Below are 57,671 nucleotides of genomic sequence, written 5' to 3' on the forward strand. Positions count from 1 at the left end.
ATTAAACAAATCTTCCATAAACAAACTCCCCCCTTTTTATCATGAATTTATTATACATGACTATGAGTAGGCAACGTCCATAAAATTTAAGATTTTTATCCGCAATAAAAAAGGCATGTTATAAGTATACTTCTTTTTGTTATAAAAGCCGTATTTTATGCAAATTAAAAAACAGCCTATAGCTGCTCTGGTTTCTTATCAATTAAATTTTGAAGTAACAGTTGTTCTAAAACTTCAATTCTACTGTTCATTTGTTTATTCTCTTCTTTTAACTCTTGAATTTCAGCATCTTTAGCTTGTTTTTCTTCTTGAAACGCCTTTATTTGAATTGCTAATGAAGAATATAGTTCAGCTGCATTTCTTGTTTTTGTAACAAAACACTCTGGAGTATTTTCATCATCTGCAATCCACCCATAGTGAGTTTCTATATCGTTTGTTGTAAGAATTGGGTCCCCTTCAACACGATTCATTCGCTTCTCATACAAGTCTTCTATATCTGTTTTCAAGTTGTATTGTTGGATTTGAAGTGCCATAATTTTTTCTATTGCGCTAAACTGCACGTCACGAATATTTGTTTTGTATTCACGTTTCGATGCCGTTTGAAAAGCTGATGCTGTAACTGCGTTATATGCACTTCCTGACCCATTTTTAACCTGAAGTGTTGTATATCCCTCAACGTTACCATTTCGTAGCATTACTGTTTGGAATCGAAGGTCTGTTTCAGCGTTGGGCGTTGCAACTATATCAAGCATATTTTTTCCTTTTAAGTTGAATACAATGGAAGACTGACTGTCCATCCATACGGATTTAGATCCACCTTTTAACGTTATTCCACCAGCAGAGTCTACCCAAAATGCGTTCGATGGATTAGATACTGTGAAGGTAGCACCGTTGGCTACTTCAACCCAATATGATCCATTTTTTGCATACTGACTTATACCTTTTCCAGAAGTGATAATTGTATGCCCACCAGAATTGACCTCTGTATTCTGATTACTTTTCATAAACAAAGCCCCACCAGTAAGAATATCTACATGGCTTACAGAATCTAAACGAATTGTATTAGTATAAGCGCTAAATTGTTTATCAGACCTTAGGGTAACTCCGTTATTACCAGTAATATAAATATAGTTATCTCCATGAAGAGATACATCCCCTTTTGTATCCACATTTAATTTAGCGCAATAATGTGGAGTTTGATCCGCATCATAACCTTTAACAATACCAAAGGTACCGGTATAGTAATTTTCTCCTTTCACTGGGAATTGAGATATTGTTAAAGTACCATCGCGGAAACGTGATGTATCCACATCATCATGCATAAGTATTGTTGGTTGTATTTGGCTATCAACAGCTCTTTTGTAATAACCAATAAACATTCGCGTTAAATTCGATTCCATCAAGCGTATGAATTGTTTTTGGATGTGGACATAGTTAGTACCGTTGTCTGTCCGTACTGTAGAACCAACTATCTCTCCACCACGTACTAAGTTACCGTTTAGTACACCCGTTGTAATGAAATCAGCGACAATCCTTCCATCCATTGTGATTGCCGTATTATAGGGTCCATTAATGCCTGTGGAGGAATAACCAAATCCATTGATATTCCATTGCCACACTTTTTTAGCGGTTCTTTCATCAGCTGTATCCATAATCAAAATTCTTTCTGGATATATACGAACATGGCCACCGAAACCGCTATTGATTAAATTCGTAGCATTTTCGCGTGCTTGTTCTAATATTGATTTTTCCATTCCTTTAACGTTGTTTTTAATACCATTGACGCTATCTCTAATATCATTGAAGTTATTCTCAACATTATCAACTCTGCCTGTTATATCAACGAATGTCTCTTTAAAATTGCCTAATGTCAATTCGATATACTCTTCATAGATCGGGTCGTATTTGTAATGATTAACTTTAGCTTCAATTTCGAAACCGTCTTCTTCATGTATAACTGTTACTGTATCTCCCATATATACACGTTGTAATACCGCCAAATCTTTATACTCTTCAGTTTGAGATAGCTCTTGAAACTCTACTTTATATGTCGCTTTTGGATAATCAACATGTTGTTCATCGTACATTTTTTTTGCGGCATTGCGTAACATTTCATATGCTTGTGGTAACGGAACTGCGTCTTCGTCGTCAGCATAATCACCAATAGCTGCTTTAATGTGTTCAAATTCAACAACTCTAATCTTAGGTTTAATATATTTACTAGCGTTATAGCTTTCCACGTACTTTTCTGGTAACAGTAGTCCATCAAAACCTTTAGGCATCATTCGAGTTATAACACCTTGCCAATCAACATCGCCTTCATATCCTAATAAATCTTTTTTGTGTTGAATAACAACACCGCGATCTTTTCCACGTTCTCTTAGCATGTGGACGGTGAAATTATCCCTTTTTAATTCCCCGCCCCAACGACTAAGAAAAGAGTTGTCCTGGCTGTTATCAAGTATTGCTTCGACTGGGTTTTTTCTAACCAAACGAGAACTAGAAATTGTATTGATATCACTAATGAAATTAAAATTAGTGTTATATTGCATACGTTCTTTCATTTGTTGTAATGCTGCTTGTCCACCCTTTTCTTGAATAAATGTATCTTCAATCAAGTTATCAACGAGATCATAGAATACGTGATAACAAAATACGTGTAATTCACCCATAGAAGGTGCAGGTCGTGCTACACGAAACAATTGATTGCCATCAGGTGTTGGCGCTTTGATTAAACATTGACCACCTATTTCTAATCCATGCGGAGCGAATAACGGATATTTAAAACTTAAGACATATAAACCATTTAATTCTTCTTCAATAACTGCATCGTAAATATTATCATCTAAAATACCTATACCATTGTGAGTAAAATCCGTTTCAGTTGGTTTATATAATGTGATCATAAGTAACGCCACCTCGGGTCAATTTGTAACTTTGTAACAGTTCCAGTCCATTTTATTGTGTTTGCACCTTCAGAGAATGTGGGAAAATTACCGATCATATTACTATTCATCGGCGTAGTGTTCGAATATGCTTCTTTTAACTCGGAATCAATTACTACTGAACTATTTACATTTTTAATTAAGAATGAAACATCATTTATCGTAACAGTAATTGACCCACTACCATAAATCGTTATTTTAGGTAATGAATACTTAGTGCCCGAGTTTACAAGAGTAGTTGTCTTAGTTATTTCCAAAGGTTGTAGAATAGCATATTCGAATGGATCAGCTACAAAAGTAACTTCGAATTGTCCATATTCTTCTATTTCATTAGCGATACTACCTATTTCCACACTTTTTATTTTTCTATAAACGTTATCATCTGTAAAAGAAAGGGTTTTAGCGTTCAATAGCCACGCTTTTATACGTCGTAACAATGGTTTGATGTTATAATCTTCTAACAAGTTAAAGTCAATCTTGAAAGTAACGTCTTCATAACCATTTTTCTTTGTTAATGATCCGTTTTCTCTACCAGGAACTTCAATAAACTCTATTTTTTCTTTTGCTGTTGGTATGTCAGGGCGCTCTATCATACAAAGAAGATAGTCACGTCCTAATATTTCATTTATTCGAATATCAACCACGTCGCGCCCTCCCTATACCGATATTTAACATTTGTCTTTTCTTTGCAAACCAATCATCAGCTTTTTCAAACATTTTATTTAGATCACTTTCATTTTTAACAGTTGTATTAAAAGTCACTTCATTTTTAATTTCTTGTGGTTGTTGTTGCTGATTAGCGTTAACACCTTTACTCAATGACAATGAATTGTTAACAATGTTAGGTAAATTAGAAAGAATACCATTGCCACCTATTGTTTTAGTAATCCTTTGTACCGTATCTCCTAGTGCACCTCCAGAAGAGAATGGAGCTAATGGAACGCCTTGATTTAAATTAACAGCTAATGCCCTTGGCGCGGCAAACGATGCAGGCGCTGCGAATGATGCTGGGGCAATTCCTTGATTTCCTGTATTATCGTTAACACTTATAGAATAAGAACTGCTAAATGGATTTAATTTGTTTAAAATGCCACCAGCTTTATTCCACGCTCTGGAAACTGTATCGATAATACCGTTCATTACTTTAATAATTGAATTCCAAAGACCATAAAAGAAATCAATCACACTATTAATCGGTTTGTAAACGCTTTGAAGGATATCTGAAACATAACTCCAATTGCTACGAACGATGTTAGAGATATAATTGAATGTTCCAGACACACCAGAAGACAACCTATCCCAAGCGCCAGTTACATTAGATACGACATTGTTCCAAATACCAGAAGTTATGGCATAAACTACATTCCAAGCGCCTTCAATTCTGCTTTTCACTTCATTTACTGCATTACTAATATTCGAAGTTATCGTATTCCAAACTCTCGAAATAGTAGAAGTTATTTCATTCCATTTGTTGGATGTTGTATTTTTAGTTGAAGTCCAACCGCTTGTAACAGTATCTGTTGCTTTATTTATCTTGTTCCTAATATATCCAACAATCTCATTCCAAACATCAGAAATAAACGTCGAAACCGCGTTCCACGCCTTTGATGTTATATTTAATACATAATTCCAACCTTGCTGTATTTTAAGTTTGATAGGGTCCAAAAACGCATTTACAGTATCAGTGATCCATTGCCACGATTCACGGATTATATTAGTAATCCAATTCCACGCTGTACTAGTTGCACTTGTGATTGTATTCCACAATTCTGTGATAGTGTTAACTAACATATCTCTATATTCTATAAAAGTAGAGGAAATAGCATTCCAAGCTTCTTCGATGTAAGGTTTAATCCATTCCCAGAATTGTGTTACCGGTTCTTTTATTAATTCCCATCCTAAAATGAAAGCAGTTAATAACAACTGTAAAGGGAATGTTATGATTTGGAATAGAATATTCCAAGCTATTTGCGCGATCTCTTTCAAACCTTCCCAGAATGCTGAGAAACCTGATTTTACAGCTTCCCATGCGTCAGAACAAATTTGTTTGAACGAATCCCATGTACTTGAAAACCATTCAATCGTTGCTGTCCACATTTCATTTGCTATGTTGCCAACTTCAGCCCAAAAGTTATTCCAATTATTTTTAAACTCTTCCCATTGTTGACTAAACCATTGCGATATCATATCCCATGCCATTTGAATCGATTGGGTTACATTATCCCAACCTTTAGAACAAGCATCGCTAATTGTTGTCCACAATTCTGACATCCATGTTGAAAATTGGCTCCATTTTTCTTTAAGCCAATCTGTAATACCTCCCCAGTTGTTAAATATAGCTATAACTGCTACGACTGCTGCTATTATTGCAGCTATTGCGGCTACAACTAATGCGACAGGAGCGCCAACAAATGCAGCTATTACAGTGACTACTATCCCTATCGCTTCAGCTATAGCTGAAATCCAACCTATTAGAGTACCGATAAAACCAATTACCGAACCGACGGCGGTTATTATCGTCCCTATGGCTGTTATCGTAGCTCCTATGACTATTAATAACGGGCCAATTGCCGCCGCTAATGCCGCAATAATTACGATCGTTTGTTTAGTTTTAGGATCAAGTTTAGAAATCCAGTCCATTAATTCTTTTAATTTTTCAACAACAGGCATTAACGCAGGTAATATTTCAGTCCCGAATTGTACGGCTAAAGTATGAAGTGTTTGTTGTAATTCTTTGAATTTATTTTCCGGTGTGTTCTCCATTTGTTCAGATAAATGTTTAACCTCTCCGGTAGCATTCCGGGCATCATCAGACATTTTTTTAAGCTTTTCGCCGCCACTATGAACAAGTATTTGCCACGATGCTAAATGTTCTTTACCGAATATTGTGGCGATTGTAGCGTTTTGTTGTTCTTGTGTCATTCCTTGTAAACCGTGTTCAAGTTCGTCCATGACTTGAGGTAATTGTTTCATTTGTCCGTTTGCATCAAATGCACTGAATCCCATTTTCGCCATAGCTTTAGACATAGCCTTTGTTGGCTTAGTTAAGTTAACAAAACCAGATTTCAAAGCCCTTGCCGCTACAGACGCTTCAATACCATTAGATTGTAATAAACCTACAGCAGAAGCGGTTGTTGATAAATCTTGTCCAGCTGAATTTGCAGTTGGCCCAATAATTGACATTGCTTCTGTTAGAGAATGAACGCTAGCTTTTGTATGGTTAGCTGTATAAGCGAATATGTCAGCCATCTTATTGATACCAGCTATATTCTGCTCAGCGTTAGTTGTTTTTTGTCCTGTAGCTTCATAAGCAGATCCTAATCCGTCCACAGTTTTTGATAAATCTTCATTCGCGCCACGGGCAGTATGGAGAGAAACAGTCATGATTCGCATCGCTTCTTCTGCTGTGTAACCGTCTTTAACTAACACAAGTAAACCTTCATTTATTTTTTCGGTACTAACACCAAACTTTTGAGAGTTAGCAAGGGAACTATCCCACATTCTGCTCATAACGTCGTTAACTTGTTGAGAAGTTAACCCTGTTGCGTTTACCTCTTTTCGAATATCAGCCATTTCATGTTGGAATTTCGATGCTTCTTTTGCAGCGTAACCCATGGCGCCAGCTATAGGAGCTGTCACTTTCATTGACATGTCTTTTCCTACACTAGAAACACTTTGACCGACTTCTTTTACTTTGTTACCGAATTCTTGAACGTGTGATTTAGCTGTTTTAAAGCTGTCTCCAACTCTTCTTTCTAGAGCTTGCGTTTCTCTGCCTAGTTCAATTTCAGCTTGTCTTGCCCTATTTAATTCGGTTTCTAACCTTTTAACTTCTTCAGATCCAGCCCCGAATGCAGTTTTAGCATTATTTAATTGTTGCGCTAAATTTCGAGACTGTTCACCAGCGTTTTGTTGCGCTTGCTTTAAATAGTCATATTGTAATTTCGCCTTGGAAGTTTCCGAAGCGTTCTTTCCTAGTGAAGCTGCTTGGAGATCGTACGCCGATTTTAATTTATCTGCTTCAGTTTTTAAACTGGAATGGGCTGTTTTCAAACCTTCTAACGCTTGCTTTGACTTACCTATTTCACTATTTCGTAATGCTTCAGCTTGTTTAGCTTCTTTTAATGATTCGGTAGTAGTTTTTATTTTGTTAGAAATTTCAGTTTCAGCAATTTGTGCACGTCGTAACGCTTCTTCAGCCTTCTTTGTTTCTGTTGCATTTTCTCCCCACACTTGTTTTGTTCTTTGAAGTTGTTCCGCTGTCTCTCTTGTTTTGTTTTTAGCGATATCATATTGCTTCTCAAGTGTGGATAACGAAGTCTTATATTTATCAACATCAGTTCCGGTTAACTTCATTTGTGTTTGAGCTAACTTTAACTCTTGTGTTAAGGCTCTATTCGCCTGATTCATTTCGTTTATCTTAGATTTATAATCTGCGGTGTCAGCCTTAAATTTAATTATGGTTTCTTTTGAAGGAGTAGCCATTTATTTTCCACTCTCCTTTTCTTGGATATAGGCTTTCCACCCTTCGTAAGCACTTTTGTTTTCTGCTATTCTTTGAACATCCCTTAAGGGTAAATTCCAAAAGTCACTTTCCGATATTTCAAAAATAAATACGTATAGACTGTATAAGTCCACAACGAATTCAATTTCGAATTTAGGAAGTTTTAAGCCTTTTTTCCGGCTTTTTGTTGAAAACCTTTTGCCATGTTGTTTTTAGCTTCTTTTTTCATAACTGCACCGAAATAATCGAACGCCTCTGACATATCAACTTCATATACTTCCATGAATGCTTCAAATTCCATATATCCAGTAGGATTTGCTTGACGATAAGCCGCATAAACAATACGGAACGTATCTAATAAATCAATGTTCTGAATTCCGCCAGCGTTTAATAAAGTACTTAAAAATCCTTTATCGATAATGCCTTCTTTTTCTAATTTGAATAATGTTAAAGCTGTTAAGTTAGGATTCGCCTTCACTACTTCACCATTTGATAACGTAATTTCTTTTATCATGTAATTTCTCTCCCTATAATCAAAATTAAAAGGCACTCATAAAGAGCACCTTTGATAGAATTTATTTTGTTTGTGCTGTTTTTCGTAATTTAGCCGAATCAAATTTTGTCATCCATTCTTTTGCAACTGTTTCCGGTAGTTCGATACCTTCATAATAGAAACGACCGAATTCGTCAGATAACGCTGTTACTTCTAATTCTACTTCGGCTAGTTCTTCAGCACCGTTTTCTACACTCTTAACAAAACCTGTTGCACTTGTACAATTAGGGAATGCGATTAAACGTGTGTTTTCTTCGAATATGTCAAGCTCTTCCGCAACGAACGCAAAATCTTTTCCTAAGCTGTCGATACCATATGAGTAAACGCCATCGATCAACCCTTCGTTTGTAATACCAAAAATGTTACGAATAACCTTCAATTGCATGTGACCGCTAATTTTTACATTCATTTGTGTTGGTTTTGATTTTTTCTTTTGAGTAAAGCCGCCGCATTTCTTTTCAACTGATTTAATTTCTGTTTCTGCATCTAATTTACCTACACAACCGAATGGGTCAGTTACATGTTCACCTTTAAAAAGTACACTAGCATTTTTAATCTCGACCGCATCAAATACATCAACTGTAACTGGCATATTATTGCCCTCCTAAAGTTTTATTTATTTCTTCTATTAAAGATTTATTTAATTCCTCAATAGAGTGATCGACCTTTTTATCCACACCACGCTCCATGAACTTTTTGGCCGCCTTTTTCTTACTTGTACCTAATCCCAAATCAGGAAAAACTAAATATCTATATTTCGATTTTGGTTTTAATGTTAATGTTAAATTCTCTTTGTTATCGTCATTAATAGATTGATATAGTTTAGCGTGGGCTTTCTTTCTATTCGATATAGGCATTAAGCCAAGAACTGACTTTTTCATTACTGGTGCAATTCTAGACTTTAAATCTTCATTTATTATCTTTTCCGCAACGTTTGGTAATCGCTCAATGTTTCTTTGCAAAGATTCAAATTTAGAAGCATCAACACTAAAATTAGCAGGCATATTTTACATTCCTTGTAAGCTCGAATGTTAATACATCAACAAAAAACTCTGTATCTTTCTTCCTCATTTTTTCTTTGAGCGATTTATTACATGTGTGGCCAGTTTTACTTAGTGAACTCATAAACTCAACTTGCAATACATCTAAATCCTCACGATTTTCCGAAAAATAATAAACTGTTACATCTTGTGTAAATGCGCTTGCCCCCGCTCTAACAAACCCACCTGTTTCAAATACAACATGGTTGATTGTGGATAGATTCGCTTCATCCTCCTGAACTGAGTCCTGGTATACTTCTACAGTGTGGAAGAAAGACTCTAAATGCCGGACTAGTTTACTATTAAACTTTTCAATTAAATCATTCAGTGTCATCTAGACCTCCTACCTTTTGCAAGTATAAATACATGCTATTTTTAAAACGATCCGCTTTAATGATGCTATAAGAATGTCCTCGTAATTCAATTATTAGGCTGTCCACATCCTTATTCTTGAACATAGGAGCGTATAAAGTTTCAATTTTCATATCTAACTTTTTATCAATACTTTCAGCGAATTGAATATCAACTTCACGGCACGAAAGTTCCGAAAATCTAAGTCTGATAATCTCGACATTTTCACGTCCGATTACTTTTTTAGTGCTATTCCGGATCGTTTTACTTTCCTTAACGCTAATAAATCCATCATTAAATGTTTTTCTATGTTGTTCAATTGCCATTATTCTTCTTCCTTTCATCGATTGCGACATGTAATATCAATCGTGAAAGTGGTTGCCTGAAGTTACTTTCGAAACTGTCTAACGCATTGTTATATTCATAACGAATACGGTTAATAACTAGCTCTCTTGCGGATAAATTGACGGCTAGATCAAGTTCAGCGCCTACTAAATCATTGATAAAATAAACGGAACGATCTATAAGCTTTATGATGTCCTTGTCTTCTTCATCCCAAGTGATTGCTAGTGCATGTTTTACATCTTCTAACAAATCAAAAGGCGACTGTAACGTCGCCTGTGATTGATTGTCACTCATAAAGGATCACTCCCTATTTAGTAGGTGCTGGAGTAGTCACCGCTATACCTGGGTCTTTCATTTCAGAAATATCATAAACTAAGAATGATTCATTTTCTTCAGCACGACCATTAGCGTACATTTTAGCGATGTATAAATCTTCGTCTTCGATAGCGCGTGTTTGATCGTAAACGTCTAAACGTTGTGCTCCACCTAATCCAAGGAAGTAATCTTTTGCCATACCAGCGATTAATTTACCTTTAGGAACAGCATTTGATTTAACGATTTTACCTGGAATCGGAAGAACGTTATAAGTGTAAGTTCCATCCATGTTAGGTCGTGTAGTATAACCATAAATTTTAGACCAGTAGTCTACAGGGTTAACGATTAGTAACACATTAGATGGATTACGTTTACCATCTTTAGTAAGTAGAGCCATGATATTACCTAAAGTGTAAGGATTAAGGTCTTTTAACTTACCAGTATCGGCTTTATCAGCATGTACGCCCCCTGTAACAGTTAATAAATCTTTCATCATGCCTACAGGTTGATCTTTACCAGTACCACGAACGATAGCTAATTCTAAAGCGATTTTTAAAGATTCAACTAATACAGTTCGAACGTAGCGATCTAACCAAGTCGGGCCAAGGTCTAACATTGCTTTACATACAGGCATAAATGCTGATAATTTGTATTCCTCAATTTTAATCGTTTCGAAACCTTCATCTAAAAGTTCTTTGTGAGCCGCGCACAATTTACCCCAGAAGGCAGTTTGGATATCACCTTTTTTCAGAATCCATTCAGTTAAAGCACCGACGTTAACAAATGTAATTTCAGATAATAATTCATGATTTTGAACTAAGTCTTCAAATACTCGTTCGATAACAGTTGGTGGTACTAATGCTTCAGTACCAGCAAAAGAGTTACCTGCAATTACTTCATTGTAGTATTTCGTTTCTTGACTAGTTAAAGCACGTCCACCACGAGCAGCTAAGATAGCTTGATCGCTAGATTGTACTGATGCTTGTGCTAAAATTTTTTCTTGAATACCTTGAGCGAATGCAACTAACGCATCATTCACCTCTTCATCTGAACCTGATGCTAAAACCTTACTTAAATTTTGTTGATTTTCAAATTTCGTTTCTAAGTCTTTAATCATTGTAAATTACCTCCTACAGTTTAATAGATTTTAATAGTGAAACCATAAAGTGAGCTGATTTTTCAGCGTTTTGAGTACGTTTGTCACCTTCGTTTTCGATAGATGCGATGATGGGTTGTTCTTCAACTTCATTTGTAATTACAGATTCACTGTCCACACTTGATTGTATTGAATCAGTGATTACGTCACAGAAACCGAATGACTTAGCTTTTTCAGCGGTCATATAAGTTTCGTTGTCTAGAAGTGTTTCTAGTTGGAAAAACTCACCGTTAAAACGGCTGTTATAAGATTGAATTAACGCTTCGTCAACGTCACGTAGCATTTTAGCTTGCTTCTCTAATGAGTCAGCATTACCGAATGCATATGTCGATGCACGATGTACCATCATAGTGGTATTAGAAGGCATTTCGATTTTATTAGCACCCATCGCAATTAATGAAGCGGCTGAAGCGGCTATACCATCAATAACGGCAGTTACATTAGAAGGGTGATTTTTTAAGTAGTTGCAAATTGCAATCCCTTCAAACGCATCGCCACCATTTGAATTGATGTGAATTTCAATGTCATTTGTAACACCATCTAACATTTCTCTTACACCTTGAGAAGAAATGTCACCGAAAGGAGCTTTACCAACATTCCCATACATATAAATGACTGATTTACTATTGTCCTGTTGATTGTTGTCCATCATTAGGAACTTCGGTTGAATCTTTTCCATTTCCAATATCTTCACCCCCTTTCATAGTTCCGCTTATCCTTGCTCTCTCATAGTTCTTAGTAACATATCGTTCATTAGCCCAATCTTCTTTTATTTGTTCTTTTCCTAAACGTTCTAATACATCGTTTATGCTCATGCCACCGACTGCAAATAGCTTGTCAACGGAATTAGCAAACTTAGTAAGGTCGAACAATTTGAAGTTGTCCATGTTGAATCTAATGTATGTTTTACTTAAATATTGCTCTCTAGAGAACATCTTCTTGTTATATTCGTTAGTAATCATTTCCCCTATTGGTCTTACTGCGAATATAATAAAGTTATCTAAATCGCCAGTAGGATTACCGGTAGTTGAAATGCCACCTTCACTTATTCCACTTAGTAATGAAGGAGGAATGTGGAAGGCAGTTGCCACGAAATCTAACATATCTTTTGCAAGGTTTTTGATGTCCCTCGTATCTAAATTACGTGGGTCCTTGCTTTGATCTTCCATTTGTACGTTGTCAGGTAAGAACATGATTGCTGCTAACTTTTCAGGATTCATATAATCTTTTGCTTTCTCTTCAAAAAGTTCTTGCGAAGCTTTTCCGTTTTCATCAGTTAACGAATTCATGAAACGGCCTCTGAACAAATAACGTATTCTTCCATTGCCTTTGTAATCTGACATCGCTTTAGCTAGTAATAGTCCATATGAACTATATAAACTATTAATCACGTTGTTTATTGACTCTACAGAAAGGCTCAAGTATAGAACGTCTTGTTCTCTAAATTCCTTCGTTAAAAGCTGATTGTTAATCGAAACACTTTTATAAACATACTCATTAAAACCATTCGTAGTTTCACGATGAAACGATTCAGCTATCCACAGTTCCTCACCTATAGGTAAAATTAACGCTTCCTTTTCGTAAATTAACTGATGGACAACCTTATACCAAAACTCATGGGCATTTTCATTCTTATTTGGTGCCACATTTAATTGGTAGTAGTTCAAACTTCTTTTTAACTTGCCACTTCTATATGTTTCAAAATCACAAGCTACTAAACTACGAGCAATTAAATCGATAGCAGCGTTAACATACAATTTCTTGTAAGCAATTTCAGCTTTAAGTGTCATCACACTACAATCAACATCCGGGACTGTTCCATTATCACTTTTTCCTAAAAAGGTTTTAAAAACATTACGAATTCCCATTTTTTCACCCCCTTTCTCAGAATGACCATACTTGCATATCGTTTAAATCGACTGCATAGTCTTCAAGATCACCGTCGAAATTGAGCGCATGTGTGAACGCAAAAAACCCGTCAGTTTTTCTTTTGACAGGGTCGATTTTTTTATATTCTTTTGAGCCATTTCCTAGTTCGTCCACATAAACATTCCCGCAATACCAACGCATAACAGGATCGTCGTGGAAAACAATATTATGATTTATGAATAGATGTTGGATTAATGGGTCTAACATAGCATGAATGTACTGCCCGCGCCTTACTATCTCAACTCTTTCGTTAAAACCAGCTTCTTCTAATAAAGGTTTCAAGATTACAGAACGGAATTTATCAATCGCGATACGCTTAATGTCGTATGTTTTCGATTTTTCTAAAAACCAATTGATAACACGTTTGGGCTCGATTTCTTTATCATAGACGATGGTGAAGAGTCCTTTTTCCACACCTATATCTATAATATCTTGATTAATATCCTGCATTTTCAATGCCTGATGCCATATAAAGGTATGGTGAATCCAATAACGCTTCCCTTGCCGTTTGAATAGCAAACCGACGCTGCAGAAATCGCGTAATTCTGCGTAATCTACACCACCAATACATTCATATTTGTGTAAATCATCAGGTAAAGGTTGATCTGTTGCAAGAAGATCCTCATAAGTAGCGATTTTATGTTGAAATAGCTGCTTCGGAATGTTCATCCGTTTTGTCATGAATTCAACATGCATAGGAATGTTGGTTTGACAATCGGCCCATTCTTCTTTCATCGTTTCGAATAATTCCATATTATCTCGAATAGAAGGATTGGCTTTTTCCCAGTTTGCAATATCTTCGACTTCTTCTTCGGAGTCTAATTTGCAGATGAAGGGGAATAACTTACTCCTTTCAACTTCGCCACTTAGAATCATTCGAGCCTTCTCTTTCATATCATCCAAAACGCCACCACGGACATATCCATCCGTTGTTAAATAGAAAGTTCGTCCATCTTTAACTTTACCCAAGGCTGAACGGAATACTTTAATCGACTTATAATCTTCATATTCATGAATTTCATCGAACCAAACTGATCCAGGACGTCGTCCATCTTTCGTTCTAGCATTAGAAGTATTGAATTTCATGTGAGATTTGTTTGTTTTATGTTTAATTAGTACCTTTGTAGCACTAAATGATTTCTTTAAAACCTTATTTGCAGGATTTTCTATTACTTCCTTCACGTCATCGAATGTAGTTTTTGCTTGTTCTTCAGATGTCGCGATCCATTCAATGTGATATCTATCTATACCAAACTGTTTAGATAGCATATAGAAGTTTAAATATCCGGCATATCCGTTTTTACCACCGCCACGTCCCATCAGTATTAATATTTGATTCCAAACAAGACGGTTGGTGTCCTTATAACGAACGCCGAACACACAAGCGTTAACAAAACGTTGCCATGCGAATAATTCGAATGGAAAATATTTAGCTGGGATATTAACACTATCCTCAATAGCTTGAACATCAACATAAACATTTGGATCATCTAAAGTTTTTCGAACTAAGGTCATTAATTGTTTTTGTTCATTACAAGAACGGATAGATCCGCTTTCCACAGCATGCATGTACTCACTAATGAAAGGATGATATTTATAAGGAAGATTAGACTTCTGCATCATCGTCATCATCCTCACTTACCGCCTTAAGTCCTAACTCGTTAAGAATCTTTAACATTTGCGTGTTAGTTTTATTCAACTCGTTAATGCTATCGTTTTTTTTCATAAATCCATTAGCGCCTAGTACAGATACACCGCGATCTTTTACATCAGCTATCAATCTGTTTTTTATATCCCAAAATGACATATAATCTTCTACTAAATCCATAAAATGAGCGTGTATGATACCGTTCGTGCCGAGTTGTTCATATAAATCATCTCTTATTTTATTTCTAAGCGTTTTTTCTCTGTTTTTTTGAAGTTTTGCAACCTTTTCCGAAACATTTTTTAGACCTTTTTCATTTATCATGTCTTCCCAATAACGGCTGCGCCATGATTTAACAGTGCTAACAGATACGCCATATTTATCCGCGATATCCTTGTATTTAACACCTTCTAAGAAATCTTTGAACGCTAATTTAGATTTACTTTGTTTTCCGCTCACAATATCACCACCCCGCTTTTCATTGGATTTTTTCGAAGGTTAATTTTAAAAATGACACTTGTAAAGACGAGAATAATCATGTATAGTTTTACTTAGAAGGAAACAGTGGCGACGGTCCACTGATTACAAATACATATCGAAAATTTTAATCATCCCAGAGAAGGGATGGTATTTTTTTTGCCTTTTTTTCTATTCCCACGCGCGTAACGCGAAAATAAAAAGAGAAATCCCCCCTCGCGTTGCCTGGTCCCCCAACAATTTAATCTCTAAAAAAAGAGTGGGGGGTATTATACGTGTGTGAAGCTAAAAATTTTTACTTAAAATTTAATTATTTAATCGCTAAACCGAAAAATAGTTCAGCGTATTCGATAACTGTTCCAGCTTCTTGTCTTGTTAAGTTTAAGTATATCTCTAGCCAATGATCTCTTAGGTTAGCTTTCACCTTCTCAAGTGATAGCTTCTCACATGCTTTAGGCTTGTGTATGTGTCGTATCTGTGTGTACGTCTTGTATATGTCACGTTGGAATTGAATGAGTGTATCAGTGTTATAAATGATAGCTTCATTCTTATCGTGATTGATTGTTAGTTTAATATCAGTTAAGTCATATGTGTTACCTTGTATCGTTAGGCTGTCCACACAATCACCATCTCTCTTCATCTACTATCGTGCAGCGCTTCTTCACTATGTTCTTCTCTTTGTTGTGTTCCTGATTATGACAACGAATGCACAGTGTTTCTAGGTTGCTTAATGTATACGCTAAATCTGGTCTATCACGTAACTCCTTGATATGATGGACGTTCCTACCCTTGCTATACTTACCTTTACGCTTGCATTCCTGGCACTCGCTATTATCTCGTTCGAGCGCTAATATTCTTATGTGCTTCCGCCAATATGGATGTTTGTAGAACTTAATAATATTATCTTGCTCATATAGTTTATTAATCTCTTGTATTGTTAGAGGTTGCATGAACTATCCTCCCCCTTAATCTTCCTTAAGAATCTTCCCGCGAAATTGAGTATCAAGGCATTTCTCGCAATAAAAACTACCTAAGATGTGAATGGATCTGTTACCCATCGTAGTTGTTTTGCTATCCATTAATCGGTACTTATGTTCACACTCTTTATTTTGCTTAATATGTTGTTTGTACTTCCCTAACTTAAACGTATCTACAGAAGCACCATTACATTTCGGACAAACAGTTACTTCTTGATATTTATCTTCTAATGCTATATTCAGGTAGCCACAAGCTAAACAACATCTAGAAACCGTACTCATCTATCCTCACCTCTTATCTTTCTTAACAACTTGATTCATCATCGGTCCATTGCATTTAGGGCATTTCCACCCGTCGCGTATCTTATGAGAAGTTTCTTCAAATCCGCAACCTTTGTTCATGCACCAATGTTTTGTTAATGGCATCTTCAAAGTTCTTCCTCCTCCAAAATAAAAAGCACCCAAATGGATGCTTTTTTTATCAATTGCTTATTTACTTTTCGATTACGGTATGTGAAGTTTTATTCTTCTTTTAGCTAACAACCGCGACAGACACCATCGAAAAACTTATCAGGTTCTCCTGATTCTGTCTACCTAGGATGTTGTTAGCTCAAAGAAGAGCAAAAGCTCTCCCTAATGACAGTATCATTCAATCATTACCATCTGCTGGTTCCGGATTTTATGTGCCGTCATTACGAAACCGTTTAGACAACATATAGTTTATAAAGGAATTTATGAGTTGTGTTTTCCGCCACTTCTCACAATACAAATATATCACGTGAATTCCAAAACAACCCGCACATTTCCTGCCAAAAAGCGGTCACGACTCTGCCACTTATTTTAATTCGCTAATAACCTTTATTTCCCTAGACTACCTCACTGTAACAGCCATAAAGAATAGATTGAATTTTCATTTAGTTATTATGCTTGATCTGATTGTAGAACATGTAATGGAGGTGGAATAATCCAACCTTTTTTCTTATTCAGACGAAGTAATATAGCTCCAGCTTGTGCTTTTTTCATATGAAATTGACCAAACATCATTCCAACATCTTCTCGAAGAGATTGTCCCATTGCTTGACTACATGCTACTAACCCAGCAGCAAGATCCATAGAAACTTTAGCTGCAATTTCTGCATCATTAATACGAGCACCAGGAGGAATTGTTTCAATAGATGCAACTGGTCTTTCTGGCGGTGCTGGTGGTAATGCTACACCATTCAATTTCAAGATATTTTTTAATTCTTCAACTTCTGATTGGATATCATTCTCTACAAGGTTCTCTAAAAATTTCTTTAAATCCTCGTCACCTGTATGGTTAATAAGAACTTGATATCCAGCAATTGCGCCTTGTGCCGCTGCAAGATAACTCCAAATCCCAAAGACTTCTCCGTAGTGCATTGGTTCATTTTGTGGATTTCCACTTAAAATACCCATAAAAATATTCCTCCTTAAAGAAATTAGACTTTTAGCAACAATACTTACTATAGAAAAAATTTTCCCAATCATGTTCTTGATTAAAGAAAATAAGTTCTTATAACTCATAAGGAACACCTTACCCAAATATAGTAATTACCTCCCATAGAATTTACCGTTTTCAAAAATTTATGCTTATAAAGAATAAATTCATTTCAATTAACTTAATTCATTATTATTAAGTATTTTTGATAATAAAAATTAAAGATATTTATCATAATTTCAATTCAAATGGTTTTATATATTTTCAATCGAATATTGTCTAAAGGAACTGGAGACATTACTAAATACGAAAGGAGGGAAAAACATGAAGAAAAAACTTTCATCTATTTTAAGTGTCCTATTACTAACTATTATGGTTTTTGGTACAAGCGTCCATGCTGAATACGATGGATATAATACGAATAGAGTTAACAATAATAATGTTACAACTCGAGTTAATGACTATAACACGAATAGAGTTAATGACTATCACATGAATAGAGTTAATAATGACGTTAGAACTCGAAATGTAAATACGACAAATGATTTAAATGATAATCGTAACAGAAATAATAATTGGGCTTGGCTTGGTTTATTGGGACTAGTAGGATTATTTGGTCTTAGAAAAAAAGACAAAGATCCAGAAACACGTTAATGTAGAACATTGTATCTAATTTCAAGAGATATTTCTTTATCAAAAGAATACAAAATGATTACATTATGAATCGCCTTTAATTAGGCGATTTTTTATTTTTTTCAAATCCGTAACAACCACAAAAAAAGGATGCAATTAATCAGAAACAATGAATTTCTTAACTTGATGGTAATGAAACATTACGTCCATTTGATGAACTATGCTTCTTTCTATGCCGTTTCTTCACTTACCCATATCTTATATTGTGTGTAACTGACCTCTTTGCTGAATCCCTTGGTATCATTGATTTCATTTAATTTTCTCTTTTGAGTTACACAGTACGAAAATTATGAGTAACTGTATAGGGATACCACCAGCATTTTGCAAAATAACCTATGCTATGCGGAAAAATAAAATAAGCTGCCCATATGGACAGCTTATTTACATAATTATCGTTATCAGAAGTAAAATTCAACTCGAAAATAGCTAATTTTATCAGTTGTTGAATGTCTGAAAAAAATCAAATCAATGATATTGTTGAGATCCTTTGGCAATTTCTTGCTGTGATGACTATCATAGTGACTTTTTCTCCAGCAACAACTATTAGTAGCTAATTACCATAAGAACTTATTTTTGAAATTTGCTATTTTTTAGAAAGTGTGTTAATTTAAGAAAGACCTATTTTTGTTTGGCTTGAGATTAAGAATAAATTTTGTTTTTCGTCTAAGGTATTTGAGCAAGGGTAGTAACATATGTGTGGGTATCCACACTAGGAGGCAACAATTATGGAACAAGGTAAAGTAAAATGGTTTAATGCAGACAAAGGTTTTGGATTCATCGAGCGTGAAGGTGGAGAAGACGTATTCGTACATTTCTCAGCTATCCAAATCGACGGTTTCAAATCTTTAGACGAAGGACAAAGTGTAACGTTTGAAGTAGAAAAAGGACAACGTGGCCTACAAGCTACTAATGTTCAAAAAGCTTAATATTAGCTGATGAAAGACCCTCTTGTAGGGTCTTTTTTTATTTTGTTACAATATTCCGAATACAACTTTTTTAAGAGGATTTTGGGTGCTTAACTTTTAATGAAAAAGAAGATGTTAGAAATCATAGTTTTAGCATTATGGGCTTTTTCTTTTAGTTATCTTGCATACTCTTAACGTAGTTTTTTTCTAAAATGCTGTGATACCACTAAATAAAAAAAGAAATAAGCAATGATTAAATTTTAAATCTAGCCATTGCTTTATCCATTGCATCTTGGTTTACACCTATATAACGTAACGTGACCTTCTCTGATGAGTGATTGAATATCTCCATGAGTAATGCTATGTTTTTTGTTTGCATGTACATGTGATACCCGTATGTTTTTCTTAACGTATGTGTTCCTATTTCATCTAACCCAAACTCTGCTGCTGCCCCGCTTAATATCTTGTATGCCATGCTACGACCAATTGGACGATTCCTACCTTGTCTACTTTGTAATAAGTACTCATTATCTTCCCTTTCTTCAATAAACCATTTAAGTTCTCTTTTCAGTGCTGCAGTAATTTGTATTCGTTTCTGTTTCCCGGTTTTCTTTTCCCTCATAGATATATGACTACCTTTGACATCTCCTACCTTCAATTTCAAAATGTCCGAGATTCTCAGACCTGTATTAATTCCCATAATGAAGAGAATGTAATTACGTAAGCTCTTTTCTTTAAAATAATCTTTTAGCTGCTGTATTTCTTCTGGATCACGTATTGGCTGAACAAAATTCATTATTCATTACCTCCAGTCTCTTCTGTCTCGTAAACTTCTAATCCAAGTGCAAAAGCAAGCTTATAAAATGCTTTAGACTTCCAACGTCGATAAGTACGCTCTGACATCCCTATTTCGTTGTAAACCATGTAATCACATACGTCCTCCTCTTCTAAATAACGCTTATAAATAATATCACTTTGAATCCTTCCTGCACGTCCGTTCCCTAATCGATTTAGAAACTGATCAATACGTGCTGACATTCTTTCAAGCCACTCTTCTCGTTTACTTTGTTGAATATTTGCCATAGCAACATCTTCTAATGGTTTTCCAACTGTATGTGTAGGACCATGCTCACGTATTTCATAAGAAGGAGTGACTTTCATTTCTTTACGCATCATCCCAAATTGTCTATGTATACGTACACTTTCCAACACACCTTCTAATTTCTCTTGTGTCGCTGTTCTATCGATTTTTGGTAAGAAAGATAATTGTTTAGTCATGTAAGACCACTCCTTTTTATTTTTAAATTACTTTTGTCTTATTGCTCCACGTCTTCGTTCATAGCAAGGTCTATGCATCCCCATTAAATCTTCAATGTCACGAGTACTTAATTTCTCTTTTCGTTTTTTCTTAGTTTTCTTTTTCGTTTGATTCGATTGCTTTTTCCATTCACGTAGCTGATCCTTTAACACCTTCATTTCCCCATCCCCCTTTTCAAAATAAAAAGGACACCTATTCGTAAAACAGCCTTAATTGCTGCTTTAATGAATTGGTGTCCTCTAGTTTTCTAGCCGGACTATATTTATTTGCTTTTAGCTTTCTTACTTCCCTTATAAAATCCATATTTATGATCGACTTCTGAAATCAAAATTACAAGTGCCATAATGATTCCCGCTTGTATGAAGCTTTTTGTATTACTAAAGGTCACAAACATAATGATTAAGTAAAGAGCCCAATACATTCCGAAAAACTGTTTACTATTCATTTCCTATCCCTCCAGTACTGTTATTTTATTATTCCAGCTTTCACAAAAATATTTCTCCAAGCGTTATCGATTTGATATTTCTCTACTTCCTTTGTGCGACGCGCGATAGCTTTTCTAATTTTTCTTTTCTTCAAAGCTTTCATTCTCCCAACCTCGCTTTCTATTAAAAGGATTATTTTGTTGAGTTTTTATAATGCTCTCTTTTCTCTTAGTAATTGACTGTTATTGATTATGACTGTATGAGCATTGCATTTTTCTTTTAATAGATCCATTAAATCTAGGACATCTTTTCTACTATTGAGTTTCGAACGACTATTGAATAAATACGTACAATCCGTATTACCGTTATTATGGTAATACTTATAAGAAATCAAATACTCAAATCTACGTGGTCTCATTTCTCTTCCTCTCCTGAATAAAACTCAATGTTTCGTTAATAATAGATACAGGCTCCATTCATCACGAATCAACCTTACACCTAACATCTCTTTTTAAGATAGGAGCCGAGCAGTTAGCTTTTGCTAGCTGCTTTTTTTATTCCGTTCCTGCTCTTGCTTCTTGAAGAATTCTTTAACTGCGTTTTCCCAATAAGTGCACATTTTCCATTCCTCCTCGAATAAATTTCTAAATCTTGTCCATACTATAAATACACTTGAGTTCTGAACTTCCTTCTTAATGCTTTTCTGGAGAGTAGTTAGCTTTTGCTAGCTGCTCTTTTTACGTTTTAAGTGAATAAAATTCTAAACATTGTCTAACACTGTAGACAAGACTTTAAAAAGTCGATTTCTCCCACTCTAGCTTTCTTGGTCGAGAGCCGAGCGGTTAGCAAAAGCTAACTGCTCTTTTTTTAATTGAAGGTTTTCTATAACATAATTTATCTGTTTTATGATTAAACTTTCATGATTCTATCTATACTAAACTTGGGCTTTATAGCTCAAATAATCTTTCATTCACTTGGCGGACAGTTTATTTAATAAATTGTCTGCCTAAGCCATTTAATAATTCAGCTTTATATTAAAATGAAATTTTTATTAAGATCATTATTATTTCCACATAATACTTTTAATTCTGCTTATACTATAGCTGTAACTTAAAGTTACATATCATTTACTTGTAGGGCCTAGTTTCTTTTGTACGACAGGTAGTTAGCTCATTAAGCTAGCTACTTTGTTGTGCAAAAGAAAGTTTTTATTTAGTTTACTTTCCTGCATAACATTTTCAAATCTGTTTATACTATAAATGTAACTTGTGGTTACAATTTGCGTATCCATGTGGAATAGTATTTACAGCAGGCAGTTAGCTACTTTAGCTAGCTGCTTTGTTGTGCAAAAGAAAGATCTGCACATGTATTCATTTCATCAACTGGGCATTGAGAGTTGACACTTTTAAGAGGCTCTTTTAATTTGCACATAATTTCCAAAGTAAAATCCATACTATCTTTAGGTCTTAACATCCAAAATCCCCATTTCGGCCCAAGACCTAATCAATTACCCATCTCCCTTCCTTGGGGCGAAGCAGTTAGCGAAAGCTAACTGCTTTTTTTCACAAATTAATTAGATTAGACATATGTTAATACTGGTTATGATTAGTATTACGCCTACCTCTCAAGAGCACTTATATACAGTGCTCTCTTCTCACATAATTTTCAAACTCACATTAATATTGCTTACATACCAACTAAAAAGTTTTTGGTTTTACTGCCCACTTCTTACACATATCTTAATATTGAAGGGTGTTTATCTACCGAGTTACCTCCTTATCGAAGAGCACTCTTTTAGGTGCTCTTTTTTCACATTGCATAATTCTTTTACACTTGTATAAACTACAGATAGTTTCATTTTTGAGACACACACACTCTGTCTTAACAAGCTTCAATGGCGCAGTTAGTCCTTTGTTAACTTTTCTGTCGGTATTGTTGTCACCTTATAATTAGGTGCTCATACATTAATATTGAACGACAACTCATAGGACATTGAACTACCTCTCCAAGGGCACTTTTCGTAGTGCTCTTTTTGATTTAATATCAAATAGCGTTTTTGTTTGATTTCTTTCTTCATATAATCCTTCCTATTTGATTTTTACATACCATCTAATGAAATTAACGTAACTTACCTTGTTATACTTTCTGTGCCACTTGAATGACTTATCTAATGAATTTTCTATAGAATTCCAATGATTCATTTCAAAATTAATAAATACAACATTTCTTTTCTTTTGGAAATTACATAATTGACGTTTACGTGTATGTCTCATTACGTCACTTCTTTCTATTCAAATAACGATTTTGTTAGGTTCTGCCCCATCCATTTTTTATACGCCTTTCCGCTAAACACATTTTTCTAGAAAATCCTATATTATTGAACAGAGTTATCGACTTTCAACTTGAAAATTTTTACTTTTGATGATGTAACCACCTATAATGGAAATATACTTTTTTTCAAGGGAGGTATCTAATGTATATATCAAATAAAATTGGCTTATTTAGCTGGATTGCAACTTGTCTATACTTTTTAATTGAACCTTTCTTTATTTTCACTTCTACAGCACCTTATAACTATTTGCATCATGCAATGAGTGATCTAGGTGTAACAACCTGCGGAGAATTCACCTACGAAATAGCTCCTTATGAAATATGCTCCCCTAATCACTTTTGGATGAATTTACTCTTTATTCTTAATGGAATAACATTTTGTATTGGAGTACTATATATTTCACAACATCTAGAAAAAACAAGAATTAATAGAATAGCAACATTTTTTATACTTATAATAGGAATCTCTACTATAGTTTCAGGATTAATTCCTGCAGATGTAAACCTAATTGGACATTCCATTCTAGTTTGGATAGGCATGCTTACTGTATTTCCAGGACTATTTATTTTTGCTAAGAATCTTAAAAAAACTAGAAAATGGACATATTTCTGCTTACTAAGCTTAATAGTAATAACAATCCTTATCTCACTTGTTTTTCTTTTCCCCTTACCTGCAGGTCTACTACAAAGACTTTTTTACTTGGTTCTTTTCGTTTGGGGAACTGTATCAACCTATAAATTGATAAAATAAAGATTTTATATAAAAACTGCACATATACTAGAAACATACATACAATACTCATAATCATTTCAGAATTAGCCATTGAGCACCTTTTACGTTGCCCTTTATTTGTACTAAATAATAATTTTGTTAAAGAAGCGAATAAAGTTAAATATTCTGCTAATGCTAATCACAATACAATCTGCTTCTTACCCAGGTTGTATCGAATAGAGCAGTTATTATAAATAGCTGCTCTTTTTAATTTTTGTTTTATAAACTTGAAAATTTTGCCCATACTATACATAACTCACGAAAAATTGATACTCCTTAAATTCGTGGATGTAATGTTCTTATAGCAGTTAGCTTTTGCTAGCTGCTCTTTTGTATTTAGTTAAAAATAAGTTTTAGGTCTTATTCCTTTTCTACATCATATACTTTTAGCCTAAACATCCAGCTCAAAGTGTTACCTCCTATCTTAAAGAGCACTTATGCATGGTGCTCTTTTTTATTTTATTTTCTTTCATTTCCGCATAACATTTTCAACCCTGTTCATACTATTTTTGTAACTTAAAGTTACAAACTATTTCTGTAAGCGCAGCGTTTCTTTTGTACAACAAGCAGTTAGTTTTATTAACTAGCTGCTTTGTTGTGCAAAAGAAAGATCTGCACATGTATTAAGAACATACATAAAATATCATGTGGTATTCTTTTTCAATTTTAGTTTTGGTCATGGAGCGCCTTAAAAAGCGCTCTTTATATTTGGAAATAACCGTTTCGTTCAAACATACACACGATTTATATAAACTAAGCATATATTTACATAGACAAGACATAACTTTTACTTTACATGCACAATTTTTGTGCATGTTTTTTATTTAACAAAATAACTATTTTATTATGTTTCTTAACTTACAGTAATGACCTAAAAAAGACATTCATATATATTTATCAGATGCACTTTGAAATCCCAGAGTATCTAATACTTTTAAGAATTGACTGAACAAAAATATTCGGCTTCTCTTTAAAAAATTATTAAAAATAACTTAGATACAAAAAAGCTACGTTTTATATAGGATAAAAAATTATCTTACGTAAAGGAGCTTGATTATTTGTGAATTATCAAAATGATAACAACTCCAAACCTTGCAATTGTCCATCCCCCACGTCTAACAGTTTAAATGTTGTTCAAACTACCCCATCAATAGTTTCTGTAAATTCTGCGATTCCACTAGATACAGTGGTAAATTCTAATGGAACGGCAATCTCATTCACACCGCCAACAACCGTTTTACTTGAAGGTGGAAGAACCTATTTGGCAATATATGAAGTGCAAGTTATCATTCAACCAGGAGGTAATTCGGCAGGTGTCACTATGTATCTGAATAATAATCCAATCATTGGCTCTGGTACTTCTCTGGGATATACTGCAGGATTCACTTCTGTATCAGCACCCGCTATTTTCACTACACCTCCAGGTATAGCAAGTACTCTTACTGTTAATGTAGGACCATATTCTAATACATTGAATACGTTGGGCTTAACTCTTGCTGTTGTAGCATTAACATAGTAAAATCTAATATTTTCTAAAATAAATTTCTTTGTCCTTTAACTGCGATTTGGAGTTAGCCTCTAAGTACTCCCTATAACTACATATAAAAAAAGAATATTATCTAGACCATTAGTACTGGGTGACTCGGCTGACAAAATTGCTGAGTCACCTATTTTTCTATTAAAATAGCATTTTTGTTTAGTTTCACTCTAAAAGTAAAATTTTCATTTTTCCATTTAACAAAGTTCATAACATATTCTTTTCCTCCGATAAAATAATGATTAGGTGTCCCATGCGCATTTTATTCACTGGAAATAATACCTTTCACGTACTTACGTATTAGAAACTTCATTTCTACTTCTTCTGCAATAGCAATTTTGTTCATTTTTTTGATACATTTATGAAACATTCACATGTTATCTTCAATATGTTCTATTCTTTTTGAAAAACCATGTGAGAATACCAAAACAAGAAGTCCTAGAGCCCTAACTCTAGGACTTCTTGTTTTAAATAACTATTTTGTTAAAAACTCTCTTTTTTCGTTTTCTTACACCCTAAAATACAAATATTATAAAATAAAAGAACACTATAATTTAAGGAGGTGAAAAAATGTCAGTTGGAGCATGGATCCCCATTTTATTAGTATTTGCTGGGTCAATTTACTTTGCTTGCAAGAAAGCAAAAAGTAATTAATTAAAAGAAAACCGTTAATACCTATCAGTTGATTCACTATTTACTTTTAAAGTACATATACTTATACGGACTATAAAAAATAAACATTATAGTTCTTGGTCCAAGAGAACCATACGCCCTAACGGTTCTCTTTTCGATGCAGTATTCTATTACAATTAATTTTTATGTTACAATTATCTACAGCACATATTTTAATAGGCACAACAAATCTTATACATATAGGAGGACCTTAATGATCCCAACTCAAGAAAAGAACATAAAATTAATTATGCATTTTCTTACCTTATTATCTTTTTTTATTCTTATTTTCTTTAGCGTCACAATTTTTTATATACCGTTGATTTTTTATTTTGTGTACAAATCACAAAACATTCGAAAAAATATCCTTGAAGCTATGTTTTACCAACTATTCATTTGGATAATTACAGTGATTTGGAATCTTTTCATAATAAGAATCTTAATGCTATCTTTATCTAATTTAGACTTAGCTTCAAATAACGCTTTGATTATTTTCGGAATAGCTCCCTTATATTTGATACTGTTTCTTTTGTTAATTTTCGGACCTATAAAAGGAATTTTATATGTGCTACAAGAAAAAGACTTTCATTATCCTATTATTTCCAAATGGATTAACAAATAAAATTACGTGTAGAAGAATTCAGAGTTTTACTGAATTCTTTTTTTATGGATCTTTCAAAGCCTTTTACATACTCCTCCGTTCCTTCTTTTAAATAAAATCCAAATTTTTATACCAATTAATTGACTGACATTGAATTTTTTGGGATTATATGATAATATTTATATATAAAATCATTACCCTTATAAAAAAGAGCCATGAGCCTTTCCACTCATGGCTCTTTTTTATTACAATTTTCATTTCATATCTACACGATTTTGACTAGCTTCTCGGCTAAATCCGTCTGGGTATCTTGTTGCCAATTTAGATATATTCATTTGAGCAATATCTTCTAGGGTATATCCCATTTCATGAGACATGATTGAAATGTAGTACAAGATGTCCCCTAGCTCTAAAGCGATTTTATGTGTATTTCCTTCTTCTTCTCCTGGACAATGAGCTGGATCAAATCCATGACCATGAAAAATTGCTTTTTTTACAACATCAGCAACCTCACCAGCTTCTCCCGTAAGACCTAATGCTGCATTTAAAACACGTCCACCAAAATCGTTATTTGTATTCCATGTACGTAATGCCGCTTCTTGATATTGATCTAATTCACTAATATGATTGATATTCATTACAGCTTGTCCTTCCTTTGATTCACTAACTAATTTAGTTGTTTCATATACACCGTTTTCCATAACGTTCATTTTATTTTCCCCTTCCTATTTAGCAAATCCCTAATCCTATTGGACGATTTTCAATTAAATACTTATCAGCTTGATCTATTACAAGAAGCGCAACTTCCGCTTGGTGTCTCCTTAACGCTTTTGCCATCTTCGGCAAACTCATACCTTGACTCCACATTTCACAAAAACGTACTACATCTCTTTCATCCCAAATGAAGTTAGCTTCTTCTAAAGCGATGTATATTTTTAACCGTGATTCCTTCATCGCTTTATGATTTCTTGCTACACTCATAAGCGAACCTACTTTCTAAAATTGATTATTTTATCTTTTCAGTAAACTTAGTATCTACACGATCAACTTTACCATTTACCCAAACCGCAACTTGCTCACCGAATCCACTCATTGGCGGATTTACTACTGTTACATTTCCGTCCTTCACTATTAAAAGTTTGTTGCTACTAACATCGATTTCTATTTTTTTCATATGTCCCTCTCCTTTTTACTACCGCATGTACTCGACAACATCAGGTTTAAAACCACTTCCTAAATAAACCCGTACCGGAATTATTTCTTTTTTATCCCTTGCTGCCTTACACAATTCTTCAGCTGTATCCCAATTGAAAAACTTATCTACAGCTCTTTGAAATCTCCATATTGCCATTACATACTGTTCAAAAATATCATAGCGATCATCTTGTTTAGTTGTGCGTGGTAATTCATCCGTACACTTTGCATTCGTTGGAACCTGGACGCGTACGTCAGCGTATGTAGTGCGTCCAGTTCCTCTCTTCACATTTGCCTTCATTACATCGAACTCACAAATTGCTGGCTCTACATCAAAAATGTTTAGTTGCTTAGGCATGTGCCAGCCCACTCTTCTGAATAAGATCCAGTAATTCACTTGCCCCTTCCTTGCTTAAAAACATTCGGCCACCTAGTAACTCTATGTTGGCTTCAGAAACTTCACCCGTTACAAAACAAGACTTTTCATGTTTTCTTAAAACGATTTTTTCCTCTTCAACATGAAATCCTAATGCTGTACCTTCAGCAATCCCTAGAGTTCTGCGTAACTCTACTGGAATTACTACACGACCTAACTCGTCCACTTTTCTTGCAACGCCTGTGGTTTTCATACCTTACTCTCCTTTAGTATTTTTATATTTATTTAGAATCTCATCCAAACGTTTCTTATTATCCTCGAAATCCTCGCTTGAAGCTTGCGGTGGTTGTTGTTGCATTGGTTTAAATTCTTTCTGCTGATGTAACCAATCTGGTACAACTTCAGTTCGATTAGCATAACCTTTACCAGTACGTTTTTTGCTTTGTTGTTGTCTTCGAAATGATGCTTGTGCTACTTCTACATCTTGAATTGTTTTAAAACCATGTTGATGCCAATCTTTTAAAATTCCTTTTGTATAAGACCAATTACGTTTATTGTTTTCTAAAGTGATTTTCATTGCTTCAACTACTAACGATTGATTAAGCTCATCTATCCATTGATTAATTTCTTCTCCCATGAATGGAGAGATATGTCCGAAATTTTTCATATAAAAATCGATTGCGAGATTTTCTACTACTAAAGGTACTTCTTTTTCTTCTTTTTTTTCTTTTTCTTGTTCTTCTTCTTTTTCTTGTTCTTCTTCTTTTTCTTGTTCTTCTTCTTGTCCCCCACTCGTGCCACGGTTCGTTAACGTATCGTTATACGAGTCGTGAATAAACGTTTCAATTAGCTTTTTTATGGACTTTTGCTCTATATGTTTGCAGATTGGAATCAACAAAGATATATTTTTCACTTCTTTTAATTCTTTCTTTATTAAATCTTCAACTGGTTTTCCAGCTTTTTTTAGGTTGTATTTCCCCCAATTAAAAATGACTAATTCTCTGGTTTCATTATCGTATTTTATTATCTTGTGATAGTCTTCGAAACGTTGCATCAAAGCCTTTATAGTTTCATGTGAATAACCTGTTTCAAAAGCCATTTGTTTTTTTGTTATTTGATACACACCAATTTGTTTAGTTTGTGGATTAGTTAATAAATATAAGAAAAAGTACTTATCTTCTGGTGTGAAATCTTCTTGCACTTTCACATCATTCCAAAATGAAGTGTGTACTTGTCTAAATATCGCCATCTTTTTACCTCCTAGTACAAATTGCAATATATGCTTGTCCGCTTTTGATAATTCGTTGAATTCTATAATGCGGATAACAAACACTGAAATATTGCTGTATCATCTGTTTTAATTCGTCTTTGCTTTTTGCTAAATCCCAAAACTTATTAGGTAATAGCACTTGATATTCGATTAAATCCATGTACTATTTCCCTACTTTCCGTGGTATACTTAGAACAACTTATTTTTTAGAAAAGGATCCATTGCCGTGGGTCTTTTTATTTTGTTCTACGTCACTCCAAGCCCATTGTTTTATTGGTTCGTAAGTAATGTAAAGCAACCATGCACTACATGCGATAAACATTGCCAATATAACTAATGATGTTGTATCTTCCACTAAATCACCTCCTTTTGTGCTTCAAGCCAAGCTTCTAAATCCTTTTGCAGAAAAAGTAGTTTACGCCCTTCTCTTATTACTGGAAACCTAGGGTGATTTGCTAATTCATACATTCTGCAAACCGCAATGTTGAGGTAAGCTGCGGCTTCTTTCACTCGCATAACCTTATTTGGTTGTGATTGTTGTTGTAAATCAGCTATTGCTGATCTAATTTCCTCTCTTACAATTTCACGAATAGATTCTTTAATAAATTGTTCTAAACCCATTTTCTTTCACTCCTTTTAAATAAGTTTCATACAATGAAACTTATTGTTTAAAATTTTTTTCTTGTTCCTTAAATAATATAGTTGGCTCCTTTCCCAATACTTTAGATATATTAACTGCTACATCATAGTAAACCCTTAAATTCCAATTAATTATTTTATAGCAGTATGACTTCGATATCCCTACTCTTTTAGCTAGTTCATGATATTTAAGTCCAGATTCTTCAAATGCTTTTTGAAGTTCTGTTTTAGGTGTATCGGTTTGCATCTGATCACTCCCTTCTGATGCTTACAAGTTCATTATATGTTTCATTGTATGAAACTTCAAGTGTTTTTTATAAAAAATTTCAGAATAGGAAACTTTTTTGTTCTTTACGTTTCTTGTCAGGAAACTTTATAATAAAATTAATAGGATTTAGGATTATTGAAAAGTCTTAATAAGGGGAGTTTTTTTATGGATATGAAAGATAGAATAAAACAAATTCGTTTAGAACATAAAATGAACCAAGAACAATTTGGTAAAGAAGTAGATCTTACTAAGGGTACCGTTTCTAAATTCGAAAATGGAAAAGCCTTCCCGAGTCGTGAGACAATAGAAAAAATAGCGAAAAGATTTGCCGTTCCTGTGAACTACTTATATGGAGAAAATAACGAAGCAAACCAGGATGATAATAAATATGAGAAGTTTAAAGAAATTATGGCATGGCTAGAACCACTTCCAAAAGATAAAGAAGATATGGCATTAGACCAGATGTTAGCTATTGCTCAAGCTCTAAATAAACATCATAAGAAAATGGAAAAATAGCCTCTCGAATTAAGATAGGCTATTTTTTTTAATCTCTGCAATATATTCCTCTAATTTTTCAGGAGCGAATTCCTTTACTGTATCTAAGAATAGCATTACAATTTCTTCTTTTGTCACTACTAGTTCCCCCTTGCATCCTGTTATTTATACGTGGACTTTCTAAAAGTGGAAAGTTTTTGTCGTTCCAGTCAAAATGTTTCCATTCCCTTTAAAGCAGAAATGACACTATCTAATAGATAGTGTCATTTCTTGTATTTATATAATTATCCGCCTCCGGGACCTGGATCAATCATGTATAGAATTGTTTTTTGTTCTTTAGCGCTTTGTACTTTATCTTTTTCTGTCACTTGAAAAGTTGTGATAGAAAGACAAGCTACAACTACAATAGATAACACTACTTTTACAAACTTATTTTTCAAGTGCTTCACCACCTTTTATGTATAGTTTAATTATAACATTTCAATACTTCTTTTGGTAGAAACATATAGAAAAAATCACCTGATTTAGAAAAACTTTCAAGGGATAGTTCTAAGTATCTTTTTCCTTCTTTGCCTCCAACCGCGAGCCCCATATAATACAATTGAAAACTACTAAGATACCCGTTTTTATTTTTTAAGGTCTGTAAAATTCTAATTGCGTTTTCATTCTCACCTAACCTTACATATAAAAAAGCTCTCTCAGCTTCATCTAAATCATCATAGTTAATAGTATGTAAATCTCTCTTATGGTATATTCTTAAAAATAAAAGTGTATTAAGGACTTTTTCCCTCCTTAATTCTAATTTCTTGTTAGATGGATCACCAATAACTTTTAGTGACTTTTCCATGTACTCTTTAGCTTTCTGATAATCGGAGAAAACATAACTTTCTCCAATTTTACAATACGCTACCGCCTTAGTACTGACATAACAATTTGTCTCGTCGTTTATTATATCAAAACATTGTTGACGAGATTCTCTTAACTTATTTTCATGAAGATTCACAAAAATCTCCATTTCTTTTATTCTTAACAAAAATGAATCTCTTAAAGAGCGACATTTAATTTTTATAATATCAGGTAATAATTGTTGAATATATTCATTCACCATCTTGTAATTACCTAAATCAAAAAAAGAATATATTGTGTTTAGAATTAACATTATTACAAGTTCATTATCAATAAATTTTTGATTTTTTCTCATTTTTTCAACTTTCTCAAAGAACACCTTAGGTGTAATCGTATTTTCACTTCTTTCTCGCAATGTTTGGTATAACGGAACCAAGTTTAAGTTTATTCGTACTGTTTTCGAAATACCTTTTTTCATTTCTTTTTCGCTCTCTGTTTGGTTGCTCTTAAATTTATTTATCTGTTGCATAATCATATCTTGAAGTTCATATTCTCCAAACATATCTAACACTTCTAATGCTAATTTTAAATTTTTGTGTGAAAGTGTTGGTATGCACTCTTTGATACAGTTTCTTCTAAACTTAATATCTTTAGGCTTATATAACCTAAGTGCATCCACAAAGTGCATAAAATCAAATTTACCCTTTTTATTAAAATAGCTATTTACAGTTGTGTGTGTTACTTTAAAACGCATCGCTAACTTCCTATTTGTATAACCGGATAATTTTAGACTTTCTTGCATATCATTAAAATCCAATAAAACTTGCACAATCTCTGTCCTCCTTATGGACAAAAGACACGTCATCCCTAGTTTTTACATTTACAGAGAAACGTGTCATTATATCTAAGTTGTGTGTTATACTAATGTTAGAAGACTTATGACAGTTGTTTTCCCTACTGTGGTTAGGGAGACGGTGTAGGGGTGTTGCAGCACCACTTACACAGTCATGGGTCTTTTTTATGTCCATTTTTAGTTATTTTCATAATATCACAAAAATTAGGAATTTTATTTATTTGCTAATCTGAAAATTATTGAGAAAGTTTAATAATTAATATAACAAAGTATTCTTTTATATTGGATAACAATATCTCTTCCACTCATTAAACTTAATATATATAAGATGGTTAGCAAGTGATTTAACAACCACATCACATGTATTATTGCAGCTATTTATCAAACGCTTTTAATTTTATTTCCATGAATACAGCAAAAAAAGAGGTCTTATGGCTCTTTTTTTATTCCTTAATAACAATCTAAATATGGTAAAATATACCCATCGCTGATATGTCCAAACATGTAATTTTCATAGCAGCAAAATTACAACTAGACTTATACAACATGATTCAAAACAAAATGAAGGAGTGTTTTAAGTGAAAGGACATATTCGAAAAAGAGGAAATAAATATTGCATCGTTATTGATATCGGCCCTGATCCAGAGACAGGAAAAAGAAGACAGAAGTGGTTTTCTGGATATAAGACAAAAAAAGAAGCACAGGCCGATGTAGCAAAGAAGATTACAGAGTTGAATGAAGGAACTTTTATAGAACCATCTAAAGTTACGTTAAAAGAGTATCTAAATCACTGGCTAGAAATTAAAAGTATGAGTATAGAAAAGAGCACCTTTGCTGGCTATAGGGCATTTATCAACCAACATGTTATACCTAGTATAGGAATGGTCGCGCTTCATAAATTAAATGTTATGCACATTCAAAAATGCTATAAGACTACGATAGATAAAGGGATTGCAAGCAATTCTATTCTGCTTATGCATAGAATTTTAAAAAGCGCTTTAAACCTAGCCGTAAAACAAAATATTATGTCTCGAAATCCAGCAGATTTTGCTGAGATACCTAAAAAAGAAAAAACCCCTATCCAGACTTGGACAGAGGAAGAAGTAAAAAAGTTTTTAGCTCATTCACAAGAATCACGATATCACATTGGGTATCTACTTGCAATAACTACAGGTATGCGTCTGGGAGAAGTTTTAGGTTTACGATGGCAGGATGTTGATTTTGAAAAACATACCGTTACAATAAATCAAACATCTGGTCATGACAATAAGATCAAAAAAACTGCAAAAACAAATTCGTCAAAACGTACAATTCCTGTACCTAATGAAACAATAGCCGCCTTAAAAAAACATAAAATTTTAATTAATAAAGAGAAATTAAGGTTTGGTTCTGCTTATCTAGATCAAGATTTAATAAATTGTAATGAGTTTGGAAGAATCATAAAAAGAGCACCTTTCAGAAAAAGTTTCATTAGGGCGACACACAAAGTAGGTATAAAAGAAATTAAATTCCATGATTTAAGACATACACACGCAACTATACTATTGAAACAAGGAGTTAACCCTAAAATCATCAGTGAGAGATTAGGTCATACAGATATTTCAATGACATTAAGTGTCTATTCTCATGTTTTACCGAATATGCAAGAAGAAGCCGTTAAAAACTTTGGTAAAAGCATCTTTGGATAACGTATGTTTGCAAAATGTTTGCAATTCATAAAAATAGGTCAAACAAACGTTGTTATATCAGGGTTTGTTTAACCTATCATCTTATATTCTTGATAAAATCTCCGAATCCCTATTGAAATATTTAATAATGGAGCGTTCTCACCACCGCGGGTTATGCATTCGAATCGATATACATAGGAGAAAAAATCTTGTGTTTTTTCATCTTTTATCGGCCCTGACATCGCCTCACAAATATTTTGTGATCTAAGAGGGGAAAAATAGATTTCTTCTTCATTTGTATTTTCTAAATATATAGGACGCTCACAAAAAATATGTGAGATTAAAGCGGGCACCCACTTAGAATACGTTTCATTATCATGTAGTACTGGCAAATTAGAAATCAAATCGGATTGCCATTCATATTTTGGTGGTTCTACTAATCTATTTGGTTTCCAATCATGAATAATCTCATACCAACTTTGAAAAATATAATCGAGCTGCTCTTGTCTAATAGGTTCTTTCGATACAATCCATGGTGTATTTTCATTTAATACGTACGGGTTATGCTGAATAAACAATATATCCGAAAACATATCATACAATCTTTCATTCAAACGTTTCAACTTACTCGTTAATAAAAATGTCTTATAATGTATCTCTACGATGTCCAGCCATTCAATAGGAAAGTATATAAATGATACCTTTTCATTTAAAAGGGGTTCTACTATATTTTCAAATGTTAGCAGCCTTAATTTTTTCATAAAATGATTCCTTCCTTTCTTCAGTTGTCTTGATTATCAAAAAGCTAGAACAATAGTTACTTAATCTAATCCATTTAAACCAAGTATTTAAAAGAAACGTAAAAACTGTTTATCTACATAAATTATTATCAAACCGACTCTTTTAAAAATTCAAAGTAATTATCATGTATAACACCTCTATTATATTTGAATTTCGATACATTCGAATTATACATTACACTTAATGCATTGTACTTATCATTTACAATATCTTTACAAAAAAACCAAAAAAGAACACCTTAATTCGGTGCCCTTTTTACAAATATCAACCTTTATGTAATTGAACATATAGATAACAGTAATCCCCCAAATGAAATTGCTCCTAGTAAACCTACTACAACTCCTGTTAAACAAATACAATCAGCAAGACAAATAGAAGACTGCGATAATGGAACAAATGACCTACTTGTACTCGAACCATATTGTTTTATTTTCTCATAATTCACATCTAACATTAGATGTAAACATGTTACACCATCCTCAATAGTATGTAGAGGTTCTTTTTCTAATCGCTCCAATAATTTACTATCAAAAGCAACTGATAGAGGATACTGCTTATCTAATTTCATATTTTGATAAATTAGTTGCAAACGAGATAATATATTGTTTTTCTTCTTTTCAGATGTTACTGTACATTTCATTTTATTAAATTCATTTAATAACAGTGTCAATTCATCTCTTTTTCCGTATAAATCTTTAGCTATTTTTCTCTTTAGTTTATACGAATGGATAATAGATTTTAGTTCAATCATATTCATACACTTCCTAATTACATATTATTTACCCGATTATTTTATAGATAAACAGTACTTTTTAATCTTATTTAAATTACACTCAAGCATCTTCATTTACTATCGATTAACATTACATTAACCTTACAAAGTTGTAATAAATTCATTAGCTAGAAGAAATCAATCCCTAAACCAGACAGATATTTGATGATAAAACCATAAGAAAAAAGCAATGATTAGATTTTAAATCTAGTCATTGCTTTATCCATCACCTCTTGATTACACCTATATATCTTATTGTTACTCTTTCACTTGAATGACTGAATATATCCATTAATAATGGCTATATTCTTTGTCGGCAAGTACATATATAAAACTAATGTTTTTTAATTGATAAAGTGAAGCTTTAATCAGCTCTCACCAATCGGGCTTTTATGGACAGTCCGCCACCTAACTTCTCTTTGCTCTCTCTGAATTTTAAGGGAGATTTTATTACCCGCAAATAGTGGGATAAATGTAATTAATATTCATACGTTACAATAGTACCAGTAGTATCAGTAGTACCACTAAAACCATCAAAACAATTAGAGCAACCACCACAGCCGCCACAACCTCCGCAACCTCCGCAACCAAAACAACCGAAGCAACCAATACAACGGAATCCACCACAACGGAATCCGCCACAACGACCTCCACCACAACCACCACAACGACCACAACCGCCACAGCGACGAGCAGCATCTTCAATATAGTAATATGGATATTGGTTTTGCTGGTCCCAATAGACAATATTTCCAGACCGGTAATCATTAAGACTTAACGCTTGTAGTTCTTGTTGAAACTGATTCATTTTCATAACCTCCGTTTATAAAATACAACCTCATTGATGCTTCCCTATATTTCTGTTCGTTACATCTAAGTAAAAATAGTGCTATAAACTAAGTTCAATACGTACACCAACAAAGTATGACTTATCACTAAATGATGCACCTTGTTCATATACCTATTTTTGCTATGGGCTCATTTTTATAAAGTGAAACTTTAATCAGTGGGGGGGAGTTCATCCCCCGCTGATTATTAGTCCTCACCAATCAGGCTTTTACGAACAGCCCGTTAATGCGGGATAAATAAAAATTAAAAAATATGAATTCTAGCGTCATATCTTCATACCTACTAAATTCAATTAATTTCTCAATAATTATGTTGTCATATCCTATATATTTCCGTCTGCCGCTTAGATTTTTCTGTACTGTAAATGCCTTTCACTATAACACCTCCAAGTAACCGGTTTCTATGACAGATAAGAAATTCCTACAAAGAAAAAAGCCCTTATTAGGGCTTTTCATTCTATTTCTCCAGCAAAACTCTCTATGAAATTCCTAATAGAAAAAAGACACACTTAGATTGATGCGTCTTTTTGTGATGCCTCTTTTGTGAAATCATATAAAGCAATTGCGCCTAAAAGAACAAGTATACCTTGAGGAACATCTAGTAAAATAGTTTTCCAAATTTCTGGAATTACCCATTTAATATCTGCTGCTGTTTCAAGATATGTTTGGAAATAGCTGATTGTGAAATTAATTATCCCTAAAAATACAAACAACGATAAACCAAATCGAATTAATTTCTTATTTGTAAACATATAACACCTCTCAAAATTCATTGGATATTCCTGCTTTTGCTTCTTTATATTTCCATATCTTTATATCTAATTTTAACACATAAAGAACTCAAAAAAATACGATATGCATATTTGCATATCGTATTAACCACACTCCATGATAATTTAGAAGTTCCTGCAAAGAAAAAACAACTCCGTTACAGCTAACAGCTCAGGTTTCTTTTCTTATTTAACTTCATACCACCAACATTTACGTTCTTTGATTGTAAAATAAATGTGACAGAAGTTTATCCAGTTAATGCGTAGACAAGTAAATGAGCTAAATTATCGATATTCTATTTCGCCATATCCGTAGCACTAATGACTTTACGCGAATTTGACAAGAAAAAATATATAGATAGGTATGATCCATACCTATCTATAACATTACTTCTATTCTTTATCCAATTACGTCTTTTACGTCTGTATCCACTGGCCACTTTTCTAATGTATAAGCCATTTCCCAAAATGAATATTCATATTGACTGCTAATAATAAAATGCTGTTTCATACGTTTGCGGTCTGCCTCTGTTACTTTTTCAGCGATAGTATCTAAACGTGTAATTTGTTCTTCAACTAGCGTACGGAACCAATCAGATCCATAAGCAGAAATCCATTCGTTATAAATTGGCTCTTCCGGCTGGCACTCTTTTAAGCGTTCGCCAATTTCATAATACAACCAATAGCAAGGTAAAATTACTGCAATGATATCTCCTAAATGCCCTTCATACGCAGCACGATACATATGTGAAGTATACGCATATGCAGTTGGCGCAGGAATAAAATTATCTTTTTCTTCTTTTGTTATCCCTAGCTTTTTAGCAAAATTCTCATGTAAAGATAACTCGGCCTCATATGTATTTTGAGCATGATGTGCCATACGAGCTGTCGTCTCTAATTCAAGAGCTTTTGCAGCTCCTAAAGTTTGTACTCTAGCAAAATGACTCAAATAATATGAATCTTGAAGCACATAATAGCGAAAACTAGCTAAATCTAATGTTCCTTCACCAAGTTTTTTTACAAAAGGATGGTTAAAACTCGCTTCCCAAATTGAATCTACTTCTTTACGTAATGATTGTGAAAAAGTCATTTAAATCCCTCCAATAATGTATAAAATATAAGTATTTATCCACAATTATTAAAGCTGTAAAATAAAAAAACTTTCTTTACAGGCGTAAAGAAAGTGAAATTGACAGTATTTATTTACTCATTAAATAGCAACGTCTTTCCCACTTCCCTACGCTGGCATTAACCAGATCAGGTACTAAGAGTCTCAAAATCACATTTGATCTCAGCCTATAAAAGGCTCCCCTAGTGGATAAATATTTTGTTTTTATAATGTATTCATCATAGCATACTTCGTGAAACTGTCAAAAGAATTAGTTATATAATCTCCTTAAAACCCTTCTTCATTTCTAACTTTTAATGATGTTTCAATAATTATATCTAATAGTTTGCTATAACTAATTCCCGCTGCTTCTGCACTTTTGGGCAATAGGCTTGATTGTGTCATCCCTGGTAATGTATTAATTTCCATTACATATGGAATTCCGTCCTTCACCATCATATCAACTCTTGCATAAACACTACATTTTAATGCTTTATAACAAGTCAGTGAAGCTTTATTTACACGTTCATTAATTTCTGCTGGAAGTTCGATAACTTCCTCAACTGTACTAGTATCATCATATTTTGCATTGTAATCAAAGAACTCGGCTGCATGTCGAATTGAAACTATAGGTAACTGTTTTCCATCCAGAATAGAACATGTAATTTCATCACCTTTTATATACTTCTCAATTACTACTTCAGAATCCCATTCGAATACAGTTTCTAGCATTGAGATCAATTCATTTTTATTGTAAACGATTTTCACCCCGACACTCGATCCGCCAGAGTTTGGTTTTACCACTAATGGAAATCCTAACTTATCTAACTCATCAAGATTTAGATCCTCCATTTTTGTAAGTTCAATCCAATCTGGTGTTTCTACACCTTCATAACGTAAAATCTTTTTCGAAATATTTTTATCCATACATATACTGCTAGATAACATATTACTTCCGCTATAAGGAATCCCTAAACTCTCCAGTGTTCCTTGAACTGTCCCATCTTCTCCGTATTTTCCGTGTAATGCGAGCAATGCAAAGTCAATGTCTTTCGCTTTTTCAATTAAATCCATTTTTTCGTTTAATGTAATTGGAACTATTTCATACTTATTTTTATCTAAATGAGCAATCATTTCATTCCCCGTCATAATTGAAACTTGTTTTTCAGACGATACCCCGCCCATAATAACACCGATTTTCATTTTCTCAACTCCAAATTTCATTTTTTAATGTATCACCAATTATTTTAATTCCCCGAACTATTTCTTCTTCTTTCAAGCGCGAAAACCCTAATCGGAAAGTGTTTGCTCCTTCTCCATCAGAGTAAAAAACATCTCCAGGTGAAAACGTAACGCCTTTCTCATAACACTTTTGTAAAAGTGTGCGGGCATTCATATGCTCTTCTAGCTCTATAAATAAATGAAGTCCACCATCTCCAGTCATTCTTTTAAAAGGAATGTACTGGTTACATGCCCCGACAGCTAACTCATATTTTTTCTTATAAACAGATCTTGCCTTTTTTAAATATTTTTCAAAATATCCCTCATGTAAATATTGAAACAGAACAGCTTGATCTAGCGTAGATGTGTGAATCGTTCTTGCTCTTTTTACGCTTTCTAAATAATGAATCAGCTCTTTATCTGCAATAATCCAGCCTACACGTAAACCAGGGAAAAGTACCTTTGAAAAGCTACTAATATAAATCACATTATTGCCAGCTCCAGCAAAAGTTAATAATGGAGCTAAATGTGAACCTGAATAACGTAATTCTTCATTAAATCCGTCCTCTATAATAGGAACTTTGTATTTTGAGAATAACCTCATCAATTCCGTTCTTTTCTCTGAACTCGTAACGATACCGGTTGGATTATGATAAGAAGGAATTAAATAAGCAAAATCAAAATCTTTTTCACACAAGCTTTTTTCAACTTCATTCGTATCAATACCATCCTCACCCATATCAATCCCATGAACTTCAAGTCCATGTAAGCGGAACAACTTTAGCGCAGCGTGGTGAGTTGGATTCTCACAAATGACACGACCGGATTTTTTTGATAAAGAAGAGATTACAATATCCAATCCTTCTGTAAATCCATTTGTAATTAGAATATCTTTATTCGAAATGTCTACACCTTTCATTTCCATGTAATGAAGTAAATAATTCATTAACGGTCTATATCCCTTTGCATATCCGTAGTTCAATACGATGTCCCCTTCAATGGACATACGAGTAAGAAAAGCTCTTTTGAAATTTTCAACATCAAATAGCTTCTCATCCGGGGCTATACTATTAAAAACAATCATTCCCTTTTCCCAACGAACACCATGTTTCATTAAATCTAATTCATCCGCTAATGCGGTCACTGTATTAAGTTTATTTTTCCAATCTATTTCAACAGACGAAGTGTTAGATATATCCACCTTCGCAACAAAGTTCCCTTTTCCTTTAACTGCATAAATGAGTCCTTCTTGCTCTAAATCTGCATAAGCAGCGAGTACAGTGTTTCTACTCACACTTAGTAATTCACTTAGTTCCCTTGTTGATGGGATTTTTTGATCCCCGAGCAAATGCCCTTTCATAATCATCTTTTTCAAATAGTCTTTTAATTGAATATAAACGGGACGATCTTTAACAACTTTAAAATCCTTAAACAATTCCTTACCCCCTGCAATCATTTTTGCATATTTATTTCATTCTCAAAAGGTCCACGATATATGTATTTTTTATAAAGGGCGGTACGGTCTTACAAATCTTTTCGATATAAGTTAATTACATCTTTTAAAGCTGCAGCTGCTGCGCCTCGTGGATTAGAAGCCCCGCCAATTGTAGTAACTTGCCCCATCGTATCTGTAAAGAACGTAATTCCTTTTTCGGTCCCATTTACTTTTGCTAACGGATGATCTTTTTCTATTTCGCACGGTTCAACATTTAAATTCACATTGCCACCCTCATCCTTATATATTGATGCTATTAATTTAATAATTTTATGTTGTTTCTTAGCATTTTGTATTTGCTGTTTTGTAACGTGCTCGATTCCTTTTATATGTATATCAGTAAGTGTTTTCTCTGTTTCCATTAAGCTGTTAGTCAAAAGTAACAATTTACACGCACTATCTGAACCACTTATATCTAATATAGGGTTTGTCTCAGCAATCCCTTTATTTTGTGCTTCTTTCAGCGCTTCTTCAAATGTCATATCTTCCTCATACATTTTCGTAAGAATATAATTAGTTGTTCCATTTAATATTCCTTCTATTTTATCAATACTGCAACCGGCTAAACTAAATTGTCCAATATCTAGTGTCGGTAGTGCAGCGGCTGTTGCACCGCTATATCGAATTCGTACATTTGCGCCTCTTGCTGCTTCATTTATTTCTCTCCAGTTTGTAACGAGCGCACCTTTAGAAATTGCTACTATATCCATCTGTTTCTCAATCGCTTGTTTCATATATTGTTTCCCTGGATTTCCATCTTTAAGATTTGTAACCGTTGATTCTACCAATACAGTACCACTTATGCTAGTTGTTGCACGTTCCTTCGGATGATACTCTAAATATTTTTCAATTGCAGCGGTACCGCCACCATACATCAATAAATGATGAAGTGATAAGCCGTCTTCATTATGTATTGCAATATTTCTCCCTAATACTCCGCTTACAACTAATTGAATCCCATATGTTTCATATATATATGAATATTTTTCATTTAATAATTTTATAAACTCTCTGCCTACTGTTCCGTATCCTGATAATATAACTTGAATTTTCATAATATCCCCCCATATTTTTCTATCAAATCCCTCTTTCAATATAATATAAAGCGCTCTCGAATTCCATCGAGAGCGCTTTATTATTACCTATTTCGGTAAACGTGATAGCTTTTCAGCAATTGTTCTATAAAACTCTTGAATGCTAGAAAAACCTAACGAGTCTGAAACACTTAACCCTACCATGTCGAGATGATCCCAATTCGCTTTCGTTTCGATATGATTCCATTTTCCAATCTGTAATGACTCATTATTATTTACAGTAACATTAGAAGATGGTGCAATCATAGAATTTGTATTTACTACACCATCATTTTGCCACCAAGAAGTATCAACTAGCGGACGGTTTTCTTCATATCTCGCATAAGAACCTAAGAAAAATGCATTTCCCATTAACACTTTATTCATCGTTATATGAGGCAAATGTAAACCTGTTATAGGTGCTGCTTGTGATGCATGTCCACTATAGGATAAATAATACACATCTGGTTGCGTCTTTACCCAATTATTTAACTCCTTTGCACCATCTGTACTTAAATCCCATTGACTTATATCTTTTGTATTTTTCCAAAGTGAACTATTTAGAATACGATTACTATATTGGAAAAAGGACTCTCCAGTATTCTTCTTTATACCCCATTGATCCAATTTAAAATCATATAATGATAAATTATTGTTTCCTCCAAAGCTTGCAGCTGTAATGAGTAAATCTTTAACGAACGGCAGTAGAAGACTACCATCCGCAAGTGTTGTACCGTTGTGAGGGGTTGCTAATGTTGTAACACTATGAACGTATGATTTTCCGCCTTCAAATAGTGGTGATATTTTGGTGTCTGGGTGATTTTTCACATAATTCTTTTCTTCAAAACTACCTTCTTTTAATAGCTGTACTAATGTTCTAATCGTTTGTCCACCCATGCTATGTCCAACTAAATGAATTTTATTTGTTTCACTCCAATTCGGCGCAAAACCACTATAAGTTCTGCCAAAACGATTATGTCCATGTTTCTCAGCATGTACTGCACCATAGTCTACTGTCCCACCGCTAATTTGTGCATACAATTCACATGCACGATCCCAGTTACTAGAAACAGGTCCAACAGCTGCGGTATGTACCGTATAACCATTGCGTTTCAAATCTTCCTGTATATCATGAACACCACCCCAATATTTTACGCCAAGCATTTCTTCTCTACCCCATCCAGCAAATCCATTCACCAATATGATAGGATAATTATTTTGTTGCCTCTCTTCAGCGTATGATATTTTCGCTGCGAATGAACATACGGTCACTAATGCGAAAAAACATATTTTTAAAAATAACTTCCCCATACTTTCTCCCCCTAATAAAACGTTTACATTTTTCTTTTCAAAAATTAACAGAATAATTTAACAACTTAAACATAATGTAAAGTATTTTATATACGTTGTATATATAGAAAACATATACAAATGTTGATAAATATTAATTCAAGTAAATATTTACTTTTTACAATATAACTTGTAAATCTATTTATTTAGATTTATAATTAGATATAGTTTCCTCATGTTAAAAAGATTTAAAAACCATAAGAAAACTAATCTCATTGCTTCAAAAAGGAGGAAAAAACATGCAAATCGGATCAAATATTCATACATTATCTCAACCTACTAAAATAACTCCATCTACTCTTGAGCATAATACTATCTCTTCTACTAAACTTGAAAGTAAGAAAGTAAATGAACCTATCAAGTTTGATATTCGTTCATCTGAAAAAGAAATGAAACAGCCTGAGCATAAATTTAATGAATTAGATTTATGGAAGATGTTAAAGGATAAAGGTGTTCCTTTATGGATCATCCTTGAAATGCTACAAAAGGCTCGTAAAGAAAAAGAAGCCCAAAATAATTCAGTTCAAAATTCAAATGCGATTGAGGAAACAAGCGAGACTCGATTAAATGAAGTAATGTAAAGCATAATAATTGATTTGTCTATAAACTAAAAAGAGTTCGAAGCTGATAAACTATCTATCAACCTCGAACTCTTTTTTAAGATTTTTCTCCGATCGTTACAAACTGAACTGATACTTTCTCTTTAAAACCTTCAATTAGCTTTCTTACTTTTACTTTTTCATTAATTAATGTATTATCTGTCGACATTTTAGGTTTTTCATCACCTAACGACTTTTTTAAATGTAGAAGTTGCATATTCGTTTCATTCGCTTTTATTTCTTTATACACACTATTTTTCGCCACAATGATATACCATAGTGCTCCATAGTCACGTTTATTGCCAAGCCAAGCATCACTATCATATGCAACTGGTATCTCTTTTCCTTCTATTTTAATACTTTTAATATTCTTTTCTTCTTCATTTATATATAGTAGTGAGCTTTCTTTTGGAAAATTAGGTAACGTATCTACCAGTTTGGAAAGGGCTCCTTGGTCACGTTTACGAAAAATCTTTGCTTTAATCATCGCTTGTGCAGTAGATTCATTTAATATTAATACCTTTCCTTTTTCAAATTCCCCTGTTTTCACTGGGAAAATTTCATGTTCTTTCGTATTTTCCTTATAACGATTCATAATTGCTCCAGTATGATTCTCATCTCCAATGATTAATACACCGTTAGCTGGAAATAATTCTTCACTTTTAGCACATGCACTTAAACTAATTAAAATTAATATACATAATATGAAAATTGATAATGTTTTTTTCATTACAATTCCTTTCATAACTCATATTGTTTTTTTACATGCTTTTCTGCAATGTTACTTGCTGATGTTCTCTACTGTTCCATAGTTTTATAAAGCTTTTGTAGGTAACGCCAACGAGTGATAAAGAAGTATAAAACTTGTATACATATAAATGAAATTAAAATGGCGATAGAGCTATTTATGATAGAAAAGTCGACTAATTGTTGTAATGCCATATAAGCGACTACAGTATGAATCACTGCAACGACAATTGGTAAAAAGAACATTAATAATAACTGCCTCGTTACAACCTTTTTCAACTCACCTTTACTTAATCCCATTTTCGAAATCATTTTATATTGCTGTTGATCGCGATCTAAATCTGTATATAATCGGAAATAAATAAAACTAGCGGCGAATGTAAAGAAGACGATTCCGACTAAAATACTTACCATAAGTAATAAACCATTCTTTTGCTTTGCTTCCAACAAGTTTAATGTTAAAGCTTCAAAGTAGAAATCTCTGTCCCTAAGATCTTTATCAAATATACTCTTTAATTGATTGGAAATCTCTTTCGTTTTTATCCAATCATCTACAACAAATCCGTAAGTACGATATGAAATTTCTTCATTAACTGGGTCACTAGTAAGAGGCATTCCATCATATACTTGATCTTGAACAGCGATATAAATAGTTCTAGAATCATGTGGTAAAACTAAATTTGCTACAGCTTTTTTCACATGAAATGTCTTTGTCCAATCACCTTGAATGACTTCTATATCCTTTTTATACTCGCCATTTTTAAATTCTTGTTTTTGTGATACAACTCCAGGGATTAATAAAATTTCATCTTCTTTTTCAATGGTTTCTTGTTGATAGCCTAGTGCTTTAGCAAGATCGTTGTATTCACTTAACTTCATTACATTTACGCTATTTTCTGTGTATATATATGAAGATGAAGCCATTCGATACGGAATATTAGCATCAGAAAGGTGTTTTTTTATAATAGAAAGATTTTTATTCAATACTTTGTCATTTTCCAAACTTCCATACAAAAATGTATACGGATTTGTCATCCTTACCAAATCCCTATTTCCAATTGCGGCTGTTGTACCAATTGCTGTAAATGCAACTGCTGAAACAATAGATACTATAAAAAACATCGTTGCATTATCTTTCATACGGTAAATTAATTCTGAAAATGTTAATATATTTGTTCTCTTTAAAAAGAAAGATTCTCTCCTTTTAGCAAGGTGCAATATATAAACGCTACACTGAGTATATAAAAAGTACGTTCCTATAATTACTAGAAGCACACCTATTCCAAGCGTAATAAAATTGGTACTTGGTATAAAGCGAAATACTGAAAAATATCCATACCCTATACTAATTAAAGAAAGTATCGATAATAAAACTGAAGATTTCGGTTCAGGTTTTGGCTTTTCCTCTGCTCGAATAAGTTCCACAAGTTCCGTTACTTTTATCATTTTAAATGTAAATAATGAAACAATTAAAAACAAGAAAAGAAATGTAATAACTGTTAATAATACAGCTCGGACTGGTATATAAAAAGGTAAACCATTATTAATCATTAATACACTTGCACTTATCAATAAGACTAGTTTAGAAAATATGAGTCCAATGAAAATCCCTATACAAATTGAACCAAGTCCAATCAACATATTTTCAATTAATAATAATTTCTTAAGCTGTCTCATTGACATACCTTGCATCATTAAAATGCCAAATTCTTTCTTACGCGTCTTTAAAAACGAACTAACTGAATATAAAATAAAGAAAAATGAAAATACAAAAATCAATCCTTGCGAAACTGAAAATCCCAATGTACCAAATGCACTTATTGTTGCACTTGTCGATTTCAACTCACCTTGTAAATCAGGATGAAATAATAAAAGAGCATACGTAAAGAAAATCATAATAGAAAATGCACTACTTAAAAAATGGGCAGCATATGTACGCTTATTGCGAAAAATATTATTAAATGCGAACTGACGAAAAGTCATGCCTTTTTCCTCCTAACAAAGAAAGGACATCCATAATCTTTTGATAAAAAGTTTGCCTACTTTCACCACAATAAATTTCGTTATATAGTTGACCATCTTTAATAAAGATTACTCGGCTGCAAAAGCTCGCTGCATACGGATCATGTGTAACTAACATCATCGTTGCTTTTTCTTCTTTATTTAGAGTATCAAGCATCTCCATTACATCATTTGAAGATTTAGAGTCCAAGTTCCCTGTTGGTTCATCTGCAAGTAATAATTGCGGCTTATGAACGATCGCACGAGCGATTGCTGTTCTTTGAGCTTGTCCCCCTGATATTTCAAACGTTCTTTTACTCAATATATCAGTAATGTTTAACTTCTTTGCAATCTCTTCTACTCGTTTATTCATTTCTTGGACGGAAACACCATCTAAAGTCATCGGCAATACGATGTTTTCTTTTACAGTAAGTGTGCTAAGAAGATTAAATGATTGAAATACAAATCCTAATTGTTTTCTGCGGAATAACGCTAATTCTTCTGATGATAATTGAAAAGGATTTGTACCATTAATAAATATTTCTCCCGATGATGGAGAATCAATAGTAGATACCATATTTAATAACGTTGTTTTCCCACTACCTGACGGGCCCATAATTCCTACAAATTCACCTTCTTGAATTGATAAATCAATATCTACTAATGCTTTATAAGGTACTTTCCCTTTATATACTTTACTAATACTATTTGCCTGCAAAATTTCCATTTATATTCTCCCTTCATTTCCACTGCTCACTATAGAGTGTAAATGAATTGTCTTACAGCTCATATTGATTCACCTTTCATTTATCTTACACGCTTGTAAGATTTCTAAAAAAACTGATAACAAACCTATTTTCAAATCTATAAACAAAGCATATCTATCTTATAATATTTGCATATTGGTTAGAATTACAATGCTATTTTCTAATCTTTATTTTATTAATAAGAAAAGACCGATTTTTTATCGGTCTTTTTACTTTCAAATATTATATTTTAACTATTGTATGTAGTTGAAGCATATTTGAGTTACCCATTAAATACTATTTCACTTTATAATAACCTCTGCAAAAAAATGAGTGCTTCGGTTTCATTGCAATCAAAAACGAATTGTAAATATCTGAGGCGGAAATGAATGCGTTTATCCAACATATAAATAATAAAATTGATTTAATATTTCCTGATACAAAGAACGATATCATGGCAGGAACTACTGATAATACAATTATAGGCAAGCTCATAAAGACCCAAAATCTCGTTTTGGGTAAGACTGCATTTGTATTTAACCAAAAAAATCTTTTACTAAATGTTAAGCTAATATCCCCTTTTTTACTTATTACTAAAATGTGTAGACATTCGTGAATGATGAAGACTAAGATACCTATTATGATAAGATAAAATATATTAATATGAGTGAAACCTGTTTCAAAAAAATAAGGTATTATAAAAATGATTATCTGAAGTAAATATACAAACTTCATATAATGTTTTCGGTACCAATTATTCTGTATAAAAGGAGTCCATTCTGAAAAATCCATACTTATTTGTGGCAAGTGACGAAACCAAATTATAATATGTGTTCCCCTCCCTCATTTAAACTAATTCCTGGCTTATAGATTTAATCTACCTACTAGCACTCAACCGTAAGTTTTATATGTAGCTCTTTAATAGACTTACCAGCAATTTTTGTTGACTAAGACTAAATGCTTCTTTATACCGCCCACTTTTCTTTTCCCTTCCATTTTTTAAGTAATTGATTTGTAGAATGATTTGAGTAAGAAATTTGTATTATCATTGATACATAAATTCGACAAAATATTCCAATCACCTTTTCATAAATGATTTTCAACTGGATATCCCATGTACAGCTTGATTTCCCTATTTTGTTGAAAAGCAATTCCTTCAAGAAGTCATTACAATTGTACCTTTCTTATGTCAGCAAGTATAAAGTGAAACTTTAATCAGTGGGGGTTTTACTGCCCGGTAATGCGGGATAAAATGAATATAAAAAAGCTTAGAGTTTTAGCTCTAAGCTTTTTTATGATTTCGTTTTAATTCCTTTTACAGAGAAATATTTTTTATCCATTCAGATTTACTCAATACATAATGATTATATAGTTGATTTTCTATCTTCTGTTCACTCAAATAAGTAAACCCGCATTTTTTAATAACTTTATTTGATGGTGCATTGTTAATTAAAGCAATTGCGTTGAGGATCATTAAATTTGTTTCTTTAAACAAATAGTCAATTAAACCTTTAGTCGCTTTTGTAGCATAGCCATGATTTTGATGTTCATTTGAGATAGCATACATTATCTCTCTGTTTGGTGAAGGGAGTTCTTCTTTCATGCCTGTGCAGCACCATCCAATGCATTCATTTGTAGCTTTCTTAAATATTCCTAGCTTTAACATACGATTATCTATGTTATTCGTAGTTTTCACTGCCTCAAGAAATACTTTATTTGCTGGTATTTCATAATTTGCAATCCAATTCATCCTTTGTTCTTTTGTTGATTTCCAGTCTGGTAAAAACTTTTCTATTTCCGGTTGATTTGCTATTTTATAAATACTCTCTGCATCTTTGACCATAAACTCTTGCAAGTATATATCTCCACAATCTATTCTAAATAACTTAGTCAAACTCTCTTCTCCCATATTAATCCCCCTTACTTACGTTATAGCGCCTTAATCTGCTTCGTAAGTTCTATAAATCGTTCATCAAGTTCTTTATATTCTTTGTCGTTAGAAGTTAAAAAGCTTAATTTTCCTAATACTTCTTGTCTCTCTGTTTCTAACTTTAAACGTAGCTCTTCAATATCATCTCTTGTTTTAGTAGGTTCTTCTAGCTGCTTTTGTATCGTATTGTTTGAAAACACGAGTTTTGTGTTAGTTGTTTTCTCCAGAAAATATCGATCGTGAGATACAATTACTAATGTTCCGTTATACTCAGCTAATGTATTTTCAAGTTGTTCACGTGAAGGTAGATCCAAGTGATTCGTCGGTTCGTCTAAAATGAGTACATCTTTTTCATCTAAAATATAAGCCATTAGCTTACATTTTACTCTTTCTCCCATACTCATATGCTCAATCGGCTCTTTCCATTGAGACGCTTGGAATCCTAAATGTTTCATTAAATTTTGGACTTTTCCTCTTTCTTCAAACGTCTCTTTAAAAAATAAATTTTCCGGTGTTCTATCAAGCGGTAAATCAAAAACTTCTTGTGTTAAATAGCCTATGTTTGCAGATGGTGAAATCCATATTTCTCCTTCAGCAGTTTCCGTTCCCATAATCATCTTCAGTAATGTTGTTTTTCCACTACCGTTTGGTCCAACAATCGCAACTTTCTCACCGTGCTGAATTGTAAAATTAACGTTTTCAAATAATGCTTTCCCATGAAAGTCTTTTTTTAATTGCTTCACTTCTAAAAAGCGTTTTCCTACTTTTTTGTTCGCTTGAATAGAAAACTCAACTGAATATTCTTCTTTCACACGTTCTACTTTCGTTTTCTCCAGCTCTTTTTCGAGTCGTTTTCGTTTTGACTTCACTTGTGCATCCATTCGCTTCGCTTTTACACGATAGAATTCTTTCACACCTTCTTGTTTTGTAGACTGCGCGTGTGCCTTTTGTGACCATGAACTCAATTCTTTTATATGTGTTTCTACTTGTTCTATCTTTTTTTGCTGCTTTTCATATTCACGCTGCTGCGACTTCCTTCTTTGCTCACGTACTTTCATGTAGCTCGTATAATTACCACTATGCTCAATTAATTTTTTGTCCTCAATTGACCATATTTTTGTTGCGACAACATCTAAAAAATATCGGTCATGCGATACAACAATAACAGTACCTTTCATCTTTTTTATTTGTTTAATGAGAAATCCCGTACTGATCTCATCTAAATGATTTGTCGGTTCGTCTAATATTAAGACATTAGGATTTTCGGCAAATCCTTTTGCTAATCGAATTTTCAGCTTTTCACCACCACTTAAAGTATGAAAATCGTTCGTTGGCACGCCCCATTTCGCAAGAAGTTCTGCTTCTTGCGAAATCACATCATTACTAATAAAAGATTCTATTTCTTGCTCAACATATGCGGTTGTCATATTCATTTGCTGCCATTCAACAATCCCTTTTGAAGGCTCAATCTTTCCATTTATTAATTGAAGTAACGTTGATTTACCAGCACCATTTTTACCAATTAATCCGATAACATCCCCTTGTTTCACTGCTACATTCATTTTTTCTAACAAAGTATTTTCCATTATTTCAACGTAAACATCATTTAATTTTAAAATTTCTTTCATATTACCGATCCCTTTCATTAAGGGAGAACAAAAAAATCCTCCCAAAGTAATTTTGGCAGGATTAGTCGTTACATTATTTATACCCAAATAAGCTATTACGCAAATCAAATAGCAATACCGTTGTTTGGAATTGGGCAGACTAATCCTAATTTTTATAAATTGAAATTTATTTCATTTCAACATTTAAAAATAAGATTAGTTAATCATCGTCCACCCATCATTCCTTTCCGTCATTAATAACCATATTGTACCATACTAGTACTGTATGAGTAAATGCAATTATTTGTGCTGTTAAAAAGATTGCTTTCTTTTAGGCTTATTTATCATTTCTTAGCTTCATATTGAACAAGCACAAATTACATTGATTGTAATACGTCCTTTAGATTTCCCCAGTAGTAAACTTCTAAGCACTCTCTCTTATATAAATTTTATATAAAAACAAAATGTTATTCGTTACCCAATAACCACTTATTGTTTTTCGATAAATTTTTATTGATTATTCCCTTGTGATAAGCTATTATATCTTTACAGAAAATAATAATGTAAGGATTGAATTTATGGACAGGACATTAAAAATCACAAAGTTAAATATGTTTTTAAGGATTTTTCTCATCCCGATTATAGTAGGGATTATTGTTGGTATACTAACTAAATTGGGGCAAAGTATACTTCCTGGACACTGGAATTCATTAGCTAATCTAGGAAGCGTTTGGTTAGTTCCATCCTTTTTTGTGGCTAGCTTTAGTTATTCTAAGCGTTCAGCTATACTTTCTGGTATCCTTGCACTACTCGGTATGGTATTAGGCTACTATGGTTATGCAATAGTTATTAAAAATGTAGCTCACTCTATTTATTTTATATCTGTATGGATTGTATGTGCATGTATAGGAGGAACTATCTTTGGAATTGCAGGTTTTCTATGGAAAGATACTACAAATCCACTTCATAAATTCGGAAGCGCACTTTTAAGTGGAGTTTTTGTAACGGATGGACTTCACATTCTTTTAAATTTTGAACACTATAGTCACATGTTACCTGTTGGATATACCGAAGTCATAGTCGGGATTATCTTGATTCTTGTATTAGAACGCTCTAATGCTAATCGAATTTCTTCTTTCTTAATGATGGTTCCTATTACTATTTTAGGATTAATTGGATATAAATTATTAAGTTTGTTTGTTTAATTACAATACTGTATCATGAAAAAATAAAAGACTAATTCTATTATAATCCACAAAAAATATCACGAATTTGAACATTATACTTATTCATGTTAATACACTTATTCAAAGGATGGATACATAAAGCTACCTCTTTCAAAGGGATAGCTTTTTTCTTACAAAATCTATTTATCAATTTATTATTAAATCCTTCTAATTTAACAACCGTATTTATTAACGTGTCATTATACATACTAAGATGACCTTTTACTATTTCATATAATTGCTATAAAATAAGGCTAAAAAACCTATCTCCAAAGTTTTTTAGCCTAGATCACTTATCTACACATTAAAAAATTTAATTCGTACAACTGTACCTTTACTAACCTCTGAATTGATTTCTACACTATGTCCTAATTGTTTCGTAATTTCATATACAAGATATAGTCCCATCCCTGTTGATTCTTTAAAATCTCTACCATTTTCTCCTGTAAAGAAAGGTTTAAAGACTCTTGGTAAATCTTGCTTTGGTATTCCTACACCATTATCGATAATTTCAAGCACAACTGTATTACCTTCCTTACAAGCTTTCACTTTAATCTTTTCTCTACTACCTGATGAATACTTAATCGCATTCGATAGTATTTGTCCGATTAAAAATTGTAACCATTTCACATCACTTTCTACAGTAATATCCTTATCAATTTCAAGCTCTGGATATACAAAATTCCGGATAAAGAATCGTTTATGTTCATGTACCGAATCATTCACTATTTTATGTAGTTGTACCCTTTCTACATAAAAGTCTTGTGTAAACGCTTCTAAACGTGCGACATACAGAGCCATTTCTAATCCCTTTTTTAATCGATCAGTTTCCTCATTTATACTTTCAAAACGTGAATCTACTTCATCCTGTGTAATTAATTCTATTACAGATAAAGGTGTTTTCATTTGATGGATCCACTGATTCATAAAGGTTAAATGGTCATTATTTTTTCTCTCTTGCATTTGCAGCTGATTTTGATAATGTCTATATTGCACCTCAAGTAATTCTTGAAGAGCAGCCGATACAGCTGCAAAATCAGATTTTTGAACAGATTCATCCAAAGATTGCATGGGGTTTGCTAAGCGCTCATAAAAAGAACGATGTGTAAAATAACGAAACATTAAATAACTTCCCATAAAGAAAACACCTAGAAACATTGCATATAACGCCGTTGTAATATGATTATGCCCATCAAACCAATATACGAGAAATATAGCTAGTAGTTGAATTATGGTAAAGCAAATAAGTGGTATATGATCACGTATAAACAACCTTATCATTTTTCTATACCATTATCCCAAGTAATATGAAATCTATATCCAACACTACGAATTGTTTCAATCGCACCTTCTATATGCAACATTTGTAACTTTTTACGCACACGTGTTGTATTTACACTTAATGTATTATCATCAACATAAGATTCACTATCCCATAATTTATTAAGTAACACTTCTCTACTCACAACACGCGGATAATTTTTCATTAATGTCTCTAATAAAATAGCTTCGTTTCTCGTTATATCAATCTCGTCATTTCTAAGTTTCAATACAAGTCTTTCAGGATATAAACAAAGGCCATGTTGCTCAATCATTCGCTCTTCTAGTTTCGGTGCATAATCTCCATATGCACGTCTTAAATGACTACGAATTTTCGCCACTACAACTTCATAATGAAAAGGCTTCGGAATAAAATCATCGCCACCGTTTTCTAACGCCATAACTTGATCCATCGTGCCTTCACGGGCCGAAATGAATAGTATCGGACATGTTGAAACTCCGCGAATTTGACGACACCAAAAGTACCCATCAAAACTCGGTAAATTAATATCTAATAAAACTAACTCTGGTTGTTCTTCTAAAAAAATGTTTAATACATTTTGAAAGTCCGATACAATAACTCCTTGATAACCATATTTCGCAACATGTGTCGATAATAGTTCTGCAATTTTCATATCGTCTTCTACAATCATAATTTTGACCATTATTGAACTCCTTTTTAATCCGCAATCTCAAATATACTTATATAGAATAAATACTACCTCTTTTCACAAAATCCGTAAATTAAAAAAGGATGCTTTTATACAAAAGTATCCTTTTTCGTCCCTTATCTATTTAATATGAAATTTACTAAAAATAAATCCTAGTTTCTCCACATAATCCATTCCTAGTTCCATACGCGCTGTTTTCAGCGGATCCACAACTTGGCAAACTTTTAAATTACCTGCTGCCGATAATAAAAGCGTTGCATCAGCTTTAGACATTGCTAATTCTTCATGTAAAAATGTCACCATATTACGTACAGCACGATTTGCTGCATCATCTAACAATTTCTCTGAAGCAATCGTCATCATTTTTTCTTTTTGAATAGCCATTGGTAATGGCCATTGTTTTCCTTTTATAATTTGAACTGTTACCGTTACCTCACCAGCAACCTCTACACCACTAACACCAATTTCACCATCACCCATTGCTGCGTGTAAATCACCTAATGCTAATAGTGCTCCTGGGACATTAACTGGTAGTAGTAATATTGTTCCTTCTTTAATTTCTTTACAGTCCATATTCCCGCCGTGATCATGCGGTGTGCCACATGAAATGCTCTCTTCTTTCGGTGCAGTACCAATTACCCCAATCATTGGATTAATCGGGATTTGTAGTTCACTTGAAAACAAAACATATTCATTATGTATTGGGACAATTTTCACTGTATTTTCATTTAACTCATCACCCATTACACCAAGGTTTGCACCTGTAGTTAAAACGCCCTGCTCTGCAATTTCAATTTTTTCAATCGTTACGACTAATATATCGCCAGGTTCTGCTCCTTTAACATATACAGGTCCAGTCGCTGGATTAATTCGGTTCCAATCTAATTCTTGAAACACAACATCTTCAGAATCGATTTGATTTTCAAAGCAATCATATGTTTCAAATACAAGACTGCTCCCAATTTCTACTTCCATACACGGCTTATTTTCTGGTGACATTAAGTAAATGATATGGTCTTTATGAATTCGATACATAATACCTCTCCCTTTTATATTTATCTACTATTACTAATTAGCTTTTTTTATACAAGCTCCTCTTAAAATTAAATGTTATTTTTAAGTAAAAAAGCACGCAGATTGTTTTATAACATACACTCTTTACTATAACAGAAAGGTGGTATCACTATGCCCCTTATTCCATACAACGAAAGTGATGTTGATTTACTAGCTCGATTAATTCGTGCTGAAGCTGAAGGCGAAGGTCGCCAAGGTGAGGAGTTAGTTGGATGCGTTGTAGTAAACCGTGTATTTTGTGATTGCTTAGATTTTAAACAACTCCGTACCGTACGAGACGCTGTATATCAAAGCCCCGGCGGATTTGAAGCAGTACAATATGGATATTTTTATCAACGCGCTCGTGAATCAGAAAAAGAAATCGCACGAAAAGTTTTACAAGGTCAATGGCGCTGGCCTGCACGATGGGCTCTTTGGTATTTCCGTCCAGTTGGAGCTTGTCCGCCTGAATGGTATAATCAGCCATTTGTAGGACAGTTTAAAAGCCATTGTTTTTATGAACCAAGTGGTGATGAATGTCCGAAAATGTATTCACGATAGTAAAATTTGCAACGCAAGTACTTAGAAATTTTGGTACTTGCGTTGCTTTTAACTGTGTTTTAGAAATCTAATAATGTGATAAATTTTTCTATGCCTACTACATGTATTAATAATGGTATACGAGGACCATTTGATTGATTCATAATGAGCTTATATATAATAGTGAATAATTGTTTTTGATTTTCTTTCATTATTTTTTTATTTTCATGATGACAAATCGCATATAATTGCTCCATTAAGTTAGAGTAATCTTTATTAGAACGAAGTATTTTACAAACTTCTACTAGCCATTCTTTCTGCCTTTCATCTAATGTGTAGTAAAACTCTGCATTTTTCTCCTCATTTACCGCGATTAATTTTTCAGATTGAAAGTTTCTTATCCAATACTCTGCGCGATTACTTATCGCTCTCATTTCATCTAATGCATAGCTCCTATCTATTTTCTTTAATATCCTCTGTAAAATAGTTGAATCAAAATTTAATAATGGTAACGTTCCTGCTACTTGATTAAATTTCGGATATTCTTTAAACTCACTATCAACTCTAGAGATTTTAATTGCATCAAATAAATCTTCATTTTTGAGCGTTTTATTTTCATAACTATCTTTCAATCGCTCATACTCTGTATAATTACGAATCACATCTTCATCCAACCCAATATGAAAAGCAGCGCCTGGTTTGTATTTTGCAAACATAAAGAGAATTACTTCTGGTATATACACTTTCAATAAATCGCTTGGTGTAATACTATTCCCTGAAGAACTAGACATTTTTTCATGATTCCCTTTAATACCAATGAAATCGTAAGCAACGTAATGAGGCGCTTCACAATTGAATATTTTCCTTGCAATTTCTTTTGATACATTATAACTACCCGTTTCTGATGAATGATCTCTACCGCCCGGTTCAAAAATAACATCCTCTATCATCCATCTCATCGGCCAATCGATTTTCCAGTTTAGTTTCATTTTATTTGTATTTAATACGGATAACTCTTTTTCATTTCCGCATTCACATTCATACCGCACTGTTTTTAATACTTCATTAAAATGTGTAATAGTTGTTGTATCTTTTCCGCACCTCTCACAATATAATGTAGCTGGATAAAAGCTCTCTCGCTCTTCTTCACTACACTCTCCAGTTTTAAAACCCATTAAAATATCATATATTTCTTTTCGTTTATACAAGGCCTCTAATATATTTTCGTTATATCT

At 33.3% G+C, this 57,671-nt stretch carries 66 protein-coding genes, 1 pseudogene and 1 riboswitch (2 of these 68 running past the window's edge); of the genes and pseudogenes, 10 read left to right on the forward strand and 57 right to left on the reverse strand.

Features of this window, described 5'->3' with window-relative positions:
• The 20 genes from DN400_RS17290 to DN400_RS17380 form a co-directional block, all read right to left on the reverse strand.
• Positions 1 to 18, reverse strand: the 5' portion of a protein-coding gene (locus tag DN400_RS17290) for a hypothetical protein (RefSeq protein WP_147801778.1). The gene continues 471 nt to the left of window position 1, outside the view; only the first 18 of its 489 coding nucleotides appear in the window; it begins with the start codon at positions 16 to 18; the stop codon falls past the left edge of the window.
• Positions 19 to 176: 158 nt separating this feature from the next.
• Positions 177 to 2,906 (reverse strand): phage tail spike protein, encoded by a 2,730-nt coding sequence (locus DN400_RS17295; protein ID WP_147801779.1) that lies wholly within the window; start codon positions 2,904 to 2,906, stop codon positions 177 to 179.
• Entirely contained in the window at positions 2,903 to 3,589 is a 687-nt protein-coding gene (locus tag DN400_RS17300) for a phage tail protein (RefSeq protein ID WP_098377076.1), read from the reverse strand. The genes DN400_RS17295 and DN400_RS17300 overlap by 4 nt, the downstream gene beginning before the upstream one ends.
• On the reverse strand, positions 3,582 to 7,430 hold the full coding sequence (locus tag DN400_RS17305) for a phage tail tape measure protein (protein WP_147801780.1): 3,849 nt from the start codon (positions 7,428 to 7,430) through the stop codon (positions 3,582 to 3,584). The genes DN400_RS17300 and DN400_RS17305 overlap by 8 nt, the downstream gene beginning before the upstream one ends.
• A gap of 182 nt (positions 7,431 to 7,612) precedes the next feature.
• Positions 7,613 to 7,963 (reverse strand): hypothetical protein, encoded by a 351-nt coding sequence (locus DN400_RS17310; protein ID WP_098322676.1) that lies wholly within the window; start codon positions 7,961 to 7,963, stop codon positions 7,613 to 7,615.
• Between the two features lie 61 nt (positions 7,964 to 8,024).
• A complete protein-coding gene (locus tag DN400_RS17315) occupies positions 8,025 to 8,594 on the reverse strand; it encodes a hypothetical protein (RefSeq protein ID WP_001145608.1) in 570 nt (189 codons plus the stop codon).
• A gap of 1 nt (position 8,595) precedes the next feature.
• Entirely contained in the window at positions 8,596 to 9,006 is a 411-nt protein-coding gene (locus tag DN400_RS17320) for a hypothetical protein (protein WP_098322677.1), read from the reverse strand.
• Entirely contained in the window at positions 8,996 to 9,376 is a 381-nt protein-coding gene (locus DN400_RS17325; protein WP_098322678.1) for a hypothetical protein, read from the reverse strand. The genes DN400_RS17320 and DN400_RS17325 overlap by 11 nt, the downstream gene beginning before the upstream one ends.
• Positions 9,363 to 9,719 (reverse strand): phage head-tail adapter protein, encoded by a 357-nt coding sequence (locus tag DN400_RS17330; RefSeq protein ID WP_098322679.1) that lies wholly within the window; start codon positions 9,717 to 9,719, stop codon positions 9,363 to 9,365. The genes DN400_RS17325 and DN400_RS17330 overlap by 14 nt, the downstream gene beginning before the upstream one ends.
• Positions 9,709 to 10,032, reverse strand: coding sequence for a hypothetical protein (locus DN400_RS17335; protein ID WP_001282872.1), 324 nt, complete (start codon positions 10,030 to 10,032; stop codon positions 9,709 to 9,711). The genes DN400_RS17330 and DN400_RS17335 overlap by 11 nt, the downstream gene beginning before the upstream one ends.
• Before the next feature lie 13 nt (positions 10,033 to 10,045).
• Complete coding sequence (locus tag DN400_RS17340; RefSeq protein WP_098913672.1) at positions 10,046 to 11,170, reverse strand: phage major capsid protein; 1,125 nt, start codon at positions 11,168 to 11,170, stop codon at positions 10,046 to 10,048.
• A gap of 13 nt (positions 11,171 to 11,183) precedes the next feature.
• Positions 11,184 to 11,816: a head maturation protease, ClpP-related gene (locus DN400_RS17345; protein ID WP_098322683.1), complete on the reverse strand. Its 633-nt coding sequence runs from the start codon at positions 11,814 to 11,816 to the stop codon at positions 11,184 to 11,186.
• A gap of 16 nt (positions 11,817 to 11,832) precedes the next feature.
• Positions 11,833 to 13,077 carry a phage portal protein gene (locus tag DN400_RS17350; RefSeq protein ID WP_000512881.1) on the reverse strand — a complete coding sequence of 415 codons (1,245 nt, stop codon included), beginning with the start codon at positions 13,075 to 13,077 and terminating at the stop codon, positions 11,833 to 11,835.
• Between the two features lie 16 nt (positions 13,078 to 13,093).
• Positions 13,094 to 14,770 (reverse strand): terminase TerL endonuclease subunit, encoded by a 1,677-nt coding sequence (locus DN400_RS17355; RefSeq protein ID WP_000988815.1) that lies wholly within the window; start codon positions 14,768 to 14,770, stop codon positions 13,094 to 13,096.
• The gene (locus DN400_RS17360; protein ID WP_065229054.1) at positions 14,745 to 15,242 is read right to left on the reverse strand and encodes a P27 family phage terminase small subunit; all 498 of its coding nucleotides are present in this window, start codon (positions 15,240 to 15,242) and stop codon (positions 14,745 to 14,747) included. Before DN400_RS17360 ends, DN400_RS17355 begins: the two co-directional genes overlap by 26 nt.
• Before the next feature lie 328 nt (positions 15,243 to 15,570).
• Entirely contained in the window at positions 15,571 to 15,879 is a 309-nt protein-coding gene (locus tag DN400_RS17365; RefSeq protein WP_147801781.1) for a hypothetical protein, read from the reverse strand.
• Positions 15,880 to 15,883: 4 nt separating this feature from the next.
• Positions 15,884 to 16,210 (reverse strand): HNH endonuclease signature motif containing protein, encoded by a 327-nt coding sequence (locus DN400_RS17370; protein ID WP_147801782.1) that lies wholly within the window; start codon positions 16,208 to 16,210, stop codon positions 15,884 to 15,886.
• A gap of 15 nt (positions 16,211 to 16,225) precedes the next feature.
• Complete coding sequence (locus DN400_RS17375) at positions 16,226 to 16,519, reverse strand: hypothetical protein (RefSeq protein ID WP_147801783.1); 294 nt, start codon at positions 16,517 to 16,519, stop codon at positions 16,226 to 16,228.
• A 6-nt stretch (positions 16,520 to 16,525) separates the two neighbouring features.
• Positions 16,526 to 16,669: a hypothetical protein gene (locus DN400_RS29535; protein WP_170952313.1), complete on the reverse strand. Its 144-nt coding sequence runs from the start codon at positions 16,667 to 16,669 to the stop codon at positions 16,526 to 16,528.
• Positions 16,670 to 17,158: 489 nt separating this feature from the next.
• Positions 17,159 to 17,674 (reverse strand): DUF3231 family protein, encoded by a 516-nt coding sequence (locus DN400_RS17380; RefSeq protein WP_000512143.1) that lies wholly within the window; start codon positions 17,672 to 17,674, stop codon positions 17,159 to 17,161.
• Between the two features lie 346 nt (positions 17,675 to 18,020).
• Here DN400_RS17380 and DN400_RS17385 point away from each other — a divergent pair, with 346 nt between their 5' ends.
• Positions 18,021 to 18,350 carry a WGxxGxxG family protein gene (locus tag DN400_RS17385; protein ID WP_147801784.1) on the forward strand — a complete coding sequence of 110 codons (330 nt, stop codon included), beginning with the start codon at positions 18,021 to 18,023 and terminating at the stop codon, positions 18,348 to 18,350.
• A gap of 764 nt (positions 18,351 to 19,114) precedes the next feature.
• On the forward strand, positions 19,115 to 19,315 hold the full coding sequence (locus tag DN400_RS17390) for a cold-shock protein (protein WP_000434816.1): 201 nt from the start codon (positions 19,115 to 19,117) through the stop codon (positions 19,313 to 19,315).
• Positions 19,316 to 19,547: 232 nt separating this feature from the next.
• On the opposite strand, the gene DN400_RS17395 is transcribed toward DN400_RS17390, so the two are convergent.
• The 6 genes from DN400_RS17395 to DN400_RS17415 all read right to left on the reverse strand — a co-directional run bounded on the left by DN400_RS17395 (position 19,548) and on the right by DN400_RS17415 (position 21,455).
• Entirely contained in the window at positions 19,548 to 20,090 is a 543-nt protein-coding gene (locus DN400_RS17395; protein ID WP_147801785.1) for a site-specific integrase, read from the reverse strand.
• Complete coding sequence (locus tag DN400_RS17400) at positions 20,090 to 20,572, reverse strand: ArpU family phage packaging/lysis transcriptional regulator (protein WP_147801786.1); 483 nt, start codon at positions 20,570 to 20,572, stop codon at positions 20,090 to 20,092. The genes DN400_RS17395 and DN400_RS17400 overlap by 1 nt, the downstream gene beginning before the upstream one ends.
• 27 nt (positions 20,573 to 20,599) lie before the next feature.
• A complete protein-coding gene (locus DN400_RS29540) occupies positions 20,600 to 20,770 on the reverse strand; it encodes a hypothetical protein (protein WP_179953506.1) in 171 nt (56 codons plus the stop codon).
• 104 nt (positions 20,771 to 20,874) lie between these two features.
• A complete protein-coding gene (locus tag DN400_RS17405; protein ID WP_147801787.1) occupies positions 20,875 to 21,057 on the reverse strand; it encodes a hypothetical protein in 183 nt (60 codons plus the stop codon).
• A gap of 20 nt (positions 21,058 to 21,077) precedes the next feature.
• Positions 21,078 to 21,200: a DUF3983 domain-containing protein gene (locus DN400_RS17410; RefSeq protein ID WP_048558843.1), complete on the reverse strand. Its 123-nt coding sequence runs from the start codon at positions 21,198 to 21,200 to the stop codon at positions 21,078 to 21,080.
• Positions 21,201 to 21,245: 45 nt separating this feature from the next.
• Positions 21,246 to 21,455, reverse strand: coding sequence for a hypothetical protein (locus tag DN400_RS17415; protein WP_001247800.1), 210 nt, complete (start codon positions 21,453 to 21,455; stop codon positions 21,246 to 21,248).
• Positions 21,456 to 23,510: 2,055 nt separating this feature from the next.
• Here DN400_RS17415 and DN400_RS17420 point away from each other — a divergent pair.
• From DN400_RS17420 to DN400_RS17430, 3 genes are all read left to right on the forward strand, one after another.
• Complete coding sequence (locus DN400_RS17420; RefSeq protein ID WP_147801788.1) at positions 23,511 to 24,119, forward strand: DUF998 domain-containing protein; 609 nt, start codon at positions 23,511 to 23,513, stop codon at positions 24,117 to 24,119.
• Between the two features lie 1,081 nt (positions 24,120 to 25,200).
• On the forward strand, positions 25,201 to 25,656 hold the full coding sequence (locus tag DN400_RS17425) for a hypothetical protein (protein ID WP_147801789.1): 456 nt from the start codon (positions 25,201 to 25,203) through the stop codon (positions 25,654 to 25,656).
• Positions 25,657 to 26,563: 907 nt separating this feature from the next.
• Positions 26,564 to 26,971, forward strand: a complete 408-nt coding sequence (locus tag DN400_RS17430; protein WP_098683957.1) for a magnetosome magnetite crystal formation protein family — start codon at positions 26,564 to 26,566, stop codon at positions 26,969 to 26,971.
• Positions 26,972 to 27,204: 233 nt separating this feature from the next.
• On the opposite strand, the gene DN400_RS17435 is transcribed toward DN400_RS17430, so the two are convergent.
• From DN400_RS17435 to DN400_RS17470, 9 genes are all read right to left on the reverse strand, one after another.
• A complete protein-coding gene (locus tag DN400_RS17435; RefSeq protein ID WP_001102014.1) occupies positions 27,205 to 27,660 on the reverse strand; it encodes a nucleoside triphosphate pyrophosphohydrolase family protein in 456 nt (151 codons plus the stop codon).
• A 19-nt stretch (positions 27,661 to 27,679) separates the two neighbouring features.
• Entirely contained in the window at positions 27,680 to 27,931 is a 252-nt protein-coding gene (locus tag DN400_RS17440; RefSeq protein WP_147801790.1) for a helix-turn-helix domain containing protein, read from the reverse strand.
• A 25-nt stretch (positions 27,932 to 27,956) separates the two neighbouring features.
• A complete protein-coding gene (locus DN400_RS17445) occupies positions 27,957 to 28,124 on the reverse strand; it encodes a DUF3954 domain-containing protein (RefSeq protein WP_000717828.1) in 168 nt (55 codons plus the stop codon).
• 18 nt (positions 28,125 to 28,142) lie between these two features.
• Positions 28,143 to 28,502 carry a hypothetical protein gene (locus DN400_RS17450; RefSeq protein WP_001125968.1) on the reverse strand — a complete coding sequence of 120 codons (360 nt, stop codon included), beginning with the start codon at positions 28,500 to 28,502 and terminating at the stop codon, positions 28,143 to 28,145.
• Positions 28,495 to 28,773 (reverse strand): AbrB/MazE/SpoVT family DNA-binding domain-containing protein, encoded by a 279-nt coding sequence (locus DN400_RS17455; protein WP_147801791.1) that lies wholly within the window; start codon positions 28,771 to 28,773, stop codon positions 28,495 to 28,497. Before DN400_RS17455 ends, DN400_RS17450 begins: the two co-directional genes overlap by 8 nt.
• Positions 28,774 to 28,776: 3 nt before the next feature.
• The gene (locus DN400_RS17460) at positions 28,777 to 29,769 is read right to left on the reverse strand and encodes a DnaD domain-containing protein (RefSeq protein WP_147801792.1); all 993 of its coding nucleotides are present in this window, start codon (positions 29,767 to 29,769) and stop codon (positions 28,777 to 28,779) included.
• Positions 29,770 to 29,989: 220 nt separating this feature from the next.
• A complete protein-coding gene (locus DN400_RS29550; RefSeq protein WP_097995375.1) occupies positions 29,990 to 30,145 on the reverse strand; it encodes a hypothetical protein in 156 nt (51 codons plus the stop codon).
• A complete protein-coding gene (locus DN400_RS17465) occupies positions 30,145 to 30,411 on the reverse strand; it encodes a helix-turn-helix domain-containing protein (protein WP_000522182.1) in 267 nt (88 codons plus the stop codon). The genes DN400_RS29550 and DN400_RS17465 overlap by 1 nt, the downstream gene beginning before the upstream one ends.
• Before the next feature lie 40 nt (positions 30,412 to 30,451).
• Positions 30,452 to 30,676, reverse strand: coding sequence for a helix-turn-helix domain-containing protein (locus DN400_RS17470; protein WP_147801793.1), 225 nt, complete (start codon positions 30,674 to 30,676; stop codon positions 30,452 to 30,454).
• Positions 30,677 to 30,862: 186 nt separating this feature from the next.
• On the opposite strand from DN400_RS17470, the gene DN400_RS17475 reads away from it, so the two are divergent.
• Positions 30,863 to 31,213, forward strand: a complete 351-nt coding sequence (locus tag DN400_RS17475; RefSeq protein ID WP_000367269.1) for a helix-turn-helix transcriptional regulator — start codon at positions 30,863 to 30,865, stop codon at positions 31,211 to 31,213.
• 263 nt (positions 31,214 to 31,476) lie between these two features.
• On the opposite strand, the gene DN400_RS29555 is transcribed toward DN400_RS17475, so the two are convergent.
• Both DN400_RS29555 and DN400_RS17480 read right to left on the reverse strand, forming a co-directional pair.
• Positions 31,477 to 31,632: a hypothetical protein gene (locus DN400_RS29555; RefSeq protein ID WP_000790841.1), complete on the reverse strand. Its 156-nt coding sequence runs from the start codon at positions 31,630 to 31,632 to the stop codon at positions 31,477 to 31,479.
• 26 nt (positions 31,633 to 31,658) lie between these two features.
• Positions 31,659 to 32,867, reverse strand: a complete 1,209-nt coding sequence (locus DN400_RS17480) for an AimR family lysis-lysogeny pheromone receptor (protein ID WP_098849795.1) — start codon at positions 32,865 to 32,867, stop codon at positions 31,659 to 31,661.
• 602 nt (positions 32,868 to 33,469) lie between these two features.
• Between DN400_RS17480 and DN400_RS17485 the strand changes: the two genes are divergently transcribed.
• On the forward strand, positions 33,470 to 34,579 hold the full coding sequence (locus DN400_RS17485) for a site-specific integrase (RefSeq protein WP_147801794.1): 1,110 nt from the start codon (positions 33,470 to 33,472) through the stop codon (positions 34,577 to 34,579).
• 68 nt (positions 34,580 to 34,647) lie between these two features.
• Here DN400_RS17485 and DN400_RS17490 read toward each other — a convergent pair whose 3' ends face one another.
• From DN400_RS17490 to DN400_RS17535, 10 genes and pseudogenes are all read right to left on the reverse strand, one after another.
• Positions 34,648 to 35,319 carry a pPIWI_RE module domain-containing protein gene (locus DN400_RS17490; protein ID WP_000736204.1) on the reverse strand — a complete coding sequence of 224 codons (672 nt, stop codon included), beginning with the start codon at positions 35,317 to 35,319 and terminating at the stop codon, positions 34,648 to 34,650.
• A 311-nt stretch (positions 35,320 to 35,630) separates the two neighbouring features.
• On the reverse strand, positions 35,631 to 36,116 hold the full coding sequence (locus DN400_RS17495; protein WP_002041181.1) for a hypothetical protein: 486 nt from the start codon (positions 36,114 to 36,116) through the stop codon (positions 35,631 to 35,633).
• Between the two features lie 209 nt (positions 36,117 to 36,325).
• Positions 36,326 to 36,457 (reverse strand): annotated as a pseudogene (locus tag DN400_RS29695) (site-specific integrase); the annotation flags it as partial.
• A gap of 152 nt (positions 36,458 to 36,609) precedes the next feature.
• Positions 36,610 to 36,939 (reverse strand): heterocycloanthracin/sonorensin family bacteriocin, encoded by a 330-nt coding sequence (locus DN400_RS17500; RefSeq protein WP_016512777.1) that lies wholly within the window; start codon positions 36,937 to 36,939, stop codon positions 36,610 to 36,612.
• A 549-nt stretch (positions 36,940 to 37,488) separates the two neighbouring features.
• Positions 37,489 to 37,752 carry a DUF3937 domain-containing protein gene (locus tag DN400_RS17505; protein ID WP_002082716.1) on the reverse strand — a complete coding sequence of 88 codons (264 nt, stop codon included), beginning with the start codon at positions 37,750 to 37,752 and terminating at the stop codon, positions 37,489 to 37,491.
• A gap of 397 nt (positions 37,753 to 38,149) precedes the next feature.
• Positions 38,150 to 38,839, reverse strand: coding sequence for a thiaminase II (gene tenA, locus DN400_RS17515; protein ID WP_016512778.1), 690 nt, complete (start codon positions 38,837 to 38,839; stop codon positions 38,150 to 38,152).
• Positions 38,840 to 38,966: 127 nt separating this feature from the next.
• A riboswitch (TPP riboswitch) is annotated at positions 38,967 to 39,072 on the reverse strand.
• A gap of 73 nt (positions 39,073 to 39,145) precedes the next feature.
• Complete coding sequence (locus DN400_RS17520) at positions 39,146 to 40,060, reverse strand: D-alanine--D-alanine ligase (protein WP_002094034.1); 915 nt, start codon at positions 40,058 to 40,060, stop codon at positions 39,146 to 39,148.
• 4 nt (positions 40,061 to 40,064) lie between these two features.
• A complete protein-coding gene (pdxR, locus tag DN400_RS17525; protein ID WP_016512780.1) occupies positions 40,065 to 41,513 on the reverse strand; it encodes a MocR-like pyridoxine biosynthesis transcription factor PdxR in 1,449 nt (482 codons plus the stop codon).
• 89 nt (positions 41,514 to 41,602) lie between these two features.
• On the reverse strand, positions 41,603 to 42,628 hold the full coding sequence (locus DN400_RS17530) for a homoserine dehydrogenase (RefSeq protein ID WP_065228882.1): 1,026 nt from the start codon (positions 42,626 to 42,628) through the stop codon (positions 41,603 to 41,605).
• Positions 42,629 to 42,715: 87 nt separating this feature from the next.
• Positions 42,716 to 43,957 (reverse strand): esterase/lipase family protein, encoded by a 1,242-nt coding sequence (locus DN400_RS17535; protein WP_098256094.1) that lies wholly within the window; start codon positions 43,955 to 43,957, stop codon positions 42,716 to 42,718.
• A gap of 278 nt (positions 43,958 to 44,235) precedes the next feature.
• Between DN400_RS17535 and DN400_RS17540 the strand changes: the two genes are divergently transcribed.
• Entirely contained in the window at positions 44,236 to 44,577 is a 342-nt protein-coding gene (locus tag DN400_RS17540; protein WP_065228880.1) for a DUF3914 domain-containing protein, read from the forward strand.
• 76 nt (positions 44,578 to 44,653) lie between these two features.
• Here DN400_RS17540 and DN400_RS17545 read toward each other — a convergent pair whose 3' ends face one another.
• The 6 genes from DN400_RS17545 to abc-f all read right to left on the reverse strand — a co-directional run bounded on the left by DN400_RS17545 (position 44,654) and on the right by abc-f (position 51,647).
• Positions 44,654 to 45,325, reverse strand: coding sequence for a lipoprotein BA_5634 family protein (locus tag DN400_RS17545; protein ID WP_002094033.1), 672 nt, complete (start codon positions 45,323 to 45,325; stop codon positions 44,654 to 44,656).
• A 68-nt stretch (positions 45,326 to 45,393) separates the two neighbouring features.
• A complete protein-coding gene (locus tag DN400_RS17550; protein WP_065228879.1) occupies positions 45,394 to 47,325 on the reverse strand; it encodes an ABC transporter permease in 1,932 nt (643 codons plus the stop codon).
• Positions 47,300 to 48,070, reverse strand: coding sequence for an ABC transporter ATP-binding protein (locus DN400_RS17555; RefSeq protein WP_000404441.1), 771 nt, complete (start codon positions 48,068 to 48,070; stop codon positions 47,300 to 47,302). The genes DN400_RS17550 and DN400_RS17555 overlap by 26 nt, the downstream gene beginning before the upstream one ends.
• A 316-nt stretch (positions 48,071 to 48,386) precedes the next feature.
• A complete protein-coding gene (locus tag DN400_RS17560; protein WP_080477915.1) occupies positions 48,387 to 48,881 on the reverse strand; it encodes a DUF3267 domain-containing protein in 495 nt (164 codons plus the stop codon).
• A 523-nt stretch (positions 48,882 to 49,404) separates the two neighbouring features.
• Complete coding sequence (locus DN400_RS17565; protein WP_147801795.1) at positions 49,405 to 49,998, reverse strand: GNAT family N-acetyltransferase; 594 nt, start codon at positions 49,996 to 49,998, stop codon at positions 49,405 to 49,407.
• A gap of 20 nt (positions 49,999 to 50,018) precedes the next feature.
• On the reverse strand, positions 50,019 to 51,647 hold the full coding sequence (gene abc-f / locus DN400_RS17570) for a ribosomal protection-like ABC-F family protein (RefSeq protein WP_002152855.1): 1,629 nt from the start codon (positions 51,645 to 51,647) through the stop codon (positions 50,019 to 50,021).
• Positions 51,648 to 52,204: 557 nt separating this feature from the next.
• On the opposite strand from abc-f, the gene DN400_RS17575 reads away from it, so the two are divergent.
• Positions 52,205 to 52,831 carry a DUF6518 family protein gene (locus DN400_RS17575; RefSeq protein ID WP_000376270.1) on the forward strand — a complete coding sequence of 209 codons (627 nt, stop codon included), beginning with the start codon at positions 52,205 to 52,207 and terminating at the stop codon, positions 52,829 to 52,831.
• 318 nt (positions 52,832 to 53,149) lie between these two features.
• On the opposite strand, the gene DN400_RS17585 is transcribed toward DN400_RS17575, so the two are convergent.
• The 3 genes from DN400_RS17585 to DN400_RS17595 all read right to left on the reverse strand — a co-directional run bounded on the left by DN400_RS17585 (position 53,150) and on the right by DN400_RS17595 (position 55,878).
• Entirely contained in the window at positions 53,150 to 54,133 is a 984-nt protein-coding gene (locus DN400_RS17585) for a sensor histidine kinase (RefSeq protein WP_002094028.1), read from the reverse strand.
• Entirely contained in the window at positions 54,130 to 54,837 is a 708-nt protein-coding gene (locus DN400_RS17590; RefSeq protein ID WP_000238993.1) for a response regulator transcription factor, read from the reverse strand. Before DN400_RS17590 ends, DN400_RS17585 begins: the two co-directional genes overlap by 4 nt.
• Before the next feature lie 126 nt (positions 54,838 to 54,963).
• A complete protein-coding gene (locus tag DN400_RS17595; protein ID WP_016512787.1) occupies positions 54,964 to 55,878 on the reverse strand; it encodes an acetamidase/formamidase family protein in 915 nt (304 codons plus the stop codon).
• A 150-nt stretch (positions 55,879 to 56,028) separates the two neighbouring features.
• On the opposite strand from DN400_RS17595, the gene DN400_RS17600 reads away from it, so the two are divergent.
• The gene (locus DN400_RS17600) at positions 56,029 to 56,457 is read left to right on the forward strand and encodes a cell wall hydrolase (RefSeq protein ID WP_001128402.1); all 429 of its coding nucleotides are present in this window, start codon (positions 56,029 to 56,031) and stop codon (positions 56,455 to 56,457) included.
• A gap of 59 nt (positions 56,458 to 56,516) precedes the next feature.
• Here DN400_RS17600 and lysS read toward each other — a convergent pair whose 3' ends face one another.
• On the reverse strand, positions 56,517 to 57,671 hold the 3' portion of the coding sequence (lysS, locus tag DN400_RS17605) for a lysine--tRNA ligase (RefSeq protein ID WP_098256093.1). 399 nt of this gene lie beyond the right edge of the window; 1,155 of the gene's 1,554 nt are visible here — the last part of the coding sequence; its start codon lies off the right edge, out of view — the gene reads right to left on this strand; it ends in the stop codon at positions 56,517 to 56,519.

The organism is Bacillus sp. AR8-1 (assembly GCF_008042345.1).
In the GTDB taxonomy this organism is placed as follows: Bacteria; Bacillota; Bacilli; order Bacillales; family Bacillaceae_G; genus Bacillus_A; species Bacillus_A cereus.

Bases quoted from the DNA above. Each gene is read 5' to 3' on its own strand.
- DN400_RS17575 (WP_000376270.1), top strand. From the start codon at position 52,205: ATGGACAGGACATTAAAAATCACAAAGTTAAATATGTTTTTAAGGATT.
- DN400_RS17375 (WP_147801783.1), bottom strand. From the start codon at position 16,519: ATGAGTACGGTTTCTAGATGTTGTTTAGCTTGTGGCTACCTGAATATA.
- DN400_RS17370 (WP_147801782.1), bottom strand. From the start codon at position 16,210: ATGCAACCTCTAACAATACAAGAGATTAATAAACTATATGAGCAAGAT.
- DN400_RS17355 (WP_000988815.1), bottom strand. From the start codon at position 14,770: ATGATGACGATGATGCAGAAGTCTAATCTTCCTTATAAATATCATCCT.
- DN400_RS17590 (WP_000238993.1), bottom strand. From the start codon at position 54,837: ATGGTCAAAATTATGATTGTAGAAGACGATATGAAAATTGCAGAACTA.
- DN400_RS17535 (WP_098256094.1), bottom strand. From the start codon at position 43,957: ATGGGGAAGTTATTTTTAAAAATATGTTTTTTCGCATTAGTGACCGTA.
- DN400_RS17345 (WP_098322683.1), bottom strand. From the start codon at position 11,816: ATGTATGGGAATGTTGGTAAAGCTCCTTTCGGTGACATTTCTTCTCAA.
- DN400_RS17600 (WP_001128402.1), top strand. From the start codon at position 56,029: ATGCCCCTTATTCCATACAACGAAAGTGATGTTGATTTACTAGCTCGA.
- DN400_RS17560 (WP_080477915.1), bottom strand. From the start codon at position 48,881: ATGGATTTTTCAGAATGGACTCCTTTTATACAGAATAATTGGTACCGA.
- DN400_RS17410 (WP_048558843.1), bottom strand. From the start codon at position 21,200: ATGAAAGCTTTGAAGAAAAGAAAAATTAGAAAAGCTATCGCGCGTCGC.
- DN400_RS17340 (WP_098913672.1), bottom strand. From the start codon at position 11,170: ATGATTAAAGACTTAGAAACGAAATTTGAAAATCAACAAAATTTAAGT.
- DN400_RS17350 (WP_000512881.1), bottom strand. From the start codon at position 13,077: ATGGGAATTCGTAATGTTTTTAAAACCTTTTTAGGAAAAAGTGATAAT.
- DN400_RS17420 (WP_147801788.1), top strand. From the start codon at position 23,511: ATGTATATATCAAATAAAATTGGCTTATTTAGCTGGATTGCAACTTGT.
- DN400_RS17400 (WP_147801786.1), bottom strand. From the start codon at position 20,572: ATGACTAAACAATTATCTTTCTTACCAAAAATCGATAGAACAGCGACA.
- DN400_RS17305 (WP_147801780.1), bottom strand. From the start codon at position 7,430: ATGGCTACTCCTTCAAAAGAAACCATAATTAAATTTAAGGCTGACACC.
- abc-f (WP_002152855.1), bottom strand. From the start codon at position 51,647: ATGAAAGAAATTTTAAAATTAAATGATGTTTACGTTGAAATAATGGAA.
- DN400_RS17490 (WP_000736204.1), bottom strand. From the start codon at position 35,319: ATGAAAAAATTAAGGCTGCTAACATTTGAAAATATAGTAGAACCCCTT.
- DN400_RS17530 (WP_065228882.1), bottom strand. From the start codon at position 42,628: ATGAAAATTCAAGTTATATTATCAGGATACGGAACAGTAGGCAGAGAG.
- DN400_RS17335 (WP_001282872.1), bottom strand. From the start codon at position 10,032: ATGAGTGACAATCAATCACAGGCGACGTTACAGTCGCCTTTTGATTTG.
- DN400_RS17455 (WP_147801791.1), bottom strand. From the start codon at position 28,773: ATGAAAACCACAGGCGTTGCAAGAAAAGTGGACGAGTTAGGTCGTGTA.
- DN400_RS17395 (WP_147801785.1), bottom strand. From the start codon at position 20,090: ATGAATTTTGTTCAGCCAATACGTGATCCAGAAGAAATACAGCAGCTA.
- DN400_RS17390 (WP_000434816.1), top strand. From the start codon at position 19,115: ATGGAACAAGGTAAAGTAAAATGGTTTAATGCAGACAAAGGTTTTGGA.
- DN400_RS17315 (WP_001145608.1), bottom strand. From the start codon at position 8,594: ATGCCAGTTACAGTTGATGTATTTGATGCGGTCGAGATTAAAAATGCT.
- DN400_RS17585 (WP_002094028.1), bottom strand. From the start codon at position 54,133: ATGATAAGGTTGTTTATACGTGATCATATACCACTTATTTGCTTTACC.
- DN400_RS17555 (WP_000404441.1), bottom strand. From the start codon at position 48,070: ATGGAAATTTTGCAGGCAAATAGTATTAGTAAAGTATATAAAGGGAAA.
- DN400_RS17475 (WP_000367269.1), top strand. From the start codon at position 30,863: ATGGATATGAAAGATAGAATAAAACAAATTCGTTTAGAACATAAAATG.
- DN400_RS17320 (WP_098322677.1), bottom strand. From the start codon at position 9,006: ATGCCTGCTAATTTTAGTGTTGATGCTTCTAAATTTGAATCTTTGCAA.
- tenA (WP_016512778.1), bottom strand. From the start codon at position 38,839: ATGACTTTTTCACAATCATTACGTAAAGAAGTAGATTCAATTTGGGAA.
- DN400_RS17435 (WP_001102014.1), bottom strand. From the start codon at position 27,660: ATGAACGTTATGGAAAACGGTGTATATGAAACAACTAAATTAGTTAGT.
- DN400_RS17325 (WP_098322678.1), bottom strand. From the start codon at position 9,376: ATGACACTGAATGATTTAATTGAAAAGTTTAATAGTAAACTAGTCCGG.
- DN400_RS17565 (WP_147801795.1), bottom strand. From the start codon at position 49,998: ATGGGAGAAGAGAGTTTGACTAAGTTATTTAGAATAGATTGTGGAGAT.
- DN400_RS17450 (WP_001125968.1), bottom strand. From the start codon at position 28,502: ATGCCTAAGCAACTAAACATTTTTGATGTAGAGCCAGCAATTTGTGAG.
- DN400_RS17545 (WP_002094033.1), bottom strand. From the start codon at position 45,325: ATGAAAAAAACATTATCAATTTTCATATTATGTATATTAATTTTAATT.
- DN400_RS17540 (WP_065228880.1), top strand. From the start codon at position 44,236: ATGCAAATCGGATCAAATATTCATACATTATCTCAACCTACTAAAATA.
- DN400_RS17460 (WP_147801792.1), bottom strand. From the start codon at position 29,769: ATGGCGATATTTAGACAAGTACACACTTCATTTTGGAATGATGTGAAA.
- DN400_RS17440 (WP_147801790.1), bottom strand. From the start codon at position 27,931: ATGAGTGTAGCAAGAAATCATAAAGCGATGAAGGAATCACGGTTAAAA.
- DN400_RS17500 (WP_016512777.1), bottom strand. From the start codon at position 36,939: ATGAATCAGTTTCAACAAGAACTACAAGCGTTAAGTCTTAATGATTAC.
- DN400_RS17295 (WP_147801779.1), bottom strand. From the start codon at position 2,906: ATGATCACATTATATAAACCAACTGAAACGGATTTTACTCACAATGGT.
- DN400_RS17465 (WP_000522182.1), bottom strand. From the start codon at position 30,411: ATGGGTTTAGAACAATTTATTAAAGAATCTATTCGTGAAATTGTAAGA.
- DN400_RS17415 (WP_001247800.1), bottom strand. From the start codon at position 21,455: ATGAGACCACGTAGATTTGAGTATTTGATTTCTTATAAGTATTACCAT.
- DN400_RS17495 (WP_002041181.1), bottom strand. From the start codon at position 36,116: ATGAATATGATTGAACTAAAATCTATTATCCATTCGTATAAACTAAAG.
- DN400_RS17550 (WP_065228879.1), bottom strand. From the start codon at position 47,325: ATGACTTTTCGTCAGTTCGCATTTAATAATATTTTTCGCAATAAGCGT.
- DN400_RS17445 (WP_000717828.1), bottom strand. From the start codon at position 28,124: ATGAAAAAAATAGAAATCGATGTTAGTAGCAACAAACTTTTAATAGTG.
- DN400_RS17520 (WP_002094034.1), bottom strand. From the start codon at position 40,060: ATGAAAATCGGTGTTATTATGGGCGGGGTATCGTCTGAAAAACAAGTT.
- DN400_RS17430 (WP_098683957.1), top strand. From the start codon at position 26,564: ATGATCCCAACTCAAGAAAAGAACATAAAATTAATTATGCATTTTCTT.
- DN400_RS17595 (WP_016512787.1), bottom strand. From the start codon at position 55,878: ATGTATCGAATTCATAAAGACCATATCATTTACTTAATGTCACCAGAA.
- DN400_RS29540 (WP_179953506.1), bottom strand. From the start codon at position 20,770: ATGAAGGTGTTAAAGGATCAGCTACGTGAATGGAAAAAGCAATCGAAT.
- DN400_RS17470 (WP_147801793.1), bottom strand. From the start codon at position 30,676: ATGCAAACCGATACACCTAAAACAGAACTTCAAAAAGCATTTGAAGAA.
- DN400_RS17330 (WP_098322679.1), bottom strand. From the start codon at position 9,719: ATGGCAATTGAACAACATAGAAAAACATTTAATGATGGATTTATTAGC.
- DN400_RS17310 (WP_098322676.1), bottom strand. From the start codon at position 7,963: ATGATAAAAGAAATTACGTTATCAAATGGTGAAGTAGTGAAGGCGAAT.
- DN400_RS17380 (WP_000512143.1), bottom strand. From the start codon at position 17,674: ATGGGTATTTTAAGTGGAAATCCACAAAATGAACCAATGCACTACGGA.
- DN400_RS17505 (WP_002082716.1), bottom strand. From the start codon at position 37,752: ATGAATTTTGAGAGGTGTTATATGTTTACAAATAAGAAATTAATTCGA.
- DN400_RS17385 (WP_147801784.1), top strand. From the start codon at position 18,021: ATGAAGAAAAAACTTTCATCTATTTTAAGTGTCCTATTACTAACTATT.
- DN400_RS17405 (WP_147801787.1), bottom strand. From the start codon at position 21,057: ATGAATAGTAAACAGTTTTTCGGAATGTATTGGGCTCTTTACTTAATC.